Below are 56,352 nucleotides of genomic sequence, written 5' to 3'. Positions count from 1 at the left end.
AGGCGTTCGACCGCTATTTCGACACCAGCGGCCTGTTCGGCACGGTCGAGGACGGTCTGCGGATGTGCGAGGCGCTCCACGAGATCGGGGTGGACGAGATCGCCTGCCTGATCGACTTCGGGGTGGAGCCCGACGAGGTGCTGTCCGGCCTGGACCATCTCGACCGGCTCAGGCAGGCATGGCGGGAACGCGAGCAGGGCCGCTGATCCCGGAGCGGGACGGGCTGGAGCTACGAAGGGGATGGATATGGAGCCGAGTCCGGTCGACGCCGAGGCGTACCGCGCGTTCATGAGCTCCTTCCCGACCGGCGTGTCCGTGGTCACCACCGTCGACGAGGACGGCCGGCCGCGCGGTATGACTTGCTCCTCCCTCTCGAGCGTCAGCCTGCGTCCGCCCGTTCTGTCCGTCTGTCTGTCGGTCACCAGCAAGACGCTCGGCGCGTTGTGCGCCCATGGCTACTTCGGGGTGAATCTGCTCGGCGTCGGCGCGAGCCCGGTCGCCCGCCTGTTCGCCGACTCCTCACTGAGCCATTTCGAGCGGGTGCCCTGGCAACCGGTCGGCAGCGCCGGACTCCCCCGCCTCGGCGAGGACATCGTGGCGTTCGCCGCCTGCCGGGTGGCGGACGCCAAGGTCGTCGGTGACCATGTCGTGGTCTTCGGCGAGGTGTTCGGCACCGACTGTGCCGTCGGAGCACCGCTGCTGTACGGCCGCCGGCAGTTCGTCGGCTGGCCCGAGCCGGCCGCGGACCCGGTCTGAGGCATCACGCCTGTCCCGCCCTGCCGACGATCGACGCCGGATGCCGGACCGGGCCTGCGCCGTCACCGATGTCCGGCCGCGCCTGCCGCCACTGACGGCAGGCGCGGCCGGACCCGTCACCGCAGGTCGGAGGCCGCCACCGCGGCGGGGGCACGGTGCTGGATCGCCTCCCGGTCGGCCTTGTCCCTCATATAGGAGAGGTCCGCCAGCAGACCCGCCGCGCTCACCGCGCGGCCCTGGCCGTTCGGCACCAGATGCGACAGCGGCAGCGCGCCGGTCTGAGCCCAGCACAGCCTGCCCTCCCCGTCGAGCCGGCTGCGGGTGCGGCCCCGGTTGTCCGGATGCACGCAGTACGGGATGTCCAGATAGCCGCGTTCGAACGCCAGCAGCAGAGCGCGAGCCGGATCCGGGTGCAGGTTCAGCACCCCTTCGACCAGCGCCAGCGCTTCGGCGTATGTCTGGGTGTCCGTGCCCGGATCGGGCGCCGCACGGGTCGCCTCGGCGGCTCGGGCCGCGAACTCCAGGGCCGCCACGTTCTCCGCGACGGTGGGGATCCGCCGTGACTCGGCGACCGTCTTGACGATCAGCCGCTCGGAGCCGGTCCGCACGGCCAGCTCGGCGGCCTGACCCAGCAGCCGGTACGCCCCGGCATCGGTGACCGGATACACCCCCATATAGGCATAGATGACCACATGCCAGTCCACATCGGGCAGCAGCGCATCGCACAGTCGGCGCAGCGCGAACACCGCCTCGGCGTCCTGGCCGGCATGGGTCTGCTGGGCGTAGCTCACCGAGATGCTGCGGCACCCGTACGCACGGAAGAAGAATGCCTCCAGCACGCTCAGTGCCACCAGCTGGCTGGGTGGGCACAACTGGCCCATCATGCAGCCGCCGAAGGTCTCCAGATGTGGTTCGGCGTCCTGGCCGCGCAGCTGGGAGAAGATTTCGGTGCACTGCCGCCAGGCCTCGACCGATGCGGCCAGCGGGGTGCGTCCGTAGGGCAGGCAGTAGGACACGGGCCCGCCCTCGGTCGCGTCCAGGCCGAGGGCGATCAGTTTGCGGAAGATGTGCTGGGGCAGCGCCGATCCGTGCCGTACCTGCACGGGGAAGCCGGCGTCCCTGACACCGGCCAGCATCGCCCGGGTCGTGGCGTCGCTGTGGCTGACGATCGGGTAGCCGTTGAGCGGCACGTCCTCACGCAGTGCGTGCTCGGCCGCGGCCAGATCCCCCACCCTGGTGTAGCTGTCCAGGGTCAGTGTGCCGACGGTGTGCCCCCGCGCCGCCTTGGTGGCCGCCAGCCCCTCCCTCATCCGCTCCGGATCGCCGAAGCCCATCCGCGGCTGCACCACAAGGGCACCGGCGTTCGCCCGCGCACGGACGAACGCGCCGAATCCCGGCTGCGCGGGCATGGGCCCGTCCGGCACCAGGGCGCTCACTCGGGTCTCCCGGCACTCAGGGCCGGAAGCGGAGCGGCCGGAAGCGAAGTGGCAGGAAGCGAAGTGGCAGGAAGCGAGGCGGCAGAGAGCGAAGCGTCGGAGAGCGAGGCGGCCGGGAGCGAGGCGATGAACGCCGTGAAGTCGGCCGGGTCCGACGACTGGTCGGGGAAGACCGCGTCGAAGCCCGCCTCCGCCAGTGCCCGGGCGTGACGCTCCACGTTCTCGTCGGACACCGTGAGCTTGCCTCCGATCACCATCGGAGTGGCGGCCAGCTCCGGGCAGGCGCGCAGCCGCGCCACCACCCGCAGGCCGTCGGTGCAGCCGTGCCCGTTGACACTGCCGATGACGAGCAGCACCGGATCGATCCGGCGGCATTCGTCGACCAGCACATCATCCGGCACACAGGGCCCGAGGTTGACCACGTCGTAGCCGAGTTCCTCGATGAGCAGCTGAAGGTAGACCAGGTTCCAGGTGTGTGCGTCGCTCGCCAACCCCGATATCACCACGGTGCCGCGGTCCCGCACGGCCGAGGCCGCGCTCACCACGACGATTTCCTTCTCCCCCTGCGCCACTGTTCTCCCTTTGTATAAGCATGGACGACATCACCTGATGCCCGCTCCGGGAGACCGTGCGTCCGTCGCCGCGCAGGTGCCGGCGGGCGGTGAGAGGACGCCGGACACGCCGACGTGTCGGCGGGACGGCAGCGGTGACCGACCGACCGGGGCAGCGGTCGAGTCGGCACTCCGGGATCCAGGCGGTCACGCGGATCCGGATCGGGGCCCGGCTACACGGCCGTGACGGCCACGGGCACTCTGCTGAATTCCAGACATTCTCTCTTGATATTGTCTATCAGCATCAACGTCGCGCGTGCCGAGGACAAAATCATCTGCCCTTCACGAGTCAGAGTGGTGCCCCCCGAATTTCGAGTGAACAGCTTGATGCCCAGAGACCGCTCAAGGCATATGATCTGATAACTAATAGCGGGTTGCGAATATCCGAGCTGCTTGGCCGCAAGGTCCATTCGGCCTATTTCGGCAATCGCGACAAAAGCGCGCAATTCGCGTTCGTGCATAATCGCCTCGCAATTAACAGCCTATTAAGTCAAGGGACTTTAACACGCGATTCCTTCGAGGACCACGGCACTTGCAGGAAGCTGTCACGCCAGGTGTGGAACAGGATCTGTGGAGCTTTTTCCCGGTCAGTGAGGTTTAGGCCCTTCCCTCCGCAGCCGCAATACGGATGACACGAGTTACCGGCGACCGGATCGGCACCCTGAGTGACGCCAAAGGCATGCAATACGGGCTTCCATCGCACTGTCCGGCATGTGCGCCCCTGACCACGAAATCCAGACGCATGACGGCCCTACGGAAACACTTCGACGCAACCACTTCTGTGGGGAAATGCCCCACGGGCACGGCGGCGCTCAGGCGCCTTGCGCGATCCGGGACCTGATGTCCTGCGGCGACACGGTGCCCTTCGCCACGGCGTGGTCGCCGGAGGACTCGCCGCGCAGCCGGCGCCCGATCCACGGCACCAGATGCTCGCGCGCCCAGTGGATGTCGTCCCGCCGCTCCTCGAGGGCGCCGCGCGGCGGCAGCGGCGGCCACGGCTGGTCGGGGTCGGCCGGTACCTCGATGCCGAGCACATGACCTGCCCGCAGGGCGACCCGGGTGTGCCCCTCGGGCGAGAGGTGGAGCCGGTCGGCGTCCCAGGCCCGCCGGTCCTGGACGGTCTTCAGCGACCACAGGTCGAGGACCGGGCAGCCGTACCGGTCGGCGATCGCCCGGACATGTCCGTTGTAGGTGGCGATCTTGCCGCGCAGATGCTTGAGGACCGGTACCCCGCGGGTGTCGAAGCCGGTCGTCACCATCACCGTGCCAGCGGCGGAGGCGAGGGCCGCGACGGCGCGCTCGAAACGCTCGGCGACCTCGTCGGGGTCGATGCCGGGCCGGATGATGTCATTGCCGCCCGCACAGAACGAGACCAGGTCCGGGGCGAGCTCCACGGCCCTCGGGACCTGGTCCGCGACGATCTGGTCGAGCAGCTTGCCGCGCACGGCGAGATTGGTGTAGCCGAAGTCGCCCTCGGGCCGCAGGTCGGCGAGGAGCACCGCGAACCGGTCGGCCCAGCCGACGAACCGTCCGTCCGGGCCGGGGTCACCCACGCCCTCGGTGAAGCTGTCCCCCACCGCCACGTACGACCCGATCACTGATCTGCTGTCATTCTTCGAATCGTGTGCCACGTCGGCCCATGATTCCTCCCGGGATGTGACCTACGCGACCGTAGGCAGGGGTTGACGTACCGTGAGAAACACCACGTGGCCCGGGTGGGCCGACCCGGAATAAAGCTCCTCAGAGGCGCCGCAGCCGGATGACCGTCGCATCGAGATCGCCCCGCAGACCGGTGCGCAGCCCGTGGTGCGACAGCACCGCTCCCCGATGCACTTCGTCCTCTTCCCCGGACCCGGTCCCGTCCGCACGGGGGACGTCCCCGCCCTGGCGCAGATAGGTAGCCGCCGGGTCCAGGCCGCGCAGCCGCAGCGCGGGGGCCGGCTCACCGTGGTGCTGCGCCTGGAGCCAGGCCAGGACCACCGTCTCGTCGCCGAGGACGTACTGGACGGCGCTCAGCCCGCCCTCCGGGGGCCGCAGCCGGTAGAGGTCGCCGCGCTGGACCACCGGACGGATCTCCTTGTAGAGCTCGACCCAGGCCCGGGCCTCGGCCAGCTCCTCCTCCGTCCAGCGCATCAGGTCGCCGCCGACCCCGAGCACCCCGGCCATGGCGCTCACAAACCGGAACCGCAGCGCGCTGACCCTGCCGTTGAGCTGTGTGTTCGGGCTGTCGGTGACCCAGGCGGCCATCACCCGGGCCGGATGGATCTGGCTGAAGCCGTGCTGGATGGCGAGCCGGTCGAGAGGGTCGGTGTTGTCGGAGGTCCACACCTGGTCGGTGCGGCCGAGCACCCCGAGGTCGATACGCCCGCCGCCGCCCGAGCAGGACTCGAAGGCGACCTGGGGGTGCGCCGCCCGCAGCCGGTCCACCAGCGCGTACAGCGCCCGTACATGGTCCACCCAGATCCGTTGCGGATATGGATCGCCGGGCCAGCCGGGGTCGGTGAAGCAGCGGTTGAAGTCCCACTTCACATAGTCGATCGGGGCGCTGGAGAGCAGCCCGTCGAGCTGCTCCCACAGATACTCCTGGACGTCCTGGCGCGCCAGGTTCAGCACCAGCTGGTTGCGGAACTCCGTCCGTCTCCGTCCCGGCCGGTGCTGCACCCAGTCGGGGTGTGCGCGGTAGAGGTGGCTGTCCGGGTTGACCATCTCGGGCTCGACCCAGATGCCGAACCGCATGCCGAGGGCGTGCACATAGTCGGCGAGCGGCTTGAGGCCGGAGGGGAAGCGGTCGGGGTTGGGCCGCCAGTCGCCGAGCCCGGCGTGCTCTCCGGTGCGGGCCCCGAACCAGCCGTCGTCGACCACGAACAGCTCGACGCCGACCGCCGCCGCCCGCCGGGCGAGCGTCCCCTGCTGCTCCTCGGAGATGTCGAACCCGGTCGCCTCCCAGGAGTTGTAGAGCACGGGCCGGTCCCGGTCCGCGTCCGGGACCACATGCTCCCTCTGATAGGCGTGCCAGGCGCGGCTCGCGCCCCCGAAACCGCCGTCGCTCCACAGTCCCGCGAAGACGGGGGTCGTCCAGTGTTCGCCCGCCGCCAGGCGCAGCAGACCCGAGTCGTCGTGTCCCGCCCCGCCGGTGATCTGCACCCGTGCGTCCGGGAGTTGGGCCACCGCGATCCGCCAGCTGCCCGACCAGGCGAGGGCGCAGCCGTAGACCTCGCCGTGCTCCTCGGTCGCGTCGGTGTCCAGCGCGACCCAGGGCAGCTGCTGGTGCCCGGTGTGGCCGCGACGGCTGCCGATGATCTGTTCGCCGTAGCCGAGACCGGAGCGTACGAGCCGGGACTCGGCCGCCCAGCGGCCGTGCAGCTGGCTGAGCCGGAACCCCTCGCGCTCGGGCAGGGTGAAGGTCGCGGAGTCGGCGCGCAGCAGCTCGACAGGGGCGGGGCCGTCGTTGGCGAGGGTCACCCGGCGCTCGACGACATCCCCGCGCATCCGGTAGTGGAGGGTGATCCGTAGCCCGCCGTCGCGGAACCGCAGCCGCAGTTCCCCGCCGTCGGCCTCGTCGCCCTCGAAGGTCCACTCGGTGCCGCGGCGTTCCTGGGTGCGGACGGAGAGCGCGGGGCGTGTGAAGCGGGGGCCGCCCTCGACCGGGTACTCCTCACGGCCGTCGAGCGGGGACTCGAAGGGCCGGTACGGGGTGGGCGGCAGGGCGGCGAGCGCCTCGGCGTCGGCGAGGGCGATCCGCGGGCCCCAGTGCAGATGCAGCAGTTCACCGGCGTCGGTGAGCCGCAGGGCGTAGCTGCTCGTCGGCCCCGACAGCAGCCAGGTACACCGGTCCGCGCCGATCTCCAGCATCCCCCACCCCACAGATCCGAACACATCCGATCAGTGCTCGACATCATCGCGGGTGTGACGGCTCCGGAGCAACCATGGGACGCAGGTTGCAGGGGGACGCCCGGCATCCGGTGATCACCCGGTGTCGCCCTGTCGTAACCTCGTGGGACGGCCGCCGGCGAGCAGCGCCGACGGCCGGTTCGAGAGGAGCCCTTGTGACACAGCAGGTCCCGTCCACCGAGCCCGAACTGACCGGGGTGCGCAACTTCCGTGATGTGGGCGGTCTGCCGACCGTGGACGGGCGGCGCGTGCGGCACGGGGTGCTCTTCCGCAGCGGTCATCTCGCGCACGCCACCGAGAAGGACGCGGAGTTCCTCGTCTCCCTCGGCCTGCACACGATCTTCGACTTCCGTAATGCGGCGGACAAGAGGCTGGAGGGCCCGGACGTCGATCTGCCGGGCGTGCGCAATATGAATCTGCCGCTGTCCGATCCGGCGGACGGCGCGGAGTTCTGGAAGATGGTCCGGGACGGCGATCTGGAGCAGCTGCGCACGCATCTCGCCGAGGGCAAGGCGGTCAACCGCATGATCGTCTCGTATCGGGCGATCATCAGGGAGCGGACGGCGGAGCACTCCCGGGTGCTGCGCGCGCTGGCCGAGGACAGTGTGCCCGCGCTGATGCACTGTGCGGCGGGCAAGGACCGTGCGGGTCTGTCGATCGCGGTGACGCTCCTGGCCCTCGGGGTCGAACGCGAGGCGATCGTCACGGACTATCTGGAGTCCAATGCCAAGCACCGCCGCTACCGGGTGCACCGCAACGGCTCCTCGGCCGACGCGTACTCCCCCGAGGTGATGGAGCTGCTCAGTCCCCTCTTCGACGCGCGCGCCGAGTATCTGACGGCGGCGATCGACACCGTCGAGGAGACCTGGGGCGGTGTCGACGCCTATCTCGAGCGGGGCCTCGGGCTCACCCCGGCGCTGCGGGAGCGGCTGCACGAGCGGCTGCTGGACTGAGCCGTCCCGCTCCCGGCCGCCGAGGGAGCGGTCGTCACTTCGCGCCCACCTCGAAGAGCAGATAGATGAAGGCGGCGAAGAGATGGCCGACGGCGATGTAGATGAACAGACGGATCCACAGGGCGCGGGGGAACTTGTCCTCCACGTCCTTGCGCCGGGGGCCGGTCTCCGGTTGTTCGGTCATGGCGTTTCTCCAGGGGTGGGGCCGAGACAGAGCGTGGGGTTGGGGCTCTGCAACAGGGTGTGAACGAACAGCAGTTCGGTGCCGCCGTGGTCGACGGCCGCGAGCCGGTGCGGGGTGAGGGAGTCGTAGTGCGCGCTGTCGCCCGGCGCGAGCAGATGGGTGGCGTCGCCGAGGCGCAGCCGCAGCCGCCCGTTCAGCACATACAGCCACTCCTCGCCGGGGTGGACCCGCACGATGTCGCCCTGGGTGCCGTACGGGACCTGGACGCGCAGGGCCTGCATACCGCGGCCCGGCGCGCCGGCCTGCCAGTAGGTCCAGCCGCCGGCCCGGGTCGGCTCCATGTCGGGGGCGCGCACCACCGCGTCCCGGTCGGGGACCGTCTCGCCGAGCAGTTCGGCGACGGTCGTACCATAGACGCGGGCGAGAGCCAGCAGCATCGGCAGCGAGGGCTGGCGCTGCCCGGTCTCCAGCCGTGACAGATGCGCGGGCGAGAGCCCGGCGGAACGAGCCGCGGCCTCCAGGGTGAGTGCGGCACGGCGGCGCAGCGCCCGCAGCTGCGGCGCGACGGCGGGCAGATCTCCGACCGGCCCGGGCTCGTTCTCGGGAGAGCTCATGCTCCCCATTCAGCCCGAACTTTGCCTCTGCGGCAAATTTATTGCCCCAGAGGCAAAGAACGGACCGTGGCGGCTATCGGTTCACCACCGCCTGCTTGATCAGGGTCTTCCCGAAGTCCCACATCAGTCCGCCGCCGTGTGCGTCGTCCATCACCGCGGTGAACGCCTCCACGAACCGGTCCACGTCCCGCTCGTCGACGATCAGCGGGGGGATCAGCTTGATCACCTCCAGTTGGTCGCCGGAGACCTGGGTGAGGATGCGGTGCCGTTGCAGCAGGGGCACGACCACCATCTGTGCGAACAGTCCCTTGCGGGCCGCCTGGAGCATGCTCCACCGGCCGCGCAGCTTCAGCGAACTGGGCCTGCCGAACTCGATCCCGATCATCAGTCCCCGGCCGCGCACCTCACTCAGCAGCTCGTACTTGTCGACGAGCGCCGCGAGACGGGACCTCAGCTGGTCCCCCACGGTGCGCGCACGGTCGACGATCCCCTCGTTCTCCATGACGGAGAGGACGGCGAGCCCGGCCGCCATGGCCTGGGCGTTGGATCCGAAGCTCGCGGAGTGCACCAGCACCCGGTCCATGGACGAGTAGACCTTCTTGAAGATCCACTCCTTGCCGAGGGTGGCGCCGACCGGCACATACCCGCCGGAGAGCGCCTTGGCCACACAGACCAGGTCCGGTTCGACCCCGCTCTCGTGCTGATAGGCGTAGAAGTCCCCGGTCCGTCCGAGGCCGGTCTGCACCTCGTCCGCGATCAGCAGTGCCTTGTGCCGGTGCAGCAGCTCCTGGGCCGCCCGCAGATAGCCGGGCGGGGTTTCGTGGACGCCCTTGCCCTGGATGGGCTCGACGACCAGGGCCGCCACGTCCCCCTTGCCCAGTTCCCGTGCCAGGGCGTCGAGGTCGCCGAGCGGGACCGCCGTGTCGGGCAGCAGCGGGGCGAAACCGTCACGGAAGCCGGACTCCCCGTTCACCGACAACGCTCCGGTGGTCAGCCCGTGGAAGGCGTGCTCGCAGTACAGGACGCGGGGCCTCCCGGTGGCGTACCGGGCGAACTTCAGCGCGGTCTCCACCGCCTCCGTCCCGCTGTTGCCGAAGAACACCCGCTCCAGATGCGGACTGTGGGCGAGCAGCCGCTCCGCGAGCAGCCCGGGCAGCGGCGGGCAGTCGAAGCGGGTGAGGTCGGCGAGCTGGGCGTCCAGGACGTCGTGCAGCGCCCGGCGGACCACGGGGTGATGGCGGCCCAGGCCCATCACCCCGAAGCCGGCGAGCATGTCCAGATAGTCGTTGCCGTCCGCGTCCCAGAAGTGGGCGCCCTCGGCCCGCTCGTAGACCTTGTCGAAGCCGATGGTGTGGAGCATGCGCGGGAGCTGGTGATTGAGATGTCTGGAGTGCAGCTCATAGCGCTCGGCCCCGCGTTCGGCCAGCAGCGCGCCGAGGTCGAACTCCCGCTTCCCGGAGGGGATGGTCATGCCTGTGTCTCCTTGGAGAGCTCGTCCCTGGCGGTCAGGCAGGCGCTGATCCGCCCCGCGACCTCGACCGGGGTGAGCCCGATGTCGGCGAGCACCTCGCCCCGCTTGGCATGCGCGAGGAACTGCTCCGGGATCCCGAACCGCCGTACGGGTACGTCGACATCGGCGTCGCCGAGCGCCAGCGCGACGGCCGAGCCGACACCGGCGGCCCTGCTGTTGTCCTCGACCACCGCGACCAGCCGGTGCCCGGTGGCCAGACCGGGCAGCGCGGGGTCCACGGGCTTGACCCAGCGCGGGTCGACGACGGTGCAGCCGATGCCTCTGGCCTCCAGCAGATCGGCGGCCTGGAGGCAGACCGGGGCCATGACGCCGACCGCGACCAGCAGCACCTCGGGCCGCTCCGCGCGGTGCAGCACATCCAGGCCGCCCACCCGGTCCACCGCCGGGATCGCCGGGCCCACCGCCTCCTTGGGGAAGCGGAGCAGGGTCGGCGCGTCGTCGACCGCCACCGCCTCCCGCAGCTGCGCCCGCAGCTGATCGGCGTCGCGCGGCGCGGCGATCCTCAGCCCCGGCACCACCTGGAGCACCGACAGGTCCCACATGCCGTTGTGCGACGCCCCGTCGACGCCGGTGACCCCGGCCCGGTCCAGCACGAAGGTGACCCCGCAGCGGTGCAGGGCGACATCCATGAGCAACTGGTCGAAGGCACGGTTGAGGAAGGTCGCGTAGACGGCGACCACGGGATGCAGTCCCCCGGTCGCGAGACCGGCCGCGGACACCGCCGCATGCTGCTCGGCGATCCCCACGTCCCACACCCGGTCGGGGAACCGCTCCGCGAACCTGGCCAGGCCCACCGGGTGGAGCATGGCGGCCGTGATCGCCACCACGTCCTCGCGCTCCTCGCCGATCCGCACGATCTCGTCGCCGAACACCGAGGTCCACGACGGGCCGTTGGAAGGGGCCAGGGGCTCGCAGGTGAGCGGGTCCATCACCCCCACGGTGTGGAAGTGGTCCTCCTCGTCGGCGAGCGCGGGCTCATAGCCGCGGCCCTTCTCGGTGAGACAGTGGATCAACACCGGGCCGTGGAAGCGCTTGGCCCGGCGCAGCGCCGACTCCATGGCCCGGACGTCATGTCCGTCGATCGGGCCGAGGTACTTCAGCCCCAGGTCCTCGAAGAGGCCCTGCGGCGCGAACGCGTCCTTGAAGCCCTTCTTCGCCCCGTGCAGCGCCTCATAGACGGTGTTGCCGACCACGGGGGTGCGCTGCAGCATGTCCTTGCCCCAGGCCAGGACCTGCTCATAGCCGTCGGTGGTGCGCAGGGTGGCCAGATGGTTGGCGAGGCCGCCTATGGTGGGCGCGTAAGAGCGTTCGTTGTCGTTGACGACGATGATCAGGGGCCGGTCCTTGGCGGCGGCGATGTTGTTGAGCGCCTCCCAGGCCATGCCGCCGGTCAGCGCTCCGTCGCCGATGACCGCGACGACATGCCCCTTCTCCCCCTGCACCTGACGGGCCTTGGCGAGCCCGTCGGCCCAGCCGAGCGCGGTGGAGGCATGGCTGTTCTCGATGACGTCGTGCTCCGACTCCTCCCGCGAGGGATAGCCCGAAAGGCCCCCCTTGCCGCGCAGCTTGGAGAAATCCTGACGGCCGGTCAGCAGCTTGTGCACATAGCTCTGGTGGCCGGTGTCCCACAGGATGCGGTCGACCGGTGACTCGAAGGTCCGGTGGAGCGCGATGGACAGCTCCACCACCCCCAGGTTGGGGCCCAGATGACCGCCCGTCCTGGCGACCGCGTGAACCAGGAACTCCCTTATTTCCTCTGCCAGTTGGGTCAGCTCTGCCTCGGACAGCGCCTTCAGGTCACGTGGTCCCCGGATGTTCTCCAGAATCGTCACGCTCCGGCCTCCCCTCTTGTCGAGCACTCGTTTCCGCCTGGGGAGCGCGACAGCCGCTGCCGCGCTCCTGGTGCCGCGTCGGACGACGGACGCCGCCCCTGCACGGGCGGACGTCGTCCGACGCGGCACCTGGCTCAGTCGCTGGTACGTCCCTTCAGCCGGCGACGACGCCGGACGACCCCGGTGTGGTGACGGTAGGAGTTCCGGAGGCGGCGCCGTCCTTCTCCATCTGCTCGGCGAGCTTCATCGCCTCGTCGATCAGGGTCTCCACGATCTTCGACTCCGGCACGGTCCTGATCACCTCGCCCTTGACGAAGATCTGCCCCTTGCCGTTGCCCGAGGCCACCCCCAGATCCGCCTCCCGGGCCTCCCCGGGACCGTTGACCACACAGCCCATCACCGCGACCCGCAGCGGCACCTCCATGCCCTCCAGACCCGCCGTGACCTCCTCCGCCAGCTTGTACACATCCACCTGCGCCCGACCACAGGACGGGCACGACACGATCTCCAGCCCCCGCTGACGCAGCCCCAACGACTCCAGGATCTGCGTACCGACCTTGATCTCCTCCACCGGAGGCGCCGACAGCGACACCCGGATCGTGTCCCCGATCCCCTGCGACAGCAGCGCACCGAACGCGACGGCCGACTTGATCGTCCCCTGGAACGCGGGACCCGCCTCCGTCACCCCCAGATGCAGCGGATAGTCACACTGCGCCGCGAGCTGGCGGTAGGCCTCGACCATCACCACCGGGTCGTTGTGCTTCACCGAGATCTTGATGTCCCGGAAATCATGCTCCTCGAACAGCGACGCCTCCCACAGCGCCGACTCCACCAGAGCCTCCGGCGTCGCCCTGCCGTACTTCTGCAGCAGCCGCCGGTCCAACGACCCCGCGTTCACCCCGATCCGGATCGGAGTGCCATGGTCCCGGGCCGCCTTCGCGATCTCCCTGACCTTGTCGTCGAACTGCTTGATGTTGCCCGGATTCACCCGGACCGCCGCACAGCCCGCCTCGATCGCCGCGAACACATACTTCGGCTGGAAATGAATGTCCGCGATCACCGGGATCTGCGACTTCCCCGCGATCACCGCCAGCGCATCCGCATCGTCCTGCGTCGGACACGCCACCCGCACGATCTGACAACCCGACGCCGTCAACTCAGCGATCTGCTGAAGCGTCGCACCGACGTCCGAGGTACGCGTCGTCGTCATCGACTGCACCGACACCGGTGCGTCCCCGCCCACCGCCACGGAACCGACCTGGAGCCGCCGCGACACACGCCGCGGCGCTATCGGGCGGGCCGGCACCTCGGGAACGCCCAGGGGAATGGCGGTCATGGCCTCACCCGCGGTTCTCGGAGGTGCCGGAGTTCCCGGAGGTGCCGGAGTTCCCGGCGACGGTCTCCCGCACGGCCCGCAGGGACTCCTTGAGGGAACCCATGGTGGCGAGGACGGCGGTGGGCTCATAGCCGCAGTGCGCCATGCAGTTGGCGCAGCGCGGGTCCTTGCCACGGCCGTACTTGTCCCAGTCGGTCTCCTCGATCAGCTCCCGGTAGGTCGTCACATACCCGTCGCTCATCAGATAGCAGGGCCGCTGCCAGCCGAAGAGCGAGTAGTTGGGGATGGCCCAGGCCGTGCACGGGAAGTCCACCTTGCCCTCGAGGAAGTCGAGGAACAGCGGCGAGTGGTTGAGCCGCCAGCGGCTCCGGTTGCCGCCCGCGAAGGCCTTCCTGAACAGCTCACGGGTCTGCTCCACACCCAGGAAGTGCTCCTGGTCGGGCGCCTTCTCATAGGCGTAGGCGGGCGAGAGCATCATCTCGTCCACCTTCAGCTCGTCATTGAGGAAGTTGAGCACCTCGATGATGGTCTGAGGGGTGTCCGTGTTGAAGAAGGTCGAGTTGGTGGTGACCCGGAAGCCGCGCCGCTTGGCCTCCTTGATGGCCTCCACCGCCTCGTCGAACACGCCCTCCTTCGCCACGGACTCGTCGTGACGCTCGCGCAGTCCGTCGATGTGCACCGCGAACGCGAAGTACGGCGACGGGGTGAACTTGTCCATCTTCTTGCGGAGCAGCAGGGCGTTGGTGCACACGAAGACATACTTCTTGCGCTCCACCAACTGCCGTACGATTTCGTCGAGTTGCGGATGCATCAGCGGTTCCCCGCCGGCGATCGACACCATCGGCGCACCGGACTCCAGGACCGCTCCCACGGCCTGCGCCACCGGCATCCGCTGCTTGAGCACCCCGGCCGGGTGCTGGATCTTTCCGCAGCCCTCACACTTCAGATTGCAGGCGTAGAGGGGTTCCAGTTCCACGATGAGCGGAAACTTGTCCCGCCTGCGCAGCTTCTGTTCGAAGAGATACGTCGCCACCTTGATGGTCTGACGCAGCGGCATGGCCATCTGGCTCACCTCCTGGGGAGCAGCAAGGAACGGTGCCATTCGAAGAAAACCGGAAGGACGGCACGGAGAACGCGGAATGCCGATATTCCACCGCGCAGGGTGCCGATACGAACGAGTTCATGTTCCGGAGCGTCCACGACCACCCGGACGGCCGCAACCGGACGCTCCCCTGCGCGCACGGCGCCGTACAGCGTCGCCGCGGACTCCATGTCGACCGCGATCGCCCCGGTGGCGCGCAGCTCCGACCGCTCCTGACCTCGGACGACATGGTCCGATCCGGTGAGCGGCCCGGTATGGACGGTGCGCCGGGGAAAGGCCCGGGTCAGCTCCTTGACCAGCAGCTCGGTACCCACGCACCGGGTGGTGCCGCGCGGGTCCCGGGCCTCCTCTGCCACGACCAGGTCTCCGGGGTGCATCCCCGGGGCGAGACCCGCGCAGAAGCCGGTGGCGAGCACGGCCGCCCCGTCGAGGTGCGGGGCGGCGAGCATCCGGGTGACCGAGCGCTCGGCCGCCCGGGGTCCCATGCCCGTACGGAGCAGGGTGAGGGGCCCGTCGGCACCCGTGTGATCGCCGCTGCGCAGGGCGAGATGCTCGATGGCGAGCGCGCAGGCGATCAGCAGCGGGGCCTGGCCGGGCTGGTGGCTCATCAGCTCCCCTCGGCTCCGGTGAACGGCTCGCCGTTGACATAGCGGCCGAGCGCGGTGAGCGGGAAGACCTGCCGGTAGAGGTGGTAGTTGATGGAGAAGTCCCAGGGGAAGCCGGTCCCGGTGAAGTAGGGCTCGTCCCAGGAGCCGTCCTCGTTCTGGGTGCGGGCGAGGAACTCGATGCCGCGCTCCACGGCCTTGGACTCCTTCTCCCCCGCGGCCAGCAGGGCGAGCAGCGCCCATGCCGTCTGGGAGGCGGTGGAGGCGCCCCGGCCGCTCCACTCCTTGGCATAGGCGTAGGAGCGCAGGTCCTCGCCCCAGCCGCCGTCGCTGTTCTGCACGCCCTCCAGCCAGCCGACGGCCCGGCGGATCGCCGGATGCGCGCCGGGGACACCGGCGGCCACCAGCGCGGGAACCACGGAGCCCGTGCCGTACACGTAGTTGACGCCCCAGCGCCCGAACCAGGAGCCGTCCGCCTCCTGTTCGGACAGCAGCCACTCGATGCCCCGCCTGGTGCGCGGGTCGTGGGCGAGACCCTCCACGGCGAGCATCTCCACGACATGCGCGGTGACATCGGCGGACGGCGGGTCGATGACCTCACCGAAGTCGCTGAACGGCAGCCGGTTGGGGAACGGGCTGGTGTTGTCGACGTCGAAGGCGGCCCAGGCGCCGTTCCGCGACTGCATGCCCAGGTTCCAGCGCACCCCGCGCGCGATGGCCTGCTCGGCCCGCTCCCGGTCACGGTGTCCGACCCGGCGCAGCGCGAGCACGACCTCGGCGGTGTCGTCGATGTCGGGGTAGTTGTCGTTGTGAAACTCGAAACCCCAGCCGCCCGGTGGGAGCTGGGGTCTGCGCACCGACCAGTCGCCCGGCCGGTCGATCTGCTCCTCGATCATCCACTCGGCGGCCTTCACCAGCTGCGGGTGGTCCGCGGGCACTCCGGCGTCGGCGAGTGCGATGGTCGCCAGGCAGGTGTCCCACACCGGGGACTGGCAGGCCTCGATCATGCGGGCGCCGTCGTCGCGCCACACGGCGAAGCGGTCCAGTGAGGCGATGCCCTCACGCATCACGGGGTGCTGGAGGTCGTAGCCGAGCAGATGCAGGGCGATGATCGAGTACACCGCGGGGGGCTGGATGCCGCCCCAGCAGCCGTCGTTCTCCTGCCGCTCCACGATCCAGCGGGCGGCCGCGTTCATGGCGGCCCTGCGCAGTCGGCGCGGGGCGACCCTGCGGTAGCCGTGCAGCCCCTTGTCGAGCCGCTGGAAGACGCCGTCCCAGCTCACCAGCGGGGCGAGGCTCCTGGCGGGGTTGGGGTCGTCGGCGTCGGTGTGCAGTTCGTCCAGCGGGAAGGGCGCGGGCCGTACCGGGCGCAGCGCCGAGACGACGGTGAGCGGCACGATGGTCTGACGCGCCCAGCATCCGAAGTCGTAGATGTTCAGCGGCATCCACTTCGGGAAGTAGATGAGCTCCGGCGGCATCTCCGGCAGGTCCTCCCACCGCCACCAGCCGAACAGGGCGAGCCAGACGCGGGTGAAGACCCTGGAGGCGGCGACTCCGCCCTGCTCACGGATCCACGCGGACGCCTTCGCCATATGGGGTTCGTGCGGCGCGTCGCCCGCCAGCCGCAGGGCCACATACGCCTCGATGGTGGTGGAGAGCTCTCCGGGCCCGCCGTAGAAGGCGGCCCAGGTGCCGTCGTCGCGCTGCTCGCCGCGGATGAACAGGGCGGCGGCGTGGGTGGTGCGCTCGTCACGGATCCCCAGGAACTGGCGGAGCAGCAGGTCCTCGGCGTCCATGGTGACGTTGGTCTCCAGGTCGCCCTTCCACCAGCCCTGGGCGTCCTGCCGTGACAGCAGAAAGTCGGTGGCGCGCCGCATGGCGTGCTCGGCGGCGTCTTGTGTGCCGACCGTCCCGGCCGCCTGCGGGAACGGTGCGTCGGTTTCGCTGGCCGAGTCAGCGCGGGCCGGCAGGGCCCCGGTGCTTCCGTCGGTCGTCGCTGTCATGGCTTCCCCTTCGTGCAGTCGTGCGAGTCGTGCTGCTCTGGGTCCGCCGTCGGCCGGTGCTCGGGTGCTCGGGGCACCGGCCGGCGACTACGCGAGGTGTATGCGATCTATAGTGATCATCTCTTTCGTACGACGACGAAGTCGGCGAGCGCCGTGAACTGCGCGCGCACCTGCGGGGGCATCCCGACCGCGTCGAGGGCCTCCAGGGCGATCGCGTGCTGACGGCGTGCTTCCTGGGCGGTCCACTCCCGGCCGCCCGCCTCCTCGATGAGCGCGGCGCGCGCGGCGAACTCCTCCTCGGAGAAGTTCTCGAAGTCACTGCTCTTGGCGTCCTCGGCGAGGATCTCGCCGAGCCGGTCGGAGGCGGGGCCGCCGGCCGCCAGCGCGGCCACCACCGGCAGGGACTTCTTGCGCTGGCGCAGATCGCTCCAGGTCTGCTTTCCGGTGGCGTCCGGGTCGCCCCAGATGCCGAGGAGGTCGTCGACGGCCTGGAAGGCGAGTCCGAGGTGATAGCCGTAGCGCTCCAGTGCCTCGGCGGCGGTGTCGTCGGCGCCGCCGAGGACGGCACCGATGGAGGAGGCGCAGGCGAGCAGCGCCCCGGTCTTGTTGCCCTCCATCTCCAGGCACTCCCGGACGCTGACGCGGTCGCGGTGCTCGTACGAGATGTCCTGCGCCTGGCCGTCGATCAGGGCGCGGGTGGCGGCGGTCAGCCGGCGGGCGGCGCGTCCGGCCTCGGTGGTGCCGAGTTCCAGCAGGATCTCGTTGGCCAGCGCGAACAGGGCGTCACCGACGAGGATGGCCTGGGCGGGGCCGTGGACCTTCCATACGGTGTCGCGGTGACGGCGCTGTTCGTCGCCGTCCATCAGGTCGTCGTGCAGCAGCGAGAAGTTGTGCACCAGTTCGACCGCGACCGCGCCGGGCACGCCCACCTCGGGGTCCCGGCCCGCGGCCTGCGCGGAGAGCAGGGCCAGTGCGGGGCGCACGGCCTTGCCGCCGTCGCCGTCCGCGGGGTTGCCCTCGGCGTCGATCCAGCCGAAGTGGTAGGCGGCGACGGTGTCCATGGGCGGTGCCAAGCGGTCGACGGCCGCCCGCAGCACCGGGGTGGCCAGGGTCCGCCCGCGCTCCAGGAGCGCGGACACCTCCACCTCGGTACTTGGGTCGGCTGCCTCGGCCGGGGGCACAGGGGGCACGGTCTCTCCTCTTGTTGCGATACCGGGGGTGTGGGGGCCTGCCCCGTGCGGACCGGCGCTCATGCCGCCTCCTCGAACAGATCGGGGAGGTGGGCGCCGGACCGTCCCAGGGTGCCCAGCACGGCACTCGCCGCGCTGACTCCACTGCGGACCGCGCTCTCCATGGTCGCGGGCCACCCGGTGGCGGTCCACGCTCCGGCCAGACAGAGGCCGGGGGCCTTGGTGCGGGCGCCGGGACGCAGCCGTCCGACGCCGGGGCTGGGCGCGAACGTGGCGGTGCGCTCCCGGGTCACGAAGAAGTCCTTCACCTCGGCTCCGCGAGCGGCCGGCAACAGCCGCCGGAGTTCCGGCAGATAGCGCTCGCGCAGTACGGCGACGGGCAGGTCGATCTCGTCCTGCGCCGTCGACTGGGACACGGCGAGGTACTGGCCCTCACGCAGCCCGGAGGCCTCGGTGCGGTCGAAGACCCACTGCACCGGGGAGCCGATCGCGGTGAAGAACGGCCGCCCGAGCACCTTGCGGTCGAACACGACATGGACGTTGAGGATCGGTGCGGTGCCGATCTCCAGCAGCCGCTCGGGGCTGTCCAGGGCGCCGGCGGGCAGCAGGTCGTGGGCCTCGCGCTGCGGCACGGCGAGCACGACGGCGTCGGCCTCGATGCGTTCCCCGGGGACCTGGACGCTCCAGGTCCCGTTTCCGTCGGTGGACAGGGCGGTGACGCGGGTACGGACCTCGGTACGGACACCCGCGGAGTCGAGCGCCTTGCGGGCCAGCCGGTCGTGCAGTTCGCCCAGCGGGACGCGGGCCCATCCGATGTCGGCCGCGCCCGGGTCGGACAGCAGTCCCGTCTTGAACACCATCGCGGCCAGCCCGAGCGAGGCGTCGCCGGCCGCCGCGTTGAGGGTGGCGACCCCGACCAGGTCCCACAGTGCCTCGACGGCGCGCGCGGACTGGCCGTGCTCGGTCAGCCAGCTGCCGAAGTCCTGCGTGTCGAGCGCGGGATCCCTGGGGTCGAGGGCGCGGAGCGCCAGTGCGGCACGCCCGACCCTGGCGCGCTCGGCGAGTGAGAGATGGGGGTAGGTGGCCAGGCTGCGCCCGAGATGCAGGGGCACGGGCAGCGCGTCCCGCCGCAGTCTGCCCAGGCGTCGTCCGGGAGCGGCCTCGGCGTCGAGAACGGGCACGTCGAGACGATCCTGCACGGGTGCGAGACCGGTCGCGTCGATGCGGTCCAGGAGCCAGCGGTAGGCGGTGCAGCAGCGCAGATAGACATGCTGGCCGTTGTCCACGGTCAGCTCCCCGCGCTGGAAGGAGAAGGCGAGTCCGCCCAGCCGCGGCCGCCCCTCCAGCAGGGTGACCCGCACACCGGCGTCGGCGAGCGCCAGCGCGGCCGTGATCCCGGCGAGTCCCCCGCCGACCACCACGGCGGAGCTCCCGGCCGACGGTGTCCCGGGGCGCCCGGGGCCGTCCGCGGCCCCGTTCCCGTGCTGTGTGCCGTCGCTCATGGTGCTGCCTCCCCTGCCGGTCCGCCGTGGTGCTTGAACGATGCACGGCGGACCGCCTCAGTCTGGGACGCCGCGCCGGACCGCGGGGTTGCCTGACGCTTTTCGGCGGTGGCGGCGCTGAGCAGGGAACGGTCCATCAGGCACGCCTCCTGACGGTCTGCCGGGACACGGTGCGCGTGTCCAGGCCGGACAGGCCGCGCATGGCGACGTAGGCCTTCTCACGGCCGGGCAGCGAGACCCGGCCGCGCAGCACGGCCTCCGGCTCGCGTTCGATGCGGTCGAGGAGCCGGCGGTAGATGCCCGCCATGGCGGCGACACAGGCGCCGCTGCGCCGGTCGAGCAGCGGCAGCAGCCGGTAGCCCTCCGCGAAAAGGGCGCGGGCCCGACGCACTTCGAAGTGCACGAGGCCCGCGAAGTCGGAGCCCTCGGGTGGCGTCGGTCCGTGGAACCCGGCCGAGCAGCCGAACTTGGCGAGGTCGTCGGCGGGCAGATAGACGCGCCCGTTCCCGGCGTCCTCACGGATGTCCCGGAGGATGTTGGTCAGTTGGAGCGCGAGCCCGAGTGTGTCGGCGTACTCCGGCGCGCGTTCGGCGCCGCGCGCCCCCGGTTCGGTGCCGAACACACCGAGCGACAGCCGCCCGATGGCCCCGGCCACACAGCGGCAGTAGACCTTCAGGTCGTCCCAGCTCTCATAGGTCTCACCGCGTACGTCCATGAGGACGCCGTCGATGAGTTCGTCGAGGCCACCGAGCGGGATCGGGAAGACACGGGAGGCATGGGCGAGGGCGACCGCGACCGGGTCGGTGTCGTCCTCGGCCACCTTTCCGTCGCCGACCCGGCCCAGCAGGGTCCGGGTCTCCTCCAGCCGCTCGGCCTTGACGTCCGTCGGCAGCGTGCCGTCGCCGATGTCGTCGACCCTCCGCGACAGCGCATAGAGCGCCGACATCGCGCGGCGCTTGGGCGTCGGCAGCAGTCGGATGCCGTACGCGAAGTTACGGGCCTGATGCCCGGTCACGGTCTCGCAGTAGCTGTACGCGGCGAGTACCTGTGGGGACATGTGATGTTCCGACTCCACGGTTCGGATCACCCCTCTCCTCGCAGAGTCACGCCCACCTCGCGGAGCAACCGGAGCCTGCCGGGCTTGGGGGGGCCGGGAAGTACGTCGTATTCGGCGGCGGCGATCGCATGGATCGCCGCCCTTCCTCCCGCCACGAAGCCCGCGAGCAGCAGCCGCAGCCTGCCGTGGACGCTACCCACCAGGGGGGCGCCTTCATTCAGGAGATCGCGGGCGCGTTCCGCTTCGTAGGCGACCAGCGCGCGCACCGACGCGCCCGCGGTCTTCGTGGCGAGGTCCGTCTCCCGGACGTGAAAGCGCTTCATGTCCGCGGCGGGGAGGTAGATGCGGTCGCGGCCGAGGTCCTCGGTGACGTCCTGAAGGTGTTCGACGATCTGCAGTGCGGTGCAGATCGCGTCGGAGCGGCGGATGCGCTCCGGGGTGGACGTACCGGTGACGGCCAGGACGAGTCGTCCGACCGGGTTGGCGGACAGTTCGCAGTACGCGAGGAGGTCTTCGTAGGTCTCGTAGCGCTTGACGAGCTGGTCCTGGCGATTGGCGGCGATCAGGCCGAGGAACGGCTCGGGGGTGAGACCGGTGCGCCGGACCGTGGGCTGGAGGCGGCGCAGCAGCGGGTGCCGAGGAGTCGCCCCGAAGACCCGGTGCAGATCGGCCTCGAAGGCGTCGAGCAGGACCAGGCGGTCCTCGGCCTCCTCGGGCGGGACCCCGAGCAGCCGGGCGTCGGCGCCGCCGGGGGCGAGGTCCCCGTCGCCGATGTCGTCGACGAGACGGGCGAAACCGTAGACGGCCATCAGATCGGTCCGCCAGGCCCTGGGCAGGAAGAAGGGGGCCACGGGGAAGTTCTCGTCCGTGGCCTTGTCGAGGGTGCCGCGCTCCGGGTCACCGGTGCGCGCCGTCCCGGCTTGGGTCACCGCTCGCCGCCCGACGCGGAGACGGCACATGCCTCGCGGAGCTGGAGACTTCCCGTACCCATTGCCGTCACATCTCCCGTTCTACACTGCGGATCCAAAACATCCCATTTCGGACACGCCGCCTGGCCGTCCACGCAACGCGGCAGGTGTGAGGTACAGGGCACTATCGTCCCACTTGCCGCGAATCAGCACCGCTACAGCTTACGTTGTACAACGCATCGAGGTTCGCCGGGGTGTCCTGCAGATCACAACAACACACCGATCGATGTCAAGATTCCCCCGCGGACCCAGAGTTGGCTTTTCCTTTGCAGGAGCGGGGCCCCACCGGACCTTCCGGCGGAGCCCCGCACCGGTGCCGCGGCACCGTGTCACTTGCCGGTGAACTTCTCGTACTCCTTGAGGACCTCCGCGGTGGGACCGTCCATCCGCAGTTCGCCGCGTTCCAGCCACAGGACCCGATCGCAGGTGTCCCGGATCGACTTGTTGTTGTGGCTGACCAGGAACACCGTGCCCGCCTCCTCGCGCAGCTCCCGGATGCGCTTCTCCGAGCGCTTCTGGAACTTGCGGTCACCGGTGGCGAGCGCCTCGTCGATCATCAGCACATCGTGGTCCTTGGCGGCCGCGATGGAGAACCGCAGCCGGGCCGCCATACCGGAGGAGTAGGTGCGCATCGGCAGCGTGATGAAGTCGCCCTTCTCGTTGATGCCCGAGAAGTCCACGATCCCCTCGTAGCGGGACCTGATCTCCTCCCGGGACATCCCCATCGCGAGGCCGCCCAGGATGACATTGCGCTCCCCGGTCAGGTCGTTCATCAGGGCCGCGTTCACCCCGAGCAGCGAGGGCTGGCCATCGGTGTACACCTTGCCCCGCTCCGCGGGCAGCAGACCGGCGATGGCCCGCAGCAGGGTGGACTTGCCGGAGCCGTTCGAGCCGATCAGGCCGATGGCCTCGCCCCGGTAGGAGATGAACGAGACGCCCTTGACGGCGTGCACCTTGCGCACGCCGCGCTCCTCGCCGCGCTTGAGGATGCGGCTGAGGGCCGCTGTCGCGCTGCCCCGGCCCGTCTTGGCGCCGTTGACCCGGTAGACGATGTGCAGCTCGTCCGCGATGACGGTGGGCACGCGGGCCCCGGTGCTCTGTTCAGCCACGGCCGTACCGCTCCTCCGCCTTCCAGAAATACACGAATCCGCCCACGAAGACGACGACGGCCCAGAACAGCGCGATCGCCCACACATGCGGCGGCAGGTGCTCGGCGCCGTAGCCCCGGATGAGCGAGAAACGGGCCAGGTCCATATAGACGGCGGCCGGGTTCACCTGCAACAGACGGGTGACCCATTCGGAGCGGCCGGCGAGCATGTTGTGGATGGAGAACATGACGCCGGACGCATACATCCAGGTGCGCAGGACGAACGGCATCAGCTGGGCGAGGTCCGGGGTCTTGGCTCCCAGCCGCGCGACGACGAGCGCCAGTCCCGTGTTGAAGAGCACCTGGAGCACCAGCACCGGGACGATCAGCAGCCAGGACAGCCGGGGGTAGGTGCCGAAGGCCACCACCACGGCGAACAGCACGATCATCGAGTAGAGCAGCTGCTGGAGCTGCTGCAGCGCGAACGAGATGGGCAGCGAGGCGCGCGGGAAGTGCAGGGCGCGCACCAGGCCCAGGTTGCCGGAGATCGCGCGGACACCGGCCATCACCGAGCTCTGGGTGAAGGTGAAGACGAACACGCCGGTCACCAGGAACGGGATGTAGGTCTCCTGCGGCAGGCCGCGGCTGGCCTTCAGGATCAGCCCGAAGATCAGGTAGTACACGCATGCGTTCAGCAGCGGCGTGGCCACCTGCCAGAGCTGGCCCAGCTTGGCCTGGCTGTACTGGGCGGTGAGTTTCGCCCGCGAGAAGGCGAGGATGAAGTGCCGCCGTCCCCACAACTGACGGATGTACTCCCTGAGCCCGGGCCGCGCTCCGCTGACCGCGAGCCCGTACTTGGCGGCCAGCTCGGCCGGGGTCAGACCTTCGTCGGGCGACGGGGCGTCGCTCACGGCGACGCCGCCGTCATGCGTTGTCTCACTCACAGGTTGGCAAACTCTCCGTTTCCGGGGTACGCGGCCTGCCCGCGCGCGGGTAAGAGCCGGGAAGGTGGGTCCCACCCGCCGGGTTCCGGCCATCGAGCGTGTCAGATGACCGGAGGTCGGCCCAATCGGGTCAGCCGCCACACCGTACGCCACTTCATGGGGCGCCGTGGACCGCACGCGGTGGTCCAGCCCTCCCGGAATCCGCCGAACCACGCCTTGAGCGCGGCCCGTGAGGGACGGCGCAGCAGCGTCAGCAGCATCCAGACGCCCAGATAGACGGGGACCAGCACGGCGGGCAGGTTGCGGCGGGCCAGCCAGACCCGGTTGCGGGCGACCATCCGGTGGTACACCGCATGCCGGGACGGGGCGGTCGTCGGGTGGTTGAGCACCATGTCGGACCGGTAGTCGATCAGCCAGCCCGCGTTCAGCGCGCGCCAGGCCAGGTCGGTCTCCTCATGGGCGTAGAAGAACTCGTCCGGCAGGCCGCCGACCTCAGCGAACACCGTGGTACGGACGGCGTTGGCGCCGCCGAGGAAGGTGGTGACCCGGGAGGAGCGCATCGGGTCGGAGGCGCGCAGCCGGGGCACATGGCGCCGCTGGGTCTCACCGGTGTCGGGGTCGGCGATGCGGAAGCTGATGATCCCGAGCTCCGGGTCGGCGGCGAAGGCCTCCCGGCACAGTTCGGCGGTGTCGTTGCGGGCGAGCAGTCCGTCGTCGTCCAGGAAGAGCAGCACATCGACGTCGGTGCCGCCGGGACCGAAGGCCTCGATGCCCACATTGCGGCCGCCGGGGATGCCGAGGTTCTCCGGCAGCTCGACCGTGCGAACGCCCTCGGGGACATCGGGGACGGGCGAGCCGTTGCCGACCACGACCACCTCGACCGGGTCGCCGTCCTGCTTGGCCACCGAGTCGAGGAGGGCGCGGAGTTCGGCGGGGCGGTTGCCCATCGTGATGACGACCGCCCCGACCTTGAGGGCGCCGCTCACTTCAGCCTGCTGGAGGCGAGGACGGACACCAGGTGCAGCAGGGTCTGCAGCAGGGCGATGCCGGCCAGCACCGCGACGCCGAGCCGGGTGAAGAACAGGTCGCCCCGGACCGCGTCCACGACCGCCAGCACCAGGATCAGCAGGGACGCCTCGATCCCGAGGACCAGCCGGTGGAACTTCAGCGCCCCGGCGGCCCTGCGGGCCAGGGCCAGTCCGGAGGAGCGCGGCTCGGACGCGGCCTCCTTGACCGGCGGCAGCCCGCCCTGGTGACGGGCGACGCCCACCAGGTCGGTCTCGGCCTTGATCAGGACGGCGCCGAGCGCGGCCAGAGTGCCCAGGAAGGCCCACAGCCAGTCGATCCGCCCGGAGCCCCAGAGATCGGCGGCCCGCAGTCCGAAGCCGACCAGGACCGCGGCGTCGCACAGATAGGCGCCGACCCGGTCGAGGTACACACCGGAGAGCGAGTACTGCTTCTTCCAGCGGGCCATCTCGCCGTCGACGCAGTCCAGCAGCAGATAGAGCTGGACCATCACCACCCCGAGCACGGCGCCCGCCACCCCCGGCACCAGCAGGGCCGGGGCGGCGAGGACGCCGAAAACGGTCATCAGATAGGTGAGCTGGTTGGGAGTGATCCTGGTGTTCACCAGGTAGCGGTCCACCCGCAGCGAGATCTCCCGCATGTACAGGCGTCCCGCCCAGTGCTCACCGCTGCGCCGGTCCTTCACCCCTTCGGGGTGGACGACAGGACGGAGTTCAGCTACCGATGGCCTTGACATAGTCGGCGTATGCGTCCTTGATCTGGTCGGTCTTCAGGTCGAGGTGTTCGAGGATCGTGTAGCGGCCCGGCCGGGTCTGCGGAGCGAAGTCGACGACCCGGACGAATTCGTCCACGGTGAAACCGATGTCCCCCGGCAGCACCGGCAGCCCGTGCCGGCGCAGTATCCGGGCCATGTTCGCGGACTCCTCGTGCGCCCCGCGCAGATACATCGCGAAGGCGGCGCCCAGTCCGCACTGCTCGCCGTGGCTCGCCGCGCGCTTGGGGTAGAGGAGGTCGAAGGCGTGGTTGATCTCGTGGCAGGCGCCGGAGGCGGGACGGGAGTCGCCCGACACCGACATGGCGATACCGGTGAGTACCAGCGCCTCGGCCAGCACCTGGAGGAAGGCGTTGTCGCCGATGTCCCCGGGGTGGCGCAGCACCGCCTCACCGGCCTGCCGGGCCATGGCCGCGGCAAGGCCGTCCACCTTCTCGCCGTTGACGCGGTGGGAGAGCTCCCAGTCCGCGATCGCGGAGATGTTGGACACGGCGTCGCCGATGCCCGCACGGACGAAACGCACCGGGGCGGCCCGGATGACGTCCAGGTCGATGACGACCGCGATCGGGTTCGGCACGCCATAGGAGCCGCGTCCCGCGTCGTTGTCGAGGGTGGCGACCGGTGAGCACAGTCCGTCGTGCGCCAGGTTGGTGGGCACCGCGACCAGCGGCAGACCGACCCGCGCGGCGGCGAACTTGGCACAGTCGATGATCTTGCCGCCGCCCAGACCCACGAGTGCGTCGTACTGGTCGGACTTCATGTCGCCGGCCAGCCGGACCGCGTCGTCGAGGGTGCCGCCGCCGACCTCGTACCAGGTGGCGCCGGGCAGCCCGGGGGCGAGCCGCTCGCGCAGCCTGGCGCCCGAGCCGCCGCTGACCGCGACGGCCAGCTTGCCCGAGTGCGAGATCCGCTCGTCGGCGAGCACCCCGGCCAGGTCGTCGAGGGCACCCGGGCGGATGTCGACGACGACCGGCGAGGGAATGAGCCTCGTCAGTAGCGGCATGCGATCTCCCGCCCCTTGGCCAGGTCGTCGTGGTTGTCGATCTCGACCCACGGGACGTCGCCGATCGGTGCCACGTCGATCCGGAAGCCGCGGTCGACGAGCTCCTGGTAGCCGTGCTCGTAGAACTGCTGCGGGTCGGTCTCCCACACCGTCTTCAGCGCGTCGGCCAGGTCCGCGGCGGCCTCGCCCTCGATCAGGGTGACGCCGATGTACTCGCCGGTGGCCTCGGAGGGCTCCATCAGCTTGGTGATCTTCCGGACGCCCTTCTCGGGGTCCACGACGACCTTCATCTCCTCGTCGGCGAGCTCCTTCACCGTGTCGACGGCGAGGATGATCCTCCTGCCGTCGCCGCGAGCGGCGAGCAGCGACCGCTCGACGGAGACCGGGTGCACGGTGTCGCCGTTGGCGAGGATCACCCCGTCCTTGAGGGCGTCACGGCCGCACCACAGGGAGTAGGCGTTGTTCCACTCCTCGGCCTTGTCGTTGTCGATCAGGGTGAGCTTGAGGCCGTACTTGCGCTCCAGGGCCTCCCGACGCTCGTAGACGGCCTCCTTGCGGTAGCCGACGATGATCGCGGCCTCGGTCAGGCCGATCTCGGCGAAGTTGCCGAGCGTGAGGTCCAGGACCGTGGGACCGTCCTCACTGTCCACGGGCCCCACCGGCACCAGAGCCTTGGGCAGGGTGTCGGTGTAGGGACGCAGGCGCCGTCCGGCGCCGGCCGCCAGCACGAGGCCGATCATGCGGGTTCTCCTTCATCGTGTACGGCGGGTGCGCCGCCCTTGTGGGCAGCCACCCAGAAGCGGACGCTCTCGACGATCACCAGCACGGCGACATACCCGGCCAGGACCGTGAGCGCGACCTTGAACTGTGCCGCGCCGAGCAGCGCGGCCAGGGCCGTGACCAACAGCGTCCGGCCCTCGTGCCCCCCGATCGCGCGCACCAGCCAGGACGGCGGCGCGCCGGCGCCGCCGCGGATGCGGTACACCGTGTCGTAGTGATGGTAGGCGACCGCCGCCACCAGCCCGAAAGCAGCCGGTAGCGCTCCGTTCACCCCTGCTTTGGCCGCCAGTACCAGCACGGTGCCGTACTCGGCGGCGCGGAGGAAGGGGGGGACCAGCCAGTCCAAGGCGCCCTTGAGGGGGCGGGCGACGGCCAGGCCGGAGGCGGCGGTATAGACGACGGCCCCGAGGACGGGCCACACCCCGCCGAAGCCGGTGAGTGCGGCGGTGGCCACCACGGCGAGCGAGCCGAGCAGGGCGACGGCCGGGGTGGCGATGCCGGGCAGCCGGCGCGCAAGGGAGCCGGTCGCACCGGCCAGGGGCTGTGCGAGCGGCCCGCTGTCCGCGAGGTCCGCCAGCGCCTGCGCTGCCCGGTCGGTACGGCGTGCCTTGCGCGTCAGGGAGCGCAGCACCCGGCCCGCGGTGGTGTACATGGCGGCGAAGGCGCAGCCGATCAGCAGCACATAGAAGGTGATACGAGGGGTGGTGAGCGCCGTCAGGACGGCGATCATCGCCCAGCGTTCCCCGATCGGCAGCACGATCATCCGGCGGATCCACACCGTCCAGCCGACGCTGTCGAGACGGTCGGACAGGGCCGCGGTGGGACTGGTGTTGGCGGTCGCGTCGTGGTTCGCCTCGTTGAAGGAGAAGTCCACGACATGCCGGCAGGTCTGCAGCACCATCGCGCCGAGGGCGAGCGCCCAGACGTCGTCGCCGCCGCGGGCCGCGCCCAGGGCGAGACCGGCGTAGTAGGCGTATTCCTTGGCGCGGTCGAAGGTGGCGTCCAGCCAGGCGCCGAGCGTCGAGTACTGCAGGGAGTAGCGGGCGAGCTGACCGTCGGTGCAGTCCAGGACGAAGGAGACGATCAGCAGCACGCCCGCGGCGACGAATCCGGGGCGGGTGCCGGTGGCCGCGCAGCCCGCCGCGATCAGCGCGGTGAGCAGCGAGGCGGTGGTGACCTGGTTGGGGGTGAGGCCGCGGCGGGCGCACCAGCGGGCGATGTACCGCGAGTAGGGGCTGATGCAGTGGGTGGTGAAGAAGCCGTCGCGGGCCTTGACGGCGCCGCGCAGGCGCACCGCCTCGTCGTCGACGGCCAGGACCGCCTGCCGGGCCTCGTTGCGGGCCTGGGGGTCGATGGGGACGACGGCGACCAGGGTGCCCAGTTCGGGGCGGTGCACCGGTATGCCGTCGGCGTCGAGGGCCGCGGTGAGGCGCTCGGCGAGGCTGTCGGCGGGGGCCCCGTCGGTGAGGGCGAGGGTGCCGTCGGCGGGGGCGGCGCCGGTCGGCGCGCCGTCCGTGGCAACGCCCGGGCGCTCGCCGGCCGCCGTGGCCCCGGAGCCGGCGCCGTCACTCGCGGCGGAAGTCTCCCGGGCCAGGGCGCGGGTCAGCGCCTGGCGGGCGGCGGGGCGGACGGTGACGGCACCTGACACCGCGGCGGCCGGGAAGCGTGGGTCGGTGAGGCCGAGGCGCAGCGCGTGCGGATGGCCCACGAAGCGGGCGTCGACGATCGCCACCCGCTGGTCCGCCGGTACGGCGGCGACGAGTGTCTCGGCGTTACCGGCGTCGGTGGCGACCCGCACGTCGAAGCCCAGGGACCGCAGATCGCCCTCGAGCGACGATCCGGGGACCGGCTGGCCGGTGAGGATGGCGGTCGACAGACGAACTCACTCCCTGAGGCCCGACGCGTACGGGCGCCGGTCATGTGTGTGGCGTGGGACACCCGGGGCGGGGGCCGGGGCCGGGCGGCATGTCGGCAGAGGTTATCGGATGCCTGGAAGCCGGTGTTCACCGGCCGTTCACGGGCCGATCGACCCGGTCTGCTCCGCCACCGCCGCGATCATCATCGGGGATCGGACGGGCCTGCCACAAACCGTGGGTGCAGGTGCACACAATCGCGACATCGGGAGTGTTGTTCACCGTACGGGCATAGGGTGAGGGCCCATGACATGGCTGATCACCGGCGGGGCCGGATACATCGGGGCACATGTGGCGCGGGCGATGGTCGCGGAGGATGAGTCGGTCCTGGTCCTGGACGATCTCTCGTCCGGGGAGCCCACCCGGCTCCCGGAGGGCATCGGGCTGGTCCAGGGCTCCGTGCTGGACGGGGAGCTGCTCAAGCGGATCTTCGCCGAGCACGCGGTGACCGGTGTGGTGCATCTCGCGGCGCGCAAACAGGTCGGCGAGTCCATGGAGCAGCCGAGCCGCTACTACCAGGAGAACGTGGGCGGTCTGGCGACGCTGCTGGAGGCGGTCGCCGGGGCGGGGATCGGACGGTTCCTGTTCTCGTCGTCCGCGGCCGTCTACGGCAACCCCGATGTGGACCTCATCACGGAGGACACCCCCTGCGTCCCGATGAGCCCGTACGGCGAGACCAAGCTCGCGGGCGAGTGGCTGGTGCGGGCGGCGGGCCGGGCGCACGGGATCGCGACCGTCTGTCTGCGCTATTTCAACGTGGCGGGGGCGGCCGGGCCCGAGCTGGCCGACACGGGGGTCTTCAACGTGGTGCCGATGGTCTTCGACCGGCTGACCCGGGGCGAGGCCCCCCGGATCTTCGGCGACGACTATCCGACACCGGACGGCACCTGTGTCCGCGACTACATCCATGTCGCCGACCTCGCCGATGCGCATCTGGCGGCGGCCCGGCGGCTGGCCGGGGGTGCGACGGGCGACCTGACGGTCAACATCGGCCGCGGCGAGGGCGTCTCGGTACGGGAGATCGTCACGCTCATCGGCGAGGTGACCGGGGACACCACACCCGCGGTCGTCGAGCCGCGCCGCCCCGGTGACGCCCCCCGCGCGGTCGGCTCGGCCGCGCTGGCCGAGCGGGAGCTGGGCTGGAGCGCCCGGCGCGGGGTGCGGGAGATGGTGGAGTCGGCCTGGCGGGGCTGGCTGCTGCACCACCCGGAGGCACGCCGGCACTGACCGGTCGCCCACCCGCCCGGAGGGCGGTTTCCCCGCTCGGGCAGCGGGCACGATCAGGTTTCGTCGCCCTCGCTTCCGGTGCCTGTCCCGAAGGGCCGCACAGCCCGTCAGGGTGGGGCGGAAGGGACATGCGGAGCGTCATGAAGTGCCGGGAGTGCCGGATTCGTGCGGCAGACTTGGGGCTGGACAACCGATGCGAAGGATGGGTATGCCGATCACACCTGCCACCGCGACGAACCGTTCGTCGAACGGCACCGCCGAGGCCATTTTCCTGGAGCTCGTCGACGAGGACGGCATCACGATCGGTACGGCGGAGAAGCTCTCCGCGCATCAGCCGCCGGGCCGGCTCCACCGGGCGTTCTCGGTGTTCCTCTTCGACGAGCGCGGCAGGCTGTTGCTCCAGCAGCGGGCGTCGGGCAAATACCACTCGCCCGGTGTCTGGTCCAACACCTGTTGCGGTCACCCCTACCCGGGTGAGGCCCCGTTCGCGGCGGCGGCCCGGCGGACGTACGAGGAGCTGGGGGTCTCCCCCTCGCTGCTGGCGGAGGCGGGCACGGTCCGCTACAACCACCCGGACCCGGGGTCGGGCCTGGTGGAGCAGGAGTACAACCATCTCTTCGTCGGGCTGGTCCAGTCACCTCTGCGCCCGGACCCGGAGGAGGTCGGGGCGACGGCCTTCGTGACCCCGGAGGAGCTGGCGGAGCGGCATGCGAAGGACACGTTCTCGTCGTGGTTCATGACGGTCCTGGACGCGGCGCGTCCGGCGGTCAGAGAACTGACCGGGGAGTCCGCCGGCTGGTGACCGGGGGCCCGGCCGGCCTCGACGGGCCGGTGGCCCCGGTGCCGGTCCGGCCTTCGCGCCCGGCTCCTGACCGCCGCGCCCGACGAGGGGCCGCGGCGGGCCGGTGAACGGCAGTCCGGCCACTCCTGCGGGCCGGTGCCCCAGATGCCGGTCCGACCTTCATGCTCGACCCGCGACCGCCATGTCCGCTATATCCACCGGGAGTCGCGGCGGACCGGTGACCGGCAGTCCCGCCGGCCTCGCGGGCCGGTGGCCCGGGTGCCGGCCCGGCCCGTGATCGCCGCGACCGCCGGGTGCCCCGCCGGCACCGGGACCGTCGCGTCCCGGCCGGCCCCCGCCCGGTCGGGCTCAGGCCTCCGGGGCACCGCCCTGGCGTGTCACAGGAACCCGGGGTGTTTGAGCGGGAGGGCGGCCCAGACCACCTTGCCGCCGCGCGCCGTGTGCTCGACGTCGCACACCCCGCCCGCCTCCCGGGTCACCTCGCGGACCAGGAGCAGTCCCCGGCCGCCGGTGCGGGCGTGGTCGGTCTCCAGGGCGCTCGGACGGTAGGGATGCTCGTCCTCCACCGCCACCCGCACCCACTCGGGGCCGACGGCGACCTCCACGCCGAACACCGGCGACAGCAGCGCCGCGTGCCGGACCACGTTGGTGACCAGTTCGGACACGATCAGCAGCAGAGCGTGCACGGTGTCGTCCGAGGCGGGTACGCCCTGCCGGGCGAGCAGATCCCGGACGGCGTGCCGCGCCTGCGGCACCGAGGGGTCCACGGCCGCCGCGGTGAACCGCCACACACCCTCGTACGGCAGCGGTCCCGGCGGTCTGCGGCCGTCCGGCCCGCCTCCGCCGTCTTCAGGGCGTGGGCCGGACCCCCGCCCTTCGTTCTCCATCGTCCGGTCGCCGCCTTTGCGCTCGATTGTCACCACACGTCGAGTGTTGGGAATGCGCTGGTCCGTCCCGAATGACTGAACAGAAGTCAGCGGGTATCGACGACATCTGACCGTTGCCGTATGAGGCGGTCGACTGCGTGACCGGTCCTGTCTCCGCTGCGCCGACTTCGGAACTCTTCGGGTTGTACGGGTTCCACGTCCGTCGGCCCCTCGCGGCATCGGACCCCTTGGTGACCGGACGTTCGAGGGGTGCGGATAGCATCCGGCCCATGGAGCCGCAGCTGCTGCACCGCGTCACCGACGGGGTCGCGACCGTCGTCATCCACCACCCCGCCCGGCGGAACGCCATGACGGCCGGCATGTGGAAGGCGCTGCCGCCGCTGCTCGACGAGCTGGCCGCCGATCCGGCCGTGCGGGTGCTGGTGCTCACCGGTGAGGGCCGGACCTTCTGCGCGGGCGCCGACATCACCACGCTCCAGGGGTCGTCCGAGACGGCGCAGTCCCTGGCCGTGCTGGCCGAGGAGGCGCTGGCCGCGTTCCCCAAGCCGACCCTGGCGGCGATCCGCGGTCACTGTGTGGGCGGCGGGACCCAGCTCGCGGCGGCCTGCGATCTGCGGTTCGCCCAGGAGGACGCGTTGTTCGGAGTGACCCCGGCGAAGCTGGGGATCGTCTACGCGGCCTCCTCCACCCGCCGGCTGGTCACGCTGGTGGGCCCCGCGGCCGCCAAGTATCTGCTGTTCTCGGGCGAGTTGATCGATGCGGCACGGGCGCTGCGGACGGGTCTGCTCGACGAGGTGCTGCCCGTGGGCGAACTGGACCGGCGCGTGGCGGAGTTCACCCGTGTGCTGTCGTCCCGCTCCCAGCTGACGCAGGCCGCCGCCAAGGAGTTCGCGAACGGACGCACGGACCGGGACGCGTACTGGGCCGGACAGGCACGCGGCAGCGGCGACACCGCGGAGGGCGTCGCCGCGTTCCTGGAGCGCAGAGAGCCGCGGTTCACCTGGACCCTGCCGGAATGAAACCGCTCTGCGCGAGGAACTCCCCACCGCGGCGGGCCGGTTGGCCGCGCGGGGCGCCGGTGCCGTAGGGCGTCGGCCGATCGCTCCGGGGAGCCTCTCCGCTTTCCTCGCGTACCGACCAGTCGGTAGCCTGCGGGACATGACGACTCCCCTTCCGGAGCACGCCGGACGGCGCTGCCACAATGTGCTCAATCCGCTGCACTCGTCGCACTACTTCTCACCCGATCTGGACCGGGAACTGACCGCCGTCGGCGTCACCGACCAGCGGGCCGCCTATATCGCGGTGCGGGCCGCCGCGCTGGGGCGGGTGGGCGCCGGCGTGGTGACGGCGACGTTCTACAACTTCCGGCCCGCACTGGTGGCACGCCACATCCCCGCCGTATGGGAGACGGCGTCCCCGGACACGGTGCTCGCGGCCCGGGTGCGAGCCGTGGACGCGACTCTGCGCCGGGTTCTCGGCGAGGAGGCCCTCGCCTCCAAGGAGATGGCCGAGGCGGCCGAACTCGCCCTGCGCGCCACCGAGGCGTGCACCCCGCACGCGCGCCCCCTGTATGCCGCGCACGCCGATCTGCCCGTGCCCGAGCAGCCGCATCTGGCGTTCTGGCACGCGACGACGCTGCTGCGTGAGCACCGAGGCGACGGCCATCTCGCGGCGCTGCTGGACCGGGAACTCGGCCCGGTGGAGGCCCTGGTGACGCACACCGCGACCGGCAAGGGCATGAACCCGCGGTGGGTCCTCGCCACGCGCGGCTGGGACAGCGAGGACTGGGACGCGGCGTCCGAGCGGCTGCACGAGCGCGGACTGCTCGACGCGGAGGGCGAACTGACCGAGGCGGGCACCGAGCTGCGCCGGGACCTGGAGGCGGAGACCGACCGTCTCGACCGGGCTCCGTACGAACATCTGGGCACCGCGGGCGTCGAGCGACTCACCGAGCTGGCGGGCGGGCTGCTGACCAGGGCCCTCACGGCGGGCGCCTTCCCGCCCGACCTGATCGGCAGGGGATGAGCCCCGGGGACTGACCCCGGCGCGATCCGCCCGGACCGGACCGGACCATGCCGGAATCCGGCCGGTCCACACCGGGATCCGGCCGGGACCGCACCGGGATCACGCCGTTTTCCGACGCCCTCGTGGGGTCGCGGTGGATCCCGGTGCGCCCGTGTGCCCGGTGGACACGCCCGGAGGCTGAAGGGGCGTGGGGCGGTGCCCGCGAGGGGCGGGGGACGGTGCGGGGCCGGTGGGCGGGGTGGCCGGGGGATATGGGGCCGCCCCGTGCGACCCGTGGGCGGTCCGTGTCCCGCCCTGGGCCCCTGTTGTCGGTGCGACCTGCCACAATTGCCGCGCAACCTGAGTGGAGAAGGCGGTACGGGATCGTGACGACACCCCTCGTAGGGTCCATCGAAGGCAGGATCGCCGAGGAGCTCGGCGTACGGGAGCGGCAGGTGCAGGCCGCCGTCGAGCTGCTCGACGGCGGTTCGACGGTGCCCTTCATCGCCCGCTACCGCAAGGAAGCGACCGAGATGCTCGACGACGCGCAGCTGCGCACGATCGAGGAACGGCTGCGCTATCTGCGGGAGCTGGAGGAGCGGCGCACGGCGATCCTGGAGTCGGTGCGCGAGCAGGGCAAGCTCACCGAGGAGCTGGAGGCGCGGATCCGGGGCGCCGAGACCAAGGCCCGGCTGGAGGACATCTACCTGCCGTTCAAGCCCAAGCGCCGCACCAAGGCACAGATCGCGCGCGAGGCCGGTCTCGAGCCCCTGGCGGAGGGCCTGCTCGGCGATCCGACGGTGGAGCCGCACGCGGTGGCCGCCGCCTTCGTCGACGCCGACAAGGGGGTGCCCGACGCCCCGTCCGCGCTGGAGGGCGCGCGGGCCATCCTCACCGAGCGGTTCTCCGAGGACGCCGACCTGATCGGAGAGCTCCGCGAGCGGATGTGGGCGCGCGGGCGCCTGGTCTCCAAGGTGCGTGAGGGCAAGGAGGAGGCGGGCGCCAAGTTCGCCGACTACTTCGACTTCGCCGAGCCCTTCACCGAGCTGCCCTCGCACCGTGTCCTCGCGATGCTGCGCGGTGAGAAGGAGGAGGTCCTCGACCTCACCCTGGAGCCCGAGGAGCCGACGGACGGCCCGTCCTCGTACGAGACCACGGTGGCGCACCGGTTCGGGATCGCCGACCGCGGCCGCCCCGCCGACAAGTGGCTGACCGACACGGTCCGCTGGGCCTGGCGCACCCGCCTCCTGGTGCATCTCGGCATCGATCTGCGCCTCAGGCTGCGCACCTCCGCCGAGGACGAGGCGGTGACGGTCTTCGCGGCGAACCTGCGCGATCTGCTGCTCGCCGCCCCGGCCGGCACCCGTGCGACGCTGGGCCTGGACCCCGGGTTCCGTACGGGCGTGAAGGTGGCCGTGGTGGACGCGACGGGCAAGGTGGTCGCGACGGATGTCATCTACCCGCATGTACCGGCCAACAAGTGGGACCAGGCGATCGCCAAGCTGGCCCGTCTCTCCGAGGAGCACGCGGTCGAGCTGATCGCGATCGGCAACGGCACGGCCTCCCGTGAGACCGACAAGCTGGCCACCGAGCTGATCGCCAAGCACCCGGAGCTGAAGCTCACCAAGGTGATGGTGTCGGAGGCGGGCGCGTCGGTGTACTCGGCGTCGGCGTTCGCCTCGCAGGAGCTGCCGGACATGGATGTGTCGCTGCGCGGCGCGGTCTCCATCGCCCGCCGGCTCCAGGACCCGCTGGCCGAGCTGGTGAAGATCGACCCCAAGTCCATCGGGGTCGGCCAGTACCAGCACGACCTGTCCGAGGTGAAGCTGTCGCGTTCGCTGGACGCCGTGGTCGAGGACTGTGTGAACGGCGTGGGCGTGGACGTCAACACCGCCTCGGCCCCGCTGCTCGCCCGGGTCTCCGGCATCTCCTCCGGGCTCGCGGAGAACATCGTGGCGCACCGTGACGCCAACGGCCGGTTCACCTCGCGCGCGCAGCTGAAGAAGGTGTCGCGGCTCGGCCCCAAGGCGTACGAGCAGTGTGCGGGCTTTCTGCGGATCCGGGAGGGCGACGATCCGCTGGACGCCTCCAGCGTGCACCCCGAGGCGTACCCGGTGGTGCGGCGGATGGTGAAGACGGCGGGCCAGGAGGTGGCCTCGCTGATCGGCAACACCTCGATGCTGCGCTCGCTGAAGGCGTCCGACTTCGTGGACGACACCTTCGGCCTGCCGACCGTGACCGACATCCTCAAGGAGCTGGAGAAGCCGGGGCGCGATCCGCGGCCCGCGTTCAGGACGGCCACCTTCAAGGACGGCGTCGAGAAGCTCTCGGACCTGTCGTCCGGGATGGTCCTGGAGGGTGTCGTCACCAATGTCGCCGCGTTCGGCGCCTTTGTCGACGTCGGTGTCCACCAGGACGGGCTGGTCCATGTCTCGGCGATGTCGAAGACGTTCGTCAAGGACCCGCGGGACGTGGTGAAGCCGGGCGACATCGTCAAGGTGAAGGTGCTGGACGTCGACATTCCGCGCAAGCGGATCTCGCTGACGCTGCGTCTGGACGACGAGGCCGCCGCCCCGCAGCAGAACGGCGGCGGGAGCCGGCAGGGCGGCGGCGCCGGGCGCCAGCAGCGCGGCGGGCGTCCCCCGCAGCAGCGCGGGGCCCGCCAGGGGGGCTCCTCCCGGCAGGCGCCCCCGCCGGCCAACAGCGCGATGGCCGACGCACTGCGCCGCGCGGGTCTCCTCGACCCGAAGAACGGCCGCCGCTGAGACACCCACCCGACCCCGGGTCCTCACCGTGACCGGTGAGGACCCGGGGTCGTGTCGTCGGCGCCCTCCGGACGGTCCCGGTGCCGCTCCGTCACAGGCTGCGCGCGGTGATGTCGCCCTGGGAGGTGGTGGCGCGGATGTCGAGTGCAGGGGTGCCGTCGTTCTTGAGGGCGTTGCTGACGCGGCCGTGGTCGGTGCCCGCGTCCAGGGTGGCTGAGACCCCGGCGGCGGCCGCGACCGCGATGTCGCCGGACTGGGTGCGGAGTACGACGCTGCCGCGCACGGCCTCGGTGATCCGGATGTCGCCCCGTGCGGTGCTGATGTCCGCGGGGCCGCTCAGCCGGCCGACCTCGACGTCGCCGTCGACCGCGGTGAGGCGGACGCTCGCCGCCTCGTCGATCTTGATCTGGCGGTACGCGCCTTCGAAGGCGACGTCCCCGAGGCGTCCGACGCCGCGCAGCTCGGTGGCGGCGGACCTGGCCTCGATACGGGAGCCGGCGGGCAGCTGGACGGTGACCTCCAGGGATCCGGAGGGCCCGAAGGACCGGCTGCCGGGGGCCGAGGCCGTGATCCGCAGGACACCGTCGGCGTAGGCGACGGTGGTCTGCTCGGCGGCCTTGGTGTCGCGGCTCTTGGAGGGGTCGGCGGGCAGCACCTCGACCGTGGTGTCGGCGCGGTCGGCGGCGATGAACTGGACGCGCCCGGCGGGGATGTCCAGGACGGCGGCGATCGGGGCGGGGGTGTCGAACTTCTGCATCGTGCTCTCCCTTGCTTGCTCCTTGTTTCTGATATCGGAAACGCTACGTTGCCTTTCCGCATTCGGCAACGCACTTGTTGCGTACGCTCAGCGTTTGTGCAGCTAAATAGCAAGATACTGTTGCAATGAACTTGACAATAACGCAACGACCAGGGCTCGACTCATTGCAATGGGTGAGAAGTGAACGCTACGGTGGGGGAGATTCAGGACCGCAACGAAGAACCACCGAGGAGACGCGATGCCGGGAGGCAGGCTCACCCAGCAGGAACGCCGGCAGATCGCGCTGGGGCTGGCCGACGACCTGCCCTATGCCGAGATCGCCCGACGCCTCGACCGCCCGACCTCGACGATCACCCGAGAGGTGATGCGCAACGGCGGTCCCACCGCCTATCGCGCCGACCTGGCCCACCGCGCCACCGAACGCCGCGCCCACCGGCGCAGGCCCGCCTCCCCCCAGGGGGCGGAGTCGGTCCCTCAGCCGCACGGACGCGATGCCGAGGCCGTGGCCGAGTACGAGGAGACGTTCACCACCGTCCTCATGGCCTCGGGCCTGACCAAGATGACGGCCCGGGTGCTGACCTGCCTGTTCACCACCGACGCGGGCAGCCTCACCGCATCCCAGCTCGCCCGGCGCCTCCAGGTCAGCCCGGCGTCCGTCTCCAAGGCGATCGCCTTCCTGGAGAGCCAGAGCCTCGTCCGCCGGGAACGCGACGAACGCCGCCGCGACCGCTATATCGTCGACGACGAACTCTTCTACCAGGCGACGATCGCCAGCGCCCGGTCCAACGACCGACTCGTCGAAACCGCGCGCCAGGGCGTCTCCGTCCTCGGCCCCCACACGCCCGCCGCCGCGCGCCTGGAGAACATCGCCCGCTTCCTCGACTTCATCAGCGAGAGCATCACCCGCGCCGCCGAACAGGCCCGTGAAGTCCTCCACACCAAACCCGGCAAGACCGCGGACGACCCAGCCCGGCCGGGTCCGGAGCACGGATAGGTCTCACAGCACTAGCGTTCCGTCACCTTGCCGTCCGCCACCTCCAGGCGACGGGTCACCCGTACCGCGTCCAGCATCCGGCGGTCATGGGTGACCAGCAGCAGCGTGCCCTGGTAGGTGTCCAGGGCCGATTCCAGCTGCTCGATGGCCGGGAGGTCGAGGTGGTTGGTCGGCTCGTCGAGGACCAGGAGGTTGACGCCCCGGCCCTGGAGCAGCGCCAGGGCGGCCCTGGTGCGCTCGCCCGGGGAGAGGCTCGCCGCCGGGCGCAGGACATGGTCCGACTTCAGGCCGAACTTGGCGAGCAGGGTGCGGACATCGACCGGTTCCAGGTCCGGGACCGCGGCGCGGAACGCGTCCAGCAGGGGCCCCGCGCCGTGGAAGAGTCCGCGGGCCTGGTCGACCTCGCCGACCAGGACGCCCGAGCCGAGCGCGGCATGGCCCGCGTCCAGGGGAACCCGGCCCAACAGCGCACCGAGCAGCGTCGACTTGCCCGCGCCGTTGGCGCCGGTCACCGCCACCCGGTCGGCCCAGTCCAGTTGCAGGGACACCGGGCCGAAGGTGAAGTCGCCGCGCCGTACCTCCGCGTCCCGCAGGGTGGCGACGACCGCGCCCGAACGCGGGGCCGCCGCGATCTCCATGCGCAGTTCCCACTCCTTGCGGGGCTCCTCGACCTCCTCGAGGCGCTCGATCATGCGCTGGGTCTGCCGGGCCTTGGCGGCCTGCTTCTCGCTTGAGTCGCTGCGGAACTTGCGGCCGATCTTGTCGTTGTCGTTGCCCGCCTTGCGCCGGGCGTTCTTGACGCCCTTGTCCATCCAGGCGCGCTGCGTCCGGGCCCGGTCCTGGAGGGCGGACTTCTTGTCGGCGTACTCCTCGTAGTCCTCCCGGGCGTGCCGCCGGTCCCTCTCGCGCTCCTCCAGATAGGCCTCGTATCCGCCGCCGTAGAGATTGATCCGGCCCTGGGCGAGGTCGAGTTCGAGGACCTTGGTGACCGTGCGGGTGAGGAACTCGCGGTCATGGCTGACGACCACGGTGCCGGCCCGCAGCCCGCCGACGAACTGTTCCAGCCGTTCCAGGCCGTCCAGGTCCAGGTCGTTCGTCGGCTCGTCCAGCAGGAAGACGTCATAGCGGGAGAGCAGCAGCGAGGCGAGGCCGGCACGGGCCGCCTGGCCGCCGGACAGGGAGGTCATCGGCTGGTCGAGGCCGACGCCCAGGCCGAGTGAGCCGGCGGCTTCCTCGGCTCGCTCGTCGAGGTCGGCGCCGCCGAGGCCGAGCCAGCGCTCCAGGCTCACGGCGTACGCGTCGTCGGCGCCCGGCCGCCCCTCGACCAGGCCCTCGGTGGCCTCGTCCATCAGTCGCTGGGCCTCGGCCACACCGGTGCGGCGGGCCAGGAACTCCCGCACCGTCTCGCCCGGCCGCCGCTCCGGCTCCTGGGGCAGATGGCCGACGGTCGCGGTGGGCGGGGTCAGCAGCATCTCGCCCCCTTCCGGGGTGAGCAGTCCGGCGAGCATGCGCAGCAGGGTGGACTTCCCGGCCCCGTTGGCACCGACCAGCCCGATCACGTCCCCGGGCGCGACGACGAGGTCGAGCCCGGAGAAGAGCGAGCGGTCGCCGTGCCCGGCGGTGAGGTCCTTGGCGACGAGAGTGGCAGTCATCAGACCGCCGATCCTAACGAGCCCGGGCGCCGAGGGGGCCGAGAGGGCCGGGGCTCGCGGCCGGCGGGGCACGCCGGCCGCGAGCCACCGTGCCGTCCCCGCGCCGGAAGGGGCCCGAGCGCAGCGGAAGACCTTCCGCTAGCGTCCCCTCGTGGACACGGAGCAGAACGCTGATGTGATCGTGGTGGGCGGCGGCGTCATCGGGCTGACGACGGCGATCGTCCTGGCGGAACGCGGCCGGAAGGTGCGCGTCTGGACACGGGAGCCCGTCGAGCGGACCACCTCCGCGGTGGCCGGCGCGCTGTGGTGGCCGTACCGGATCGAACCCGAAGCCCTGGTGGGCGCGTGGGCCCTGGAGTCGCTCCTGGTGTACGAGGAACTGGCGGAGCGGCCCGAGGAGACGGGGGTACGCCTGGTCGAGGGTGTGCACGGCGAGGCGAGCCTGGAGGAGCTGGGGTCATGGGCCGCCGGGGTCGGGGGACTTCGGGCCTCGACGCGCGCCGAGTACTCCGGGTCCGGGCTGTGGGCGCGGCTGCCCCTGATCGACATGTCGGTTCATCTGCCCTGGCTGCGCGAGCGGCTGCTGCGGGCCGGCGGGCGGGTCGAGGAGCGCACCGTGGTGGATCTGGCGGAGCCGGGCGCCGAGGCGCCCGTCGTGGTCAACTGCACCGGCCTGGGCGCCCGTGAGCTGGTCCCGGACCCGCTGGTGCACCCGGTGCGGGGACAGCTCGTCGTGGTGGAGAACCCGGGCGTCACCACCTGGCTGACGTCGGTGGCGCACTCGTCCGAGGAGAGCACCTACTTCTTCCCGCAGCCGGGCGGACTGATCCTGGGCGGCACCGCGCAGGAGGACGACTGGTCGCTGACACCCGATCCCCGCACGGCCGAGGCGATCGTGGCACGCTGTGCGGCGCTGCGTCCGGAGATAGCGGGGGCGCGGGTCCTCGAACACCGGGTGGGGCTGCGGCCGGCCCGGCCGTCGGTCCGGCTGGAGCGCGAGGCGCCGACCGGCGGCGGGACGGTGGTGCACCACTACGGGCACGGGGGCGCGGGCGTCACGGTGGCCTGGGGATGCGCCCGCGAGGCGGCGGAACTGGCGCAGCCGGACCTCTGAGGGGCCGTCACCCCGGGGACGTTCCGTGGGAGACGGGGGCGTTCATGACGGCCGGATGGCAATCATGTGACCACAGGCGCCATGGACACCCCTGGGGCCGGAGGGCTGAATAGGCTCCGAACAGACCTCGTGCCCCTATGACTTGGAGCTCTTGTGCACCGCAGACTCATCGCACCGGGCGCACTCGCGGCGGCCTCCCTGTTGCTGGCGATCCCGGCATCGGCAGCCTCCTATCTGCCCGGCGCTCCGGGTATCGGCGACCCCTACTACCCGTACTACGGCAACGGCGGATACGACGTCTCCCACTACGATCTGCGGCTGACGTACCAGCCGAGGACCGACGAACTGGAGGGGACGGCGACCCTCCTCGCCACCACCACCCAGGATCTGTCGCGCTTCGACCTGGACTTCCTGCTGGACGTCAGCGAGGTGCGGGTGAACGGCGCGAAGGCGGCGTTCAGCGCCTCCGCCCCGCACGAACTGGAGATCACCCCGGCCGCCCCGCTGCCGAAGGGCACCTCGATCACCGTGGTGGTGCGCTACAGCGGGGTGCCGTCCACCAAGAGCGCGTACGGTTTCAACACCTGGCACCGCACCCCGGACGGCGCGATCGCCGCGGACGAGCCCGAGTCGGCGTGGTGGTGGTTCCCGAGTAACGACCATCCGCTGGACAAGGCCACCTACGATGTGTCGGTGGCCGTCCCGGACGGCACCCAGGTGATCTCCAACGGCACATTGCAGTCGACGACGTCCCAGCTCGGCTGGACCCGCTGGAACTGGCGTTCCAACAAGCCGCAGGCGACCTATCTCTCCACGCTCGCCATCGGGAAGTTCGACATCACCACCGGGAAGAGTGCGAACGGCATCCCGGTCGTCAACGCCTACAGCAAGGACCTGGGGGACGAAGCGGGGGCCGCCCGGGCCAGTGTGGAGCGCACCGGGGAGATCGCCGACTGGCTGACCGGCTACTTCGGCCCCTACCCCTTCAGCTCGGTTGGCGGGTATGTCCCGAACACGACCACCGGGTACGCCCTGGAGACCCAGACCCGGGTGTACTACAGCCCCCGGCAGTTCGCGAACGGCTCCAACACCTCCGTCGTCGTGCATGAGCTGGCACACCAGTGGTACGGCGACAGCGTGTCGTTGAAGGGCTGGAAGGACATCTGGATCAACGAGGGCTTCGCGCGGTACGCGCAGTGGCTGTGGTCGGAGCACGAGGGCGAGGGCACCACACAGCAACTGGCGGACTATGTGTATGCCTCGCACCCGGCCGACGACCCCTTCTGGACCGTGAAGCCCGGCGATCCGGGCCCCGACAACCAGTTCGACACCGCGGTGTACGACCGGGGCGCGCTCGCCGTCCAGGCCCTGCGCAACGAGATCGGCGACCGCGCCTTCTTCGCCGTCCTCAAGGGCTGGCCGCAGCAGCACGCCTACGGCAACGCCTCGGTCGCCGACTTCCGAGCGTACGCGGAGAAGGTGTCGGGCAAGCGGCTGGCGGCGCTCTTCGACACCTGGCTGTTCCAGCCGTCGAAGCCGGCCGCGCCCTCGGCACGGACCGCGACCCTGACGAGGGCGGAGGCCGCACCGGTCCGGCCGAAGTCCTGGAAGAAGATCGAGGCGACCAACGACGTGCACGGACACGCGCACGGGCACTGACCACGGCTGCGGGGGCGGCACGGTGACGGACGCCGTGCCGCCCCACCCCGTCAGCGGGTCACCGGATGACCGGCTCCGGCTCGGCCACCCGGGCCAGCAGTGCGTCCCTGCCCAACGGCGCCGTCCTCGTGGCCGGCACCGTGCACGCATGGGCGCCGGCCACCGCCCCGTACAGCGCACAGCGCCGGAGCGGCTCACCGCTGAGGCGCCCGAAGAGAAAACCGGCGGCGAAGGCGTCGCCCGCTCCGTTGGAGTCCACCACCGGCGCGGGCGGGGTGACGGCCGGGACCCGGATCAGCTCGTCGTCGGCCAGGAGGTGGGCCCCCTCGGCCCCGGCCGTGGCGACGACCACCTGGGCCCTGCCCCGGCGGGCGATGTCCCGCATGGTCCGCTCGGGGTCGGCCAGGGACGCCGTGGAGAGGAAGACGACGTCCGCCGCGAGGGCGAACGGCTCGTGGTACGGGTTCTCGCCGTCCCAGTCGTGCAGGTCGGTGGAGAGGGGGACCCCGGTCTCGCGCAGCACGGGCAGGGCCGGGGCGCAGGGGTGGGTGATGGCCACATGAACATGGCGGCTGCCCCGCGCCAGCTCCCGGACCGTCGACTCGGGGAAACGGTCCTCGGGGCGTGAGCGGCTGACGTCGTACAGGGAGAGCCGCCGCCCGTCCGGGCCGACCAGGTTGACGGCGCGCTTGGTGCCGGCGGGTCCCGGCACCACCGTCAGCGCGATGCCCCGGTCGCGGTGCAGTGCGCGGACCAGATCGCCCTCGGGGTCGTCGCCGAGCAGGTCGAGGTGATGGGTACGCAGCCCCAGGGCGTGCAGGCCGAGCGCCACGAAGTCGCCGGTCTGCCCGGCCCGGGTCTCGATCCCGTGCTCGATCATGTAGCTGTCGGCGTACGGCAGCGGCAGCGACGGCACCTGCACGACGGTGTCCACGCCCGCGCCGCCCAGCACGAGCACATCGGTTCCCTGACCCACTTCTGCCCCTCCCCTGCGGCACCCGGTGCCTGTCGACCTGCACCTTAGCGGCACGGTTCCGGGAACGCGTGGGGGCCGTGCGGGGGCGGGGTCCCGGTGCGCACCGGCTCCGGGTCCCCGTCCCGCACACCGCGCCGCGGGTCAGCGCGCGTCGGTGAACCGCTCGCCCTTCTCCGCCTTCTCCACCAGCAGCGCGGGCGGCGTGAACCGCTCGCCGTACCGCTCGGCGAGCTCCCGGGCGCGTGTCACGAAGCCGGGCAGCCCGCCCTGGTAGCCGTTGATGTACTGGAGGACGCCGCCGGTCCAGCCGGGGAAGCCGATGCCGAAGAGCGAGCCGATGTTGGCGTCGGCCACGGACGTCAGCACGCCCTCCTCCAGCAGTCGGACGGTGTCCAGCGCCTCGGAGAACAGCATGCGTTCCTGCATGTCCTCGAAGGGGATCCGGTGGCCCGGCCGGGTGAAATGCTCGCGCAGGCCCGGCCACAGCCGTCCGCGCCTCCCGTCCTCCCCGTACTCGTAGAAGCCGGCGCCGCCGCTGCGCCCGGTGCGGCCGAACTCGTCGACCATACGGTCGATGACGGCGTCGGCCGGGTGTGCCGTCCAGGTGCCGCCCGCCTCCTCGACGGCCTGCCTGGACTCGGCCCGGATCCTGCGCGGCAGGGTGAGCGTGAGCTCGTCCATCAGGGAGAGCACCTTGGCGGGATAGCCCGCCTGCGCCGCCGCCTGCTCGACGGACGCGGGCTCGATGCCCTCGCCGACCATCGCCACGCCCTCGTTGATGAACCGGCCGATGACCCGGGAGGTGAAGAAGCCTCGGGAGTCGTTGACGACGATGGGCGTCTTGTTGATCTGCCGGACCAGGTCGAAGGCGCGGGCCAGTGCCTCCTCACCGGTCCGCTCCCCCTTGACGATCTCGACGAGCGGCATCCTGTCGACCGGTGAGAAGAAGTGCAGACCGATGAAGTCGGACTGCCGTTCGACGCCTTCGGCGAGCACGGTGATCGGCAGGGTCGAGGTGTTGGAGCACAGCAGGGCGTCGGGCTCGACGACGGACTCGATCTCCTGGAACACCTTGTGCTTGAGCGCCGGGTCCTCGAACACCGCCTCGATGACGGCGTCGCAGCCCGCGAGATCGGCGGCCTCGGCGGTGGGGGTGATGCGGGCGAGCAGCGCGTCGGCCTTCTCCTGGGTGGTACGGCCCTTGGCGACGGCCTTGGCGCACAGCTTCTCGGAGTAGCCCTTGCCCCCGGCGGCGGCTTCGGCGGAGACGTCCTTGAGGACGACCTCGATGCCCGCGCGGGCGCAGGCGTAGGCGATGCCCGCGCCCATCATCCCGGCGCCGAGGACGGCGACCCTGCGGACCTGGCGGGGCTCGATGCCCCGGGGGCGGTTGGCGCCGGAGTTGACGGCCTGGAGGTCGAAGAAGAACGCCTGGATCATGTTCTTCGCGGTCTGCCCGGTGACCAGCTCGGTGAAATAGCGGGCCTCGATGGTCAGGGCGGTCTCGAAGTCGACCTGGGAGCCCTCGACGGCCGCCGCCAGGATGTTGCGCGGGGCCGGGTAGGGCGCCCCGCCCAGCTGCTTTCTGAGACTGGCCGGGAAGGCGGGCAGATTGGCGGCGAACTTCGGGTGGGACGGGGTGCCGCCCGGGATCTTGTAGCCGGGCATGTCCCAGGGCTGCCGGGACTCGGGGTTGGCCTCGATGAAGGCGCGCGCCCTGGCCAGCATCTCCTCGCGGGTGGCGACGACCTCGTGGACGAGACCGTTCTCCAGGGCCCGCCGGGGCGCGTACTGGGTGCCCTGGAGCAGCACCTTCAACAGGGCGTCGGCGATGCCCATCAGGCGCACCGTGCGGGTGACACCGCCGCCGGCCGGGAGCAGTCCGAGGGTGACCTCGGGCAGGCCGATCTTGGAGCCGGGGGCGTCCAGGGCGATGCGGTGGTGGGAGGCCAGGGCGATCTCGTAGCCGCCGCCCAGGGCCGCCCCGTTGATCGCGGCGACGACGGGCTTGCCCAGGGTCTCGATGCGGCGCAGGGAGTTCTTGATGGCCACACCGGTGTCGAAGGCCTGCTGGGCGTCCTCGGGACCGGCCTTCAGCATGTCCTTGAGGTCGCCGCCCGCGAAGAAGGTCTTCTTGGCGGAGGTGTAGATGATGCCGCGAATGGAGTCCTTCTCGGCCTCGGCGCGTTCGGCGACCGCCGCGATCGACTCCTTGAACGCCTGGTTCATGGTGTTGGCGGACTGGTGGGGGTCGTCCAGGACGAGGGTGACGATGCCGGTGTCGTCCTGCTCCCAGCGGATGGTGGTGGACTCAGGTGTCATCAGGGGTGCTCCGTTGATCCGTCGGGAAGGTCAGACGCGCTCGACGACGGTGGCGATGCCCATGCCGCCGCCCACGCACAGCGTGGCCAGTCCGTACCGCTTGTCCTGCCGTTCCAGCTCGTCCACCAGCGTGCCGAGGAGCATCGCCCCGGTCGCTCCCAGCGGGTGGCCCAGGGCGATGGCTCCACCGTTGACGTTGACCTTGTCCAGCGAGATCCCCATGTCCCTGACGAAGCGCAGCACCACCGCCGCGAACGCCTCGTTGATCTCGATCAGGTCGATGTCGTCGACGGTCATCCCGGCCTTGGCGAGTGCCTTGCGGGTGGCGGGCGCGGGCCCGGTCAGCATGATCGTCGGCTCGGAACCGGACACCGCCGCGGAGACGATCCGGGCGCGGGGCCGCAGCCCGTAGCGCTCGCCGACCTCCCGGGAGCCGATGGCGACCAGCGCCGCGCCGTCCACGATGCCGGAGGAGTTGCCGGCGTGGTGGACATGGTCGATCTGTTCGACCCAGTGGTACTTCTGCAGCGCCACCGCGTCGAAGCCGCCCAGCTCGCCGATGTCCGCGAAGGACGGCTTCAGCTTGGCGAGCGAGTCGGCGGTCGTGCCCGGCCGCAGATGTTCGTCGTGGTCGAGGACGACAAGCCCGCTGCGGTCCTTCACCGGCACCACGGACCGCTCGAAGCGGCCCTCCTTCCAGGCCGCCGCCGCGCGCTCCTGGGACAGTGCCGCGTACTCGTCGACGTCCCGCCGGGAGAATCCCTCGATGGTGGCGATGAGGTCGGCGCCGATGCCCTGCGGCACGAAGTCGGTGGCGATGTTGGTCATCGGGTCCGCGAACCAGGCGCCGCCGTCCGAGGCCATCGGCACCCGGGACATCGACTCGACGCCGCCGGCGAGGACCAGGTCCTCCCAGCCCGAACGGATCTTCGCGGCGGCGAGATTGACGGCCTCGAGACCGGAGGCGCAGAAGCGGTTCTCCTGGACGCCGGCCACCGTGTCGGGCAGTCCCGCGGCGATCGCGGCGATCCGGGCGATGTCGGACCCCTGGTCGCCGACCGGGCCCACCACGCCGAGCACGATGTCGTCGATCGCGGCCGGGTCGAGGCCGGGGAACCGCCGCCGGACCTCATGGATGAGTCCGGTCACCAGATCGATGGGCTTGGTGCCGTGCAGGGCGCCGTTGGCCTTGCCGCGTCCGCGCGGAGTGCGGATCGCGTCGTACACATACGCTTCGGTGCTCACTGGTAAGCCTTTCGGGGAGGGTCAGCCGAGCAGGGAACGACCGTGGATCTCCTTCATGATCGCGGCGGTCCCGCCGGGGAGGGCCCGGATACGGCCGTCGGAGTGACGTTCGGTGTCCCGGCCCGGGGCGGGTGCTGCGGCGGCCGGGCCGCTGTCAGGACCGGTGTGCTGGGCGAGGGGGAGAAACACGGACTCCATCAGCCGCCGTCCCGGAGCAGCAGGGGGATGTCCCAGTCGCGTGCCACGTCCTCGGTACCGGCGCCGGGCTGTGCCGGGCCCCCGCGGATCGAGGCGGGGGTGGCCGAGAAGCGGGGGGCGGGCGAGGGCTGGGTGATGCCGCCGTGGTCGGTGAAGGTGCCGCGGGCGGCGAGATGGGGGTGGGCGGGGGCCTCGCGGAGCGAGAGCACGGGGGCCACACAGGCGTCGGAGTCCTCGAAGACCGCCGTCCATTCGTCACGCGTACGGGTCTTGAAGCGGGCCGCGACCGCCTCCCTCAGCTCCTCCCAGCGGGCCGTGTCCCCATGGGCCGAGGCCTGCTGCCCGAGGCCGAGCAGTGCCATGAACTCCTCGTAGAACTGCTGTTCAAGGGCGCCCACGGCCATGTACTGCCCGTCGGCCGTCTCATAGGTGCCGTAGAACGGGCAGCCGCCGTCCAGGAGATTGGTGCCGCGCCGGTCCCGCCAGGCTCCCGCGGCGAGCATGCCGTGGATCATCGAGGCCAGATGCGCGGCACCGTCGACGATCGCCGCGTCCACCACCTGCCCGGTGCCCGTGGCCCGTGCGTGGTGGAGGGCGGCGAGGACACCCACGACCAGATAGAGCGAGCCGCCCGCGTAGTCGCCCAGGAGGTTGGCGGGGATCGCGGGCGGTGCGTCCGGGTCGCCGATCATGCCGAGGGTGCCGGTGACCGCGATATAGGCGATGTCGTGTCCGGCGCGGGGGGCGAGCGGGCCCTGCTGGCCCCAGCCGGTCATCCGGCCGTAGACGAGCCGGGGGTTGCGGGCGTGGCAGGGCTCGGGGCCGACGCCGAGGCGTTCGGCCACGCCGGGGCGGTAGCCCTCGATGAGGATGTCCGCGCGCCCGGCCAGGTCCAGCACACGGGCCGGGCCGTCCGGCGCCTTCAGATCGACGATCACCGAGCGCTTGTTGCGGTTGGTGAGGTCGTACGCGGGGTCGATGCCGAGCCCCGAGTCCTGCGGGCGGTCCACCCGGACCACGTCCGCGCCGAGGTCGGCGAGCAGCATGCCCGCGAACGGGCCGGGCCCGATGCCCGCCAGCTCGACGACGCGCACGCCCGCGAGGGGGCCGTGCCCCGGCGTCCTTGTCACTGTCATCAAGCCCCCAGCTCCACGACGCGCATGGATGCGACATCGATGATGTTAAGAACGTGTTGCAGCCCAGGCAAGGGAGGAACGAGCAAGCGCTCAGTCAGGTTCCCGCGGCCGCGCGCACCGCCGCAGACCGCCTCCTCGTTCCGCCACTCGCCCCTCACGCTAGCCCCGGCCACCGACAACGGCGCGGGCTGCTCCGGGCGGCTCCACGGCTCTACGGCTCTACGGCTCCACGGCTCTACGGCTCCACGGCCCGGATCGCCCCGTACCGTCCGCGCGGGCCACCGCCTCCCGCAGGGCCCGGCGGCACAGGGCGTCGGCGCGGCGGGTCGACTCGGGAACGCGGTACCGAGGGGCGAGCGCCAGGGTGTGGGCGCAGGCACCGGTGAGGCTCACCCGGTGCCCCACGGAGACGAACACCGGTTTGATCCCCGCCTGGGTGCGCAGCGCCCGGCCGACCTCCTCGCCGCCCGCCAGCAGCGGGGCCGTGCTGCCGCGCGCGGCCGCCGGTTCCGTGCAGCTGAAGACGAAGGGGTTCTTGGCCACCCCGATCGTGGGCAGCCCGGTGAGCACCCCGAGATGGCTCGCCAGGCCGAAGCGGCGCGGGTGGGCGAGGCCGTAGCCGTCGCAGACGACCAGCCCGGGCTCGCCGTCCAGGGCCTCCAGGGCCGCCAGGACCGTGGGGATCTCCCGGAAGGCGAGCAGACCGGGGACATACGGGAAGGCGACCTCGCCCACGGCGGTGGCCTCGGCGACCACGGCGAGCGTGGCGGCGTCCAGCGTCACGGCCGCCGCCGCGACCACGCCGCGCTCGTCGTCGTAGGCCACATCGACCCCCGTCACCCGGCCGGTTCCGGGCGGCGGCCCGGGCTCGTCGAGGACCACCCGCCCCCGCAGCCGGTCCTGCTCGGCCCGGGCTTCTGCTTCGGTCGCGGGCCAGCCCGCGGGGATGCGCACACTCGTCATGATGACGCCGAGCGTACGGCCCCGCGGTCCGACGCTACTTGTCGCCCAGGGCGCGTTCCAGCGCGCTCTTGTCCATGCCCGAACGGCCGTGGATGTTCCGCCGCCTCGCCTCCTGGTACAGCTGGTCGTACGTGGGCCCCCCGGAGCCCTTGCCCGAGCGCAGCCCGCCGCGCCTGCCGGACGAGATGTCCTTGGTGGACGTGCGGCTCGCGGTCTTGGACTCGCCGGAGCGGGCGCGCTCCTTGTTCACGGTCCGGGCCGCGATCTCCTCGGCGCGCCGGCCGCTCTCTCCGCGTTCGCGCGCGCTCTCCTTGATGTGCTCGTACTGGCGTTCCCGTTTGGGACTTGATCCGCGTGGCATGACCTCACTTCCCTTCCGCATGCGGGTCGGACGTCGAGTACCCGTTCTCACGGGGGTCACCGGGATCATGCGCATCGCTTCTCCGGAAAGGGCCGGTGCTTCGCGGGCTCGGACACGGTGACCGAGGTCACTCGTGGGTGATGGGCACGGAACGACTGGTTCAGCCGTCTCATCCAGTGCCGTGCCTCATTCGTTCGAAGTCCGCCCAGCCGTCACAAGGGAGCAAGGCGTTGTCCATCGTCATCGAGCAGTCCGTGGAGGCCCGTCTCGTCGCCGCCGCCCCGCGGATGCAGAGCATTCCGGCCACGCTCCACTACGACCGTAGCGACCCCTTCGCCGTGCGCATGACCTTCCCCGCCCCGGCCACCCTGGAGGGTGTGGAGGTCTACTGGACCTTCGCCCGCGAGTTGCTCACCATCGGCCTGGAGGAGCCGGTGGGCCACGGTGACGTCCGGGTGCGGCCCTACGGCTACGACCGCACCGTCCTGGAGTTCCACGCCCCGGAGGGCACCGCCGTCGTGCATGTCCACTCGAGCGACATCCGGCGTTTTCTGCAGCGGACCACGGAGCTGGTCCCGGTCGGCCTCGAGCATCTGCAGAGGGACCTGGACCACGATCTCGCGGAGCTGCTGCGGGACGCGCGCTGAGCACACCGGTCCGGCCGGCAGGTCCGGCGCCCGCACAGCGCCGCGGGGCGCCGGACGCGGCGTGATCCCGTACGGCTCCGGGGGCGCGGGAACGGCGGGCCGTCCGGGCGGTGTTCGCGACGGCCGCCCCGGCCCGCGGCCGTCCGGGGGAACCGAGGAGTGCGAAGCGGGTGTGACGTGCCTCTCGCCACACCCATGGGTGTCGTGCATCTGACGACACGTCACCCGCCTTCCTTCTTCCCTCAAATTCCCTCAAAACCCCTGCCCACAAGGGTGCCCGCACCCCCGCCTGGGTGACCTCCGTGCCCGTCTCCCCGGGCCGGGCAGCGCCTGAGCAGCAACCTTTACAGCGCACTTAACCTACGGATTCGTAACCTACGCCTTCGTAGCTTACGATCCCGTAAGTTCCGGCGTCGCCGGCCCGATCTGCTCAGCGTCCCCCTGGAGTTTCCGTGACGATCACCTCTCCCCACCTCGGCAGCCCTTCCGTCTGGACCGACGCCCGGCTGCTGCACGCCCTGGAGGAAGTGGTCGAGACCGAGCTGAACCGGCATCTGAAGGTCGCCAAGGACTGGATGCCGCACGAGTATGTGCCCTGGACCGACGGGCGCAACTTCCCCGGTCTCTTCGAGGACGGCGTGGCCTGGGAGAAGGAGCAGTCCAAGGTCACCGAGGTGGGCCGCATCGCGCTGGTGGTCAACCTGCTGACGGAGGACAACCTCCCGAGCTACCACCATGAGATCGCCACCCTCTTCGGCCGCGACGGCGCCTGGGGCACCTGGGTGCACCGCTGGACCGCCGAGGAGGGCCGGCACGGCATCGTGATGCGCGACTATCTGCTCGCCTCCCGCGCGGTCGACCCCGACAAGCTGGAACAGTTCCGCATGTCGCACATGAGCGAGGGCTTCGAGTCGGACAACCGGCACTCGATGCTGCATTCCGTCGCGTATGTCGCCTTCCAGGAGCTGGCCACCCGGATCTCGCACCGCAACACCGGCCACCAGTCCGGCGACCCGGTCTGCGACCGGATGCTGTCCCGGATCGCCACCGACGAGAACCTGCACATGGTCTTCTACCGGAACCTGCTGAAGGCGGCGTTCGAGATCGCGCCCGATCCGACCATGCAGGCGGTGCGGGACGTCGTGGTGAACTTCCGTATGCCCGGCCACGGCATCCCCGGCTTCGAGCGCGCCGCCGCGCAGATGGCGATCGGCGAGGTCTACAACCTGCGCATCCACCACGACGACGTGCTCCAGCCGGTGCTTCGCTTCCTCAAGGTCCTGGACATCGACGGTCTCGGCCCCGAGGGCCTCCAGGCACAGCAGGAACTGGGGCTGTTCATGGGCGGTCTCGACGCACAGGCCGCCAAGTTCGACGAGCGGCTCGCGGCCCGCAGGGCACGGATGGCGGCACGGGGCCAGGCGTAGCGGTCCGCCCGCCGGCGGCCCGGACGACCACCGAGCCGCCGGGACCCCGGCATCGCGTTCCCTCACCCGCTGCTCGCCGGTCCCGGTGGCGGCGCCCGCTGCTCGCGGGCGCCGCCACCGGGAAGAACGTTTCCGCAGCAAAGCGCCAGGTCGCGCCACCCCTTCCGTGGGGTAGAACTGTCTACCAGCATGAATATGCCGGGTGGTGTTCCCCCACGGGTACCCGTCCGGCGTGGTCTCTGTCGTACGCCTGGTCGCCGGAAGGCGCCCCTGGAGCGGGTCATGACGAATGCGATGTGGATGCGGGGCGTGGAGTGGCTGGCCGCCGCCACGCCGGACCCGTCGGCGCGCCGGCGGGAGTGGGATCTCGGCGACGGCACGGTGCTGCTGGAGGCCGGGCGCCACTGGGACATGGTGAGCGTCCCCCGCCAACTGGGGCTGCTCGCCCTGGACATCCTGTGGTACGACCCGCTGCGGGCGCCCGGGCCGACACTGGTGGACTCGGCGGCCTGCCGGGTGGGCTTCTTCGTGCCACCGGATCCGGTCGGCCGCTGGGTCGGGGCGGGCATCCGCCATGCGAGCCGGGGTTCCTGGGTGGCCGTACCACCGCCGTGCCGCCCGGCCCGCTCCGTCGAGTGGATCGTCCCGCCGGACGGGAGCGGTGCTCTGCATCCGCCGCTCCCCCTGGAGCTGGCGCTGCGCCGGGCCCATGAGACGCTCGCCGTACTGACCCCCGTCAGTGCCGACTAGCCTCTCGTCCGGACCGTGCCGGGCCGGTTCGCTCACCCCCGTTGGGTACTGCAACCATCCCGTCGGCACACCGCGGAGCCCCCCGCGCGGTCGCTCGCGCTTCCCCTATGCGGCCTCGTAGTGGTGCGCGTCCGCGCCGCGCCATTTCACCCACGCCGGATCGTCCAGCAGATCCTCGGCGTCGGGGAGGCCCGCGCGGCCGAGGAACTCGATCAGATCCTCGTCGGAGAACGCCATTCCCAGGCTCTCCCCGCGTGCGGTCACCCGGCGGCCACCGGTGCCCGACGGCGGATGAACGATGACAGGAGCCCGTCCGGACATGTCTCCAGCATCGTCCCGGGCGCTCCGCCGCGCATCCGGACGGGCGGGCCGGGGCCGATGCGCTCTCATCCGCTCCGGTCCTGCCTCCGCAGCCGCAGCCGCTCCTTCTCGGACAGCCCTCCCCAGACGCCGAACCGCTCGTCGTTGGCGAGCGCGTACTCCAGGCACTCGGTGCGGCTCTCGCACAGTCCGCAGATGCGCTTCGCCTCCCGCACCGAGCTACCCGGCTCGGGAAAGAAGAAATCGGCCCCCGTCTGTGCACACAGCGCCCGCTTCAGCCAGGCGATGTCGGACACAGTGATCGCTTCGATGTGCATGGCCGCGATCGTGCCGCGTGCCGAACAACGTCCGATCAACAGGGGATCAACGGCCCACCGGAACCGGCCCGGGCGGCCCTTGGCACGAGCGCCCGGAGCGTCGTACGGATCCGTGCCGCCCCGATGATCCCGTCGTCCGGTGGTCCCGCGCACGGCGGCACGCGGAGAGATCCGCGAGGAAACCTGCCGGGTCCGGGAACGGCCAGGGCCCCACCGGCGCCCGACCGCTCGCCCTGGCGGCGCCTGACGGCGATTGTCGGTGGGCGGTGCGAGACTCGGCCGTGCAGCAGGAGTGCAGACCGAGAGAACCCTCGAAGGAGGGCCGTCATGCTCACCACTCGCTTCGTCAACGGCGCCCCGAACTGGCTGGACATCAGCACCTCCGACATCGACGGGGCCACCGCCTTCTACGGCGGTCTCTTCGACTGGCAGTTCCGGTCGGCGGGCCCCGACGCCGGGGGCTACGGCTTCTTCCAGCTCTCCGGCCGGACCGCGGCCGGCGGTATGCAGTCCACCGGGGAGATGGGCCCGCCGTCCTGGACCCTCTACTTCCGGACGCCGGACGCGCAGAGCACCGCCGAGGCGGCCGAGCAGGCCGGCGGCACCGTGCTCTTCCCGCCCATGGACGTCATGGGCGAGGGACACATGGCCGTCCTCGCGGACCCGGCCGGCGTTCCCTTCGGCCTCTGGCAGCCGGGGCGGATCAAGGGGATCGAGGTGGTCGGTGAGCGGGGCTCGCTGTGCTGGATCGAGCTGTACACCCCGGACATCGCCCGGGCCGCCGCCTTCTACCACCGGACGCTGGGCTGGGAGACCGAGGGCGTCCCCTTCCCCGGCGGCACCTATACCTGCCTCAGCGCCGAGGGCCGGGGCGCGGAGGAGGGATTCGGCGGGATGATCCCGTCGGCCGAGGACCCCGTGACCGCGGGATCGCCGTACTGGCTGCCGTACTTCGAGGTCGCGGACCCCGACTCCACGGTGTCCCGGGCGCAGGGGCTCGGCGGCACGCTCCTGATGCCCGCGACGGACCTGGCGGGGGTGGGCCGCGTCGCCCGGCTCGCCGACCCCTATGGAGCACAATTCGCGATCATCAAGAGCGTTCAGGCCGGACCCCAGCAGGGCTGACACCCGACGGGCCGGGGCGAGGGCCACGGGTGCCCGGGGCCCGTTCCCGGTGTGCGCGCGGCTTTCCCTCCCGGCCGAGAACAACTGCCCTTCTGTCGTTACTTCTTGAAGGAGAAAGTTTTCGAGAGCGCTCTCAGGCTTTACTCTTGACGCCTCAACCTCCCCTGGGAACAGTGGTGCATCGCAGGATCCCCATCCACACTCCTGCACCCCCCACGCCCCCCACACCCCAGGAGACGACTCATCGTGATATCGCGCCGAGTGTTTCTGGCCGGAGCCGCCGCCGCGGCGACCTCCCCCCTCTGGGCCGGTGCCCTCACCTCCGGCACCGCCCACGCCGCGCCCGCCACCTGCCGGCTCGCCCTGCGCAACACCTCGTTGCCGGGCACGGTCCGGGCCTATGTCACCGGGCACGAGCAGTCCACCGGCGACTGGCTGATGCTGCGGGCCGACGGCAGCGTCTACCGGCCGGCCTCGCCCGACGCCCCGGGGACCCCGCTGCCCGTGGACTGTTCCATCCCGCTGGGCCCCGCCGGCTCCGCCCCCGTGGTGCTGACCCTCCCCCAGATGTACGGGGCGCGGATCTACTTCGTCCGCGACGACACCCTCGACTTCCTCCTCAACCCGGGCCCCTCCCTGGTCGAGCCGGCGTTCGCGACACCCGCCGACCCCAACTACGGCAAGACCTGGTCGTTCTGCGAGTTCACCTTCAACTCCGAGCAGCTGTACGCGAACATCAGCTATGTCGATCTGGTGACCGCCCTCCCGATCGGGCTCACCCTGGAGGGTGACACCACCCACACGGTCGCTCCGCTCCCCGACGGGGCGGTGGACAGGATCGCCGCGGATCTGACGGCGCAGGCCGCCAGGGACGGGCAGCCGTGGGACCAGCTGGTGATCCGCGATCCCGGCGGAAAGGTGCTGCGGGTCATCTCCCCGCAGAACCTGATGGCGCCGCGCTTCGACCAGCCCGACATGCCGTTCCGCGATCTGTGGACCGGCTATGTCGACCAGGTCTGGGAGAAGTACCGCGGCACCGATCTGAGGATCGACCTCCAGGGCGGCCGGGGCGCGCTCACCGGCCGGGTCGACGGCGACGTCCTCACCTTCACCGGCGGACACAGCTTCACCAAGCCGGCCTCCAAGGACATCTTCACCTGCAACCACGGCCCGTTCGCCAACAACCCGGGCGACTCCGACGACAAGAAGGCGATCCTGGCCCGTCTCGCCGCCGGCTTCAACCGCTCGCTGATGCTCGACCACCCCGACCAGCCGAACGGCCTGACCAGTGCCGACTACTACCAGGGCGAGGTGACCAACCACTGGGCGCGGGTCGTGCACGCCAACGCGCCGATCGGCTACGCGTTCCCGTACGACGATGTCCGTCCGGACGGCCAGCCCGATGTGTCGGGAGCGGCGAACGACGGCAACCCCCTGCAGTTCACGGTGAGCGCCGGCTCCTGAGCCGGTCCCCCGCCTCAGGCGGACGCGCGCCGTACCAGCGTGGTGGGCAGCACCACGCTGGTCGGCCCGCCGCCGACACCCGGGGCACCGTCACCGTCCGGTCCGCCGCCCCGGCCGTCGAGGTGCCGCAGCAGCAGCCGGGC

The 56,352-nt window shown here is 71.2% G+C and carries 54 protein-coding genes (2 of these 54 only partly in view); 16 read left to right on the top strand and 38 right to left on the bottom strand.

The window, feature by feature from the left end:
- Positions 1-206, top strand: the end of a protein-coding gene (locus tag CP978_RS29060; protein ID WP_043445700.1) for a MupA/Atu3671 family FMN-dependent luciferase-like monooxygenase. The gene continues 865 nt to the left of window position 1, outside the view; the window shows 206 of its 1,071 coding nt (coding positions 866-1,071); the start codon falls outside the window, past its left edge; the stop codon is at positions 204-206.
- A gap of 40 nt (positions 207-246) precedes the next feature.
- The gene (locus tag CP978_RS29055) at positions 247-756 is read left to right on the top strand and encodes a flavin reductase family protein (protein WP_043445697.1); all 510 of its coding nucleotides are present in this window, start codon (positions 247-249) and stop codon (positions 754-756) included.
- Between the two features lie 116 nt (positions 757-872).
- Here CP978_RS29055 and CP978_RS29050 read toward each other — a convergent pair whose 3' ends face one another.
- The 5 genes from CP978_RS29050 to CP978_RS29030 form a co-directional block, all read right to left on the bottom strand.
- Positions 873-2,165: a methylaspartate mutase gene (locus tag CP978_RS29050; RefSeq protein ID WP_052454636.1), complete on the bottom strand. Its 1,293-nt coding sequence runs from the start codon at positions 2,163-2,165 to the stop codon at positions 873-875.
- A 23-nt stretch (positions 2,166-2,188) separates the two neighbouring features.
- Positions 2,189-2,764, bottom strand: coding sequence for a cobalamin B12-binding domain-containing protein (locus CP978_RS29045; RefSeq protein ID WP_311775046.1), 576 nt, complete (start codon positions 2,762-2,764; stop codon positions 2,189-2,191).
- Positions 2,765-2,976: 212 nt separating this feature from the next.
- Positions 2,977-3,264 carry a LysR family transcriptional regulator gene (locus tag CP978_RS29040; protein ID WP_079162355.1) on the bottom strand — a complete coding sequence of 96 codons (288 nt, stop codon included), beginning with the start codon at positions 3,262-3,264 and terminating at the stop codon, positions 2,977-2,979.
- A 351-nt stretch (positions 3,265-3,615) separates the two neighbouring features.
- The gene (locus tag CP978_RS29035) at positions 3,616-4,401 is read right to left on the bottom strand and encodes an SGNH/GDSL hydrolase family protein (RefSeq protein ID WP_043445695.1); all 786 of its coding nucleotides are present in this window, start codon (positions 4,399-4,401) and stop codon (positions 3,616-3,618) included.
- 142 nt (positions 4,402-4,543) lie between these two features.
- Positions 4,544-6,655, bottom strand: a complete 2,112-nt coding sequence (locus CP978_RS29030; protein WP_043445692.1) for an alpha-galactosidase — start codon at positions 6,653-6,655, stop codon at positions 4,544-4,546.
- A 194-nt stretch (positions 6,656-6,849) separates the two neighbouring features.
- On the opposite strand from CP978_RS29030, the gene CP978_RS29025 reads away from it, so the two are divergent.
- On the top strand, positions 6,850-7,647 hold the full coding sequence (locus tag CP978_RS29025; protein WP_043445690.1) for a tyrosine-protein phosphatase: 798 nt from the start codon (positions 6,850-6,852) through the stop codon (positions 7,645-7,647).
- A 34-nt stretch (positions 7,648-7,681) separates the two neighbouring features.
- Here the strand turns inward: CP978_RS29025 and CP978_RS29020 are convergent, their stop codons facing one another.
- From CP978_RS29020 to CP978_RS28930, 20 genes are all read right to left on the bottom strand, one after another.
- Positions 7,682-7,831, bottom strand: coding sequence for a DUF6126 family protein (locus tag CP978_RS29020; RefSeq protein WP_052454348.1), 150 nt, complete (start codon positions 7,829-7,831; stop codon positions 7,682-7,684).
- Positions 7,828-8,445, bottom strand: coding sequence for a helix-turn-helix domain-containing protein (locus CP978_RS29015; RefSeq protein ID WP_043445687.1), 618 nt, complete (start codon positions 8,443-8,445; stop codon positions 7,828-7,830). The genes CP978_RS29020 and CP978_RS29015 overlap by 4 nt, the downstream gene beginning before the upstream one ends.
- Positions 8,446-8,518: 73 nt before the next feature.
- Positions 8,519-9,916, bottom strand: a complete 1,398-nt coding sequence (locus CP978_RS29010; RefSeq protein WP_043445684.1) for an aspartate aminotransferase family protein — start codon at positions 9,914-9,916, stop codon at positions 8,519-8,521.
- On the bottom strand, positions 9,913-11,808 hold the full coding sequence (gene dxs / locus CP978_RS29005) for a 1-deoxy-D-xylulose-5-phosphate synthase (protein WP_043449751.1): 1,896 nt from the start codon (positions 11,806-11,808) through the stop codon (positions 9,913-9,915). Before dxs ends, CP978_RS29010 begins: the two co-directional genes overlap by 4 nt.
- Positions 11,809-11,962: 154 nt before the next feature.
- Positions 11,963-13,144 (bottom strand): flavodoxin-dependent (E)-4-hydroxy-3-methylbut-2-enyl-diphosphate synthase, encoded by a 1,182-nt coding sequence (ispG, locus tag CP978_RS29000; protein WP_043445681.1) that lies wholly within the window; start codon positions 13,142-13,144, stop codon positions 11,963-11,965.
- Positions 13,145-13,148: 4 nt separating this feature from the next.
- Positions 13,149-14,207, bottom strand: a complete 1,059-nt coding sequence (gene hpnH, locus CP978_RS28995) for an adenosyl-hopene transferase HpnH (RefSeq protein ID WP_043445678.1) — start codon at positions 14,205-14,207, stop codon at positions 13,149-13,151.
- A 5-nt stretch (positions 14,208-14,212) separates the two neighbouring features.
- The gene (locus CP978_RS28990) at positions 14,213-14,854 is read right to left on the bottom strand and encodes a phosphorylase family protein (protein ID WP_150478334.1); all 642 of its coding nucleotides are present in this window, start codon (positions 14,852-14,854) and stop codon (positions 14,213-14,215) included.
- Positions 14,854-16,854, bottom strand: a complete 2,001-nt coding sequence (gene shc / locus CP978_RS28985) for a squalene--hopene cyclase (RefSeq protein WP_043445675.1) — start codon at positions 16,852-16,854, stop codon at positions 14,854-14,856. Before shc ends, CP978_RS28990 begins: the two co-directional genes overlap by 1 nt.
- A 116-nt stretch (positions 16,855-16,970) precedes the next feature.
- Complete coding sequence (locus CP978_RS28980) at positions 16,971-18,107, bottom strand: polyprenyl synthetase family protein (RefSeq protein ID WP_079162354.1); 1,137 nt, start codon at positions 18,105-18,107, stop codon at positions 16,971-16,973.
- A complete protein-coding gene (hpnE, locus tag CP978_RS28975) occupies positions 18,104-19,546 on the bottom strand; it encodes a hydroxysqualene dehydroxylase HpnE (protein WP_043445669.1) in 1,443 nt (480 codons plus the stop codon). The genes CP978_RS28980 and hpnE overlap by 4 nt, the downstream gene beginning before the upstream one ends.
- Complete coding sequence (locus CP978_RS36455) at positions 19,543-19,683, bottom strand: DUF6380 family protein (protein ID WP_221501009.1); 141 nt, start codon at positions 19,681-19,683, stop codon at positions 19,543-19,545. The genes hpnE and CP978_RS36455 overlap by 4 nt, the downstream gene beginning before the upstream one ends.
- On the bottom strand, positions 19,683-20,633 hold the full coding sequence (gene hpnD, locus CP978_RS28970) for a presqualene diphosphate synthase HpnD (RefSeq protein ID WP_043445667.1): 951 nt from the start codon (positions 20,631-20,633) through the stop codon (positions 19,683-19,685). The genes CP978_RS36455 and hpnD overlap by 1 nt, the downstream gene beginning before the upstream one ends.
- A complete protein-coding gene (hpnC, locus tag CP978_RS28965; protein ID WP_043445663.1) occupies positions 20,630-21,532 on the bottom strand; it encodes a squalene synthase HpnC in 903 nt (300 codons plus the stop codon). The genes hpnD and hpnC overlap by 4 nt, the downstream gene beginning before the upstream one ends.
- Before the next feature lie 368 nt (positions 21,533-21,900).
- The gene (locus tag CP978_RS28960) at positions 21,901-22,680 is read right to left on the bottom strand and encodes an ABC transporter ATP-binding protein (RefSeq protein WP_043445662.1); all 780 of its coding nucleotides are present in this window, start codon (positions 22,678-22,680) and stop codon (positions 21,901-21,903) included.
- Positions 22,673-23,602 (bottom strand): ABC transporter permease, encoded by a 930-nt coding sequence (locus CP978_RS28955; RefSeq protein WP_043445659.1) that lies wholly within the window; start codon positions 23,600-23,602, stop codon positions 22,673-22,675. Before CP978_RS28955 ends, CP978_RS28960 begins: the two co-directional genes overlap by 8 nt.
- A gap of 101 nt (positions 23,603-23,703) precedes the next feature.
- Positions 23,704-24,549 carry a glycosyltransferase family 2 protein gene (locus tag CP978_RS28950; protein WP_052454635.1) on the bottom strand — a complete coding sequence of 282 codons (846 nt, stop codon included), beginning with the start codon at positions 24,547-24,549 and terminating at the stop codon, positions 23,704-23,706.
- A 35-nt stretch (positions 24,550-24,584) separates the two neighbouring features.
- Positions 24,585-25,364: a CDP-alcohol phosphatidyltransferase family protein gene (locus CP978_RS28945; protein ID WP_079162575.1), complete on the bottom strand. Its 780-nt coding sequence runs from the start codon at positions 25,362-25,364 to the stop codon at positions 24,585-24,587.
- Positions 25,342-26,403, bottom strand: coding sequence for an iron-containing alcohol dehydrogenase family protein (locus tag CP978_RS28940; RefSeq protein WP_043445652.1), 1,062 nt, complete (start codon positions 26,401-26,403; stop codon positions 25,342-25,344). Before CP978_RS28940 ends, CP978_RS28945 begins: the two co-directional genes overlap by 23 nt.
- Positions 26,391-27,143: a phosphocholine cytidylyltransferase family protein gene (locus CP978_RS28935; protein WP_043445651.1), complete on the bottom strand. Its 753-nt coding sequence runs from the start codon at positions 27,141-27,143 to the stop codon at positions 26,391-26,393. Before CP978_RS28935 ends, CP978_RS28940 begins: the two co-directional genes overlap by 13 nt.
- A complete protein-coding gene (locus CP978_RS28930) occupies positions 27,140-29,059 on the bottom strand; it encodes a DUF5941 domain-containing protein (RefSeq protein ID WP_150478333.1) in 1,920 nt (639 codons plus the stop codon). Before CP978_RS28930 ends, CP978_RS28935 begins: the two co-directional genes overlap by 4 nt.
- A gap of 283 nt (positions 29,060-29,342) precedes the next feature.
- Here CP978_RS28930 and galE point away from each other — a divergent pair, with 283 nt between their 5' ends.
- Both galE and idi read left to right on the top strand, forming a co-directional pair.
- Positions 29,343-30,323, top strand: coding sequence for a UDP-glucose 4-epimerase GalE (galE, locus tag CP978_RS28925; protein ID WP_043445649.1), 981 nt, complete (start codon positions 29,343-29,345; stop codon positions 30,321-30,323).
- A 208-nt stretch (positions 30,324-30,531) separates the two neighbouring features.
- Positions 30,532-31,125: an isopentenyl-diphosphate Delta-isomerase gene (idi, locus tag CP978_RS28920; protein ID WP_043445647.1), complete on the top strand. Its 594-nt coding sequence runs from the start codon at positions 30,532-30,534 to the stop codon at positions 31,123-31,125.
- 377 nt (positions 31,126-31,502) lie between these two features.
- Here the strand turns inward: idi and CP978_RS28915 are convergent, their stop codons facing one another.
- A complete protein-coding gene (locus CP978_RS28915) occupies positions 31,503-32,012 on the bottom strand; it encodes an ATP-binding protein (protein ID WP_079162574.1) in 510 nt (169 codons plus the stop codon).
- A gap of 269 nt (positions 32,013-32,281) precedes the next feature.
- On the opposite strand from CP978_RS28915, the gene CP978_RS28910 reads away from it, so the two are divergent.
- From CP978_RS28910 to CP978_RS28900, 3 genes are all read left to right on the top strand, one after another.
- Entirely contained in the window at positions 32,282-33,031 is a 750-nt protein-coding gene (locus CP978_RS28910; protein ID WP_043445645.1) for an enoyl-CoA hydratase/isomerase family protein, read from the top strand.
- A 139-nt stretch (positions 33,032-33,170) separates the two neighbouring features.
- Positions 33,171-34,037, top strand: a complete 867-nt coding sequence (locus tag CP978_RS28905; RefSeq protein WP_043445644.1) for an SCO6745 family protein — start codon at positions 33,171-33,173, stop codon at positions 34,035-34,037.
- A 365-nt stretch (positions 34,038-34,402) separates the two neighbouring features.
- Complete coding sequence (locus CP978_RS28900; RefSeq protein ID WP_150478332.1) at positions 34,403-36,781, top strand: Tex family protein; 2,379 nt, start codon at positions 34,403-34,405, stop codon at positions 36,779-36,781.
- Between the two features lie 91 nt (positions 36,782-36,872).
- Here CP978_RS28900 and CP978_RS28895 read toward each other — a convergent pair whose 3' ends face one another.
- Positions 36,873-37,538, bottom strand: a complete 666-nt coding sequence (locus CP978_RS28895) for a DUF4097 family beta strand repeat-containing protein (protein WP_043445642.1) — start codon at positions 37,536-37,538, stop codon at positions 36,873-36,875.
- A 238-nt stretch (positions 37,539-37,776) separates the two neighbouring features.
- Here CP978_RS28895 and CP978_RS36450 point away from each other — a divergent pair, with 238 nt between their 5' ends.
- Complete coding sequence (locus tag CP978_RS36450; RefSeq protein ID WP_043445640.1) at positions 37,777-38,532, top strand: helix-turn-helix domain-containing protein; 756 nt, start codon at positions 37,777-37,779, stop codon at positions 38,530-38,532.
- 11 nt (positions 38,533-38,543) lie between these two features.
- On the opposite strand, the gene CP978_RS28885 is transcribed toward CP978_RS36450, so the two are convergent.
- Positions 38,544-40,184 (bottom strand): ABC-F family ATP-binding cassette domain-containing protein, encoded by a 1,641-nt coding sequence (locus CP978_RS28885; RefSeq protein WP_043445637.1) that lies wholly within the window; start codon positions 40,182-40,184, stop codon positions 38,544-38,546.
- A 151-nt stretch (positions 40,185-40,335) separates the two neighbouring features.
- Here CP978_RS28885 and CP978_RS28880 point away from each other — a divergent pair, with 151 nt between their 5' ends.
- Together CP978_RS28880 and CP978_RS28875 are read left to right on the top strand one after the other, a co-directional pair.
- On the top strand, positions 40,336-41,298 hold the full coding sequence (locus tag CP978_RS28880; protein WP_043445636.1) for an FAD-dependent oxidoreductase: 963 nt from the start codon (positions 40,336-40,338) through the stop codon (positions 41,296-41,298).
- A gap of 153 nt (positions 41,299-41,451) precedes the next feature.
- The gene (locus tag CP978_RS28875; RefSeq protein ID WP_043445634.1) at positions 41,452-42,957 is read left to right on the top strand and encodes a M1 family metallopeptidase; all 1,506 of its coding nucleotides are present in this window, start codon (positions 41,452-41,454) and stop codon (positions 42,955-42,957) included.
- Positions 42,958-43,015: 58 nt separating this feature from the next.
- Here the strand turns inward: CP978_RS28875 and CP978_RS28870 are convergent, their stop codons facing one another.
- From CP978_RS28870 to CP978_RS28845, 7 genes are all read right to left on the bottom strand, one after another.
- Positions 43,016-43,933 carry an adenosine kinase gene (locus CP978_RS28870; RefSeq protein ID WP_043445632.1) on the bottom strand — a complete coding sequence of 306 codons (918 nt, stop codon included), beginning with the start codon at positions 43,931-43,933 and terminating at the stop codon, positions 43,016-43,018.
- A gap of 141 nt (positions 43,934-44,074) precedes the next feature.
- Positions 44,075-46,255: a 3-hydroxyacyl-CoA dehydrogenase NAD-binding domain-containing protein gene (locus CP978_RS28865; protein WP_043445630.1), complete on the bottom strand. Its 2,181-nt coding sequence runs from the start codon at positions 46,253-46,255 to the stop codon at positions 44,075-44,077.
- Positions 46,256-46,285: 30 nt separating this feature from the next.
- Positions 46,286-47,500 carry an acetyl-CoA C-acetyltransferase gene (locus tag CP978_RS28860; protein WP_043445627.1) on the bottom strand — a complete coding sequence of 405 codons (1,215 nt, stop codon included), beginning with the start codon at positions 47,498-47,500 and terminating at the stop codon, positions 46,286-46,288.
- A 21-nt stretch (positions 47,501-47,521) separates the two neighbouring features.
- Complete coding sequence (locus tag CP978_RS35045; RefSeq protein WP_158508361.1) at positions 47,522-47,698, bottom strand: hypothetical protein; 177 nt, start codon at positions 47,696-47,698, stop codon at positions 47,522-47,524.
- Positions 47,698-48,834: a CaiB/BaiF CoA transferase family protein gene (locus tag CP978_RS28855; protein ID WP_043445624.1), complete on the bottom strand. Its 1,137-nt coding sequence runs from the start codon at positions 48,832-48,834 to the stop codon at positions 47,698-47,700. The genes CP978_RS35045 and CP978_RS28855 overlap by 1 nt, the downstream gene beginning before the upstream one ends.
- 219 nt (positions 48,835-49,053) lie before the next feature.
- Complete coding sequence (locus CP978_RS28850) at positions 49,054-49,797, bottom strand: endonuclease V (RefSeq protein ID WP_052454346.1); 744 nt, start codon at positions 49,795-49,797, stop codon at positions 49,054-49,056.
- Between the two features lie 34 nt (positions 49,798-49,831).
- Complete coding sequence (locus tag CP978_RS28845; RefSeq protein ID WP_043445619.1) at positions 49,832-50,158, bottom strand: hypothetical protein; 327 nt, start codon at positions 50,156-50,158, stop codon at positions 49,832-49,834.
- Between the two features lie 230 nt (positions 50,159-50,388).
- Between CP978_RS28845 and ssgD the strand changes: the two genes are divergently transcribed.
- The 3 genes from ssgD (at position 50,389) to CP978_RS28830 (ending at position 52,982) form a co-directional block, all read left to right on the top strand.
- Positions 50,389-50,805 carry a spore wall synthesis regulator SsgD gene (ssgD, locus tag CP978_RS28840; protein ID WP_043445616.1) on the top strand — a complete coding sequence of 139 codons (417 nt, stop codon included), beginning with the start codon at positions 50,389-50,391 and terminating at the stop codon, positions 50,803-50,805.
- 452 nt (positions 50,806-51,257) lie between these two features.
- A complete protein-coding gene (locus tag CP978_RS28835; RefSeq protein WP_043445613.1) occupies positions 51,258-52,232 on the top strand; it encodes an acyl-ACP desaturase in 975 nt (324 codons plus the stop codon).
- A 282-nt stretch (positions 52,233-52,514) separates the two neighbouring features.
- Positions 52,515-52,982 (top strand): hypothetical protein, encoded by a 468-nt coding sequence (locus CP978_RS28830; RefSeq protein ID WP_043445610.1) that lies wholly within the window; start codon positions 52,515-52,517, stop codon positions 52,980-52,982.
- A gap of 105 nt (positions 52,983-53,087) precedes the next feature.
- Here CP978_RS28830 and CP978_RS28825 read toward each other — a convergent pair whose 3' ends face one another.
- Positions 53,088-53,303, bottom strand: a complete 216-nt coding sequence (locus CP978_RS28825) for a hypothetical protein (protein ID WP_043445607.1) — start codon at positions 53,301-53,303, stop codon at positions 53,088-53,090.
- Positions 53,304-53,368: 65 nt separating this feature from the next.
- On the bottom strand, positions 53,369-53,620 hold the full coding sequence (locus CP978_RS28820) for a WhiB family transcriptional regulator (RefSeq protein ID WP_052454345.1): 252 nt from the start codon (positions 53,618-53,620) through the stop codon (positions 53,369-53,371).
- A 327-nt stretch (positions 53,621-53,947) separates the two neighbouring features.
- Here CP978_RS28820 and CP978_RS28815 point away from each other — a divergent pair, with 327 nt between their 5' ends.
- Positions 53,948-54,745, top strand: coding sequence for a VOC family protein (locus CP978_RS28815; protein WP_043445602.1), 798 nt, complete (start codon positions 53,948-53,950; stop codon positions 54,743-54,745).
- 246 nt (positions 54,746-54,991) lie between these two features.
- A complete protein-coding gene (locus CP978_RS28810) occupies positions 54,992-56,209 on the top strand; it encodes a glycoside hydrolase family 64 protein (RefSeq protein ID WP_043445598.1) in 1,218 nt (405 codons plus the stop codon).
- Between the two features lie 14 nt (positions 56,210-56,223).
- On the opposite strand, the gene CP978_RS28805 is transcribed toward CP978_RS28810, so the two are convergent.
- Positions 56,224-56,352, bottom strand: partial view of a LacI family DNA-binding transcriptional regulator gene (locus tag CP978_RS28805; protein WP_043445595.1) — the 3' end only. The gene runs 927 nt beyond the window's last position; 129 of the gene's 1,056 nt are visible here — the last part of the coding sequence; its start codon lies off the right edge, out of view; the stop codon is at positions 56,224-56,226.

Origin of the sequence: Streptomyces nodosus (assembly GCF_008704995.1) — a bacterium.
Taxonomy (GTDB): domain Bacteria; phylum Actinomycetota; class Actinomycetes; order Streptomycetales; family Streptomycetaceae; genus Streptomyces; species Streptomyces nodosus.
Note: the sequence above shows the minus strand (reverse complement) of the source record. Positions and strands in the feature narration are given on the sequence as shown.

Excerpts from the sequence above, each read along its gene's own strand:
- hpnE (WP_043445669.1), bottom strand. The coding sequence starts at position 19,546 with ATGAGCGACGGCACACAGCACGGGAACGGGGCCGCGGACGGCCCCGGG.
- CP978_RS28820 (WP_052454345.1), bottom strand. The coding sequence starts at position 53,620 with ATGCACATCGAAGCGATCACTGTGTCCGACATCGCCTGGCTGAAGCGG.
- CP978_RS29015 (WP_043445687.1), bottom strand. The coding sequence starts at position 8,445 with ATGAGCTCTCCCGAGAACGAGCCCGGGCCGGTCGGAGATCTGCCCGCC.
- CP978_RS28850 (WP_052454346.1), bottom strand. The coding sequence starts at position 49,797 with ATGACGAGTGTGCGCATCCCCGCGGGCTGGCCCGCGACCGAAGCAGAA.
- CP978_RS28825 (WP_043445607.1), bottom strand. The coding sequence starts at position 53,303 with ATGTCCGGACGGGCTCCTGTCATCGTTCATCCGCCGTCGGGCACCGGT.
- CP978_RS28855 (WP_043445624.1), bottom strand. The coding sequence starts at position 48,834 with ATGACAGTGACAAGGACGCCGGGGCACGGCCCCCTCGCGGGCGTGCGC.
- CP978_RS29050 (WP_052454636.1), bottom strand. The coding sequence starts at position 2,165 with ATGCCCGCGCAGCCGGGATTCGGCGCGTTCGTCCGTGCGCGGGCGAAC.
- CP978_RS35045 (WP_158508361.1), bottom strand. The coding sequence starts at position 47,698 with ATGGAGTCCGTGTTTCTCCCCCTCGCCCAGCACACCGGTCCTGACAGC.
- ispG (WP_043445681.1), bottom strand. The coding sequence starts at position 13,144 with ATGACCGCCATTCCCCTGGGCGTTCCCGAGGTGCCGGCCCGCCCGATA.
- CP978_RS36450 (WP_043445640.1), top strand. The coding sequence starts at position 37,777 with ATGCCGGGAGGCAGGCTCACCCAGCAGGAACGCCGGCAGATCGCGCTG.
- CP978_RS29055 (WP_043445697.1), top strand. The coding sequence starts at position 247 with ATGGAGCCGAGTCCGGTCGACGCCGAGGCGTACCGCGCGTTCATGAGC.
- CP978_RS28910 (WP_043445645.1), top strand. The coding sequence starts at position 32,282 with ATGGAGCCGCAGCTGCTGCACCGCGTCACCGACGGGGTCGCGACCGTC.
- CP978_RS28865 (WP_043445630.1), bottom strand. The coding sequence starts at position 46,255 with ATGACACCTGAGTCCACCACCATCCGCTGGGAGCAGGACGACACCGGC.
- CP978_RS28915 (WP_079162574.1), bottom strand. The coding sequence starts at position 32,012 with ATGGAGAACGAAGGGCGGGGGTCCGGCCCACGCCCTGAAGACGGCGGA.
- CP978_RS28830 (WP_043445610.1), top strand. The coding sequence starts at position 52,515 with ATGACGAATGCGATGTGGATGCGGGGCGTGGAGTGGCTGGCCGCCGCC.
- CP978_RS28990 (WP_150478334.1), bottom strand. The coding sequence starts at position 14,854 with ATGAGCCACCAGCCCGGCCAGGCCCCGCTGCTGATCGCCTGCGCGCTC.
- shc (WP_043445675.1), bottom strand. The coding sequence starts at position 16,854 with ATGACAGCGACGACCGACGGAAGCACCGGGGCCCTGCCGGCCCGCGCT.
- CP978_RS28905 (WP_043445644.1), top strand. The coding sequence starts at position 33,171 with ATGACGACTCCCCTTCCGGAGCACGCCGGACGGCGCTGCCACAATGTG.
- CP978_RS29040 (WP_079162355.1), bottom strand. The coding sequence starts at position 3,264 with ATGCACGAACGCGAATTGCGCGCTTTTGTCGCGATTGCCGAAATAGGC.
- CP978_RS28945 (WP_079162575.1), bottom strand. The coding sequence starts at position 25,364 with ATGTCAAGGCCATCGGTAGCTGAACTCCGTCCTGTCGTCCACCCCGAA.
- CP978_RS29030 (WP_043445692.1), bottom strand. The coding sequence starts at position 6,655 with ATGCTGGAGATCGGCGCGGACCGGTGTACCTGGCTGCTGTCGGGGCCG.
- CP978_RS28935 (WP_043445651.1), bottom strand. The coding sequence starts at position 27,143 with ATGATCGGCCTCGTGCTGGCGGCCGGCGCCGGACGGCGCCTGCGTCCC.
- CP978_RS28815 (WP_043445602.1), top strand. The coding sequence starts at position 53,948 with ATGCTCACCACTCGCTTCGTCAACGGCGCCCCGAACTGGCTGGACATC.
- CP978_RS28895 (WP_043445642.1), bottom strand. The coding sequence starts at position 37,538 with ATGCAGAAGTTCGACACCCCCGCCCCGATCGCCGCCGTCCTGGACATC.
- CP978_RS28950 (WP_052454635.1), bottom strand. The coding sequence starts at position 24,549 with ATGGGCAACCGCCCCGCCGAACTCCGCGCCCTCCTCGACTCGGTGGCC.
- CP978_RS28885 (WP_043445637.1), bottom strand. The coding sequence starts at position 40,184 with ATGACTGCCACTCTCGTCGCCAAGGACCTCACCGCCGGGCACGGCGAC.
- CP978_RS28980 (WP_079162354.1), bottom strand. The coding sequence starts at position 18,107 with ATGAGCGCCGGTCCGCACGGGGCAGGCCCCCACACCCCCGGTATCGCA.
- CP978_RS29020 (WP_052454348.1), bottom strand. The coding sequence starts at position 7,831 with ATGACCGAACAACCGGAGACCGGCCCCCGGCGCAAGGACGTGGAGGAC.
- idi (WP_043445647.1), top strand. The coding sequence starts at position 30,532 with ATGCCGATCACACCTGCCACCGCGACGAACCGTTCGTCGAACGGCACC.
- CP978_RS36455 (WP_221501009.1), bottom strand. The coding sequence starts at position 19,683 with ATGGACCGTTCCCTGCTCAGCGCCGCCACCGCCGAAAAGCGTCAGGCA.
- CP978_RS28940 (WP_043445652.1), bottom strand. The coding sequence starts at position 26,403 with ATGCCGCTACTGACGAGGCTCATTCCCTCGCCGGTCGTCGTCGACATC.
- hpnH (WP_043445678.1), bottom strand. The coding sequence starts at position 14,207 with ATGGCCATGCCGCTGCGTCAGACCATCAAGGTGGCGACGTATCTCTTC.
- galE (WP_043445649.1), top strand. The coding sequence starts at position 29,343 with ATGACATGGCTGATCACCGGCGGGGCCGGATACATCGGGGCACATGTG.
- CP978_RS29010 (WP_043445684.1), bottom strand. The coding sequence starts at position 9,916 with ATGACCATCCCCTCCGGGAAGCGGGAGTTCGACCTCGGCGCGCTGCTG.
- CP978_RS28845 (WP_043445619.1), bottom strand. The coding sequence starts at position 50,158 with ATGCCACGCGGATCAAGTCCCAAACGGGAACGCCAGTACGAGCACATC.